Origin of the sequence: Robbsia andropogonis (assembly GCF_000970345.1) — a bacterium.
GTDB classification, from domain to species: domain Bacteria; phylum Pseudomonadota; class Gammaproteobacteria; order Burkholderiales; family Burkholderiaceae; genus Robbsia; species Robbsia andropogonis.
This window is the reverse complement of the sequence record NZ_LAQU01000008.1, coordinates 57,672-115,342: the sequence shown is the minus strand read 5'-3', so window position 1 is coordinate 115,342 and position 57,671 is coordinate 57,672. Positions and strand designations below refer to the sequence as shown.

The 57,671-nt window shown below is 57.6% G+C and carries 49 protein-coding genes and 1 pseudogene (2 of these 50 cut by a window edge); 19 read left to right on the top strand and 31 right to left on the bottom strand.

Features of this window, described 5'->3' with window-relative positions; genetic code table 11:
* Positions 1 to 1,536, bottom strand: partial view of an AI-2E family transporter gene (locus WM40_RS10195; protein ID WP_162199061.1) — the 5' portion only. The gene continues 345 nt to the left of window position 1, outside the view; only the first 1,536 of its 1,881 coding nucleotides appear in the window; it begins with the start codon at positions 1,534 to 1,536; its stop codon lies beyond the left edge, outside the window.
* A gap of 507 nt (positions 1,537 to 2,043) precedes the next feature.
* Between WM40_RS10195 and WM40_RS10190 the strand changes: the two genes are divergently transcribed.
* The 3 genes from WM40_RS10190 (at position 2,044) to WM40_RS27835 (ending at position 4,977) form a co-directional block, all read left to right on the top strand.
* Positions 2,044 to 2,457, top strand: coding sequence for a hypothetical protein (locus WM40_RS10190; RefSeq protein WP_157685769.1), 414 nt, complete (start codon positions 2,044 to 2,046; stop codon positions 2,455 to 2,457).
* Between the two features lie 69 nt (positions 2,458 to 2,526).
* On the top strand, positions 2,527 to 2,721 hold the full coding sequence (locus WM40_RS10185; protein WP_046152797.1) for a hypothetical protein: 195 nt from the start codon (positions 2,527 to 2,529) through the stop codon (positions 2,719 to 2,721).
* Between the two features lie 180 nt (positions 2,722 to 2,901).
* Positions 2,902 to 4,977 carry a response regulator gene (locus WM40_RS27835; RefSeq protein WP_176026097.1) on the top strand — a complete coding sequence of 692 codons (2,076 nt, stop codon included), beginning with the start codon at positions 2,902 to 2,904 and terminating at the stop codon, positions 4,975 to 4,977.
* A 96-nt stretch (positions 4,978 to 5,073) separates the two neighbouring features.
* Here WM40_RS27835 and WM40_RS30060 read toward each other — a convergent pair whose 3' ends face one another.
* Positions 5,074 to 5,256, bottom strand: coding sequence for a hypothetical protein (locus WM40_RS30060; protein ID WP_157685068.1), 183 nt, complete (start codon positions 5,254 to 5,256; stop codon positions 5,074 to 5,076).
* 226 nt (positions 5,257 to 5,482) lie between these two features.
* Positions 5,483 to 6,763 (bottom strand): MFS transporter, encoded by a 1,281-nt coding sequence (locus WM40_RS10170; RefSeq protein ID WP_082102565.1) that lies wholly within the window; start codon positions 6,761 to 6,763, stop codon positions 5,483 to 5,485.
* Positions 6,764 to 6,964: 201 nt separating this feature from the next.
* Here WM40_RS10170 and WM40_RS10165 point away from each other — a divergent pair, with 201 nt between their 5' ends.
* Positions 6,965 to 7,909 (top strand): LysR substrate-binding domain-containing protein, encoded by a 945-nt coding sequence (locus WM40_RS10165; protein ID WP_046152795.1) that lies wholly within the window; start codon positions 6,965 to 6,967, stop codon positions 7,907 to 7,909.
* Between the two features lie 88 nt (positions 7,910 to 7,997).
* Here WM40_RS10165 and WM40_RS10160 read toward each other — a convergent pair whose 3' ends face one another.
* The 4 genes from WM40_RS10160 to pdxR form a co-directional block, all read right to left on the bottom strand.
* Positions 7,998 to 9,533, bottom strand: coding sequence for a c-type cytochrome (locus WM40_RS10160; RefSeq protein WP_236693459.1), 1,536 nt, complete (start codon positions 9,531 to 9,533; stop codon positions 7,998 to 8,000).
* Entirely contained in the window at positions 9,530 to 11,161 is a 1,632-nt protein-coding gene (locus WM40_RS10155; RefSeq protein ID WP_046152846.1) for a GMC family oxidoreductase, read from the bottom strand. Before WM40_RS10155 ends, WM40_RS10160 begins: the two co-directional genes overlap by 4 nt.
* 77 nt (positions 11,162 to 11,238) lie before the next feature.
* The gene (locus WM40_RS10150) at positions 11,239 to 11,778 is read right to left on the bottom strand and encodes a sugar dehydrogenase complex small subunit (protein ID WP_046152845.1); all 540 of its coding nucleotides are present in this window, start codon (positions 11,776 to 11,778) and stop codon (positions 11,239 to 11,241) included.
* A gap of 364 nt (positions 11,779 to 12,142) precedes the next feature.
* On the bottom strand, positions 12,143 to 13,597 hold the full coding sequence (gene pdxR, locus WM40_RS28720; RefSeq protein WP_162199059.1) for a MocR-like pyridoxine biosynthesis transcription factor PdxR: 1,455 nt from the start codon (positions 13,595 to 13,597) through the stop codon (positions 12,143 to 12,145).
* A gap of 124 nt (positions 13,598 to 13,721) precedes the next feature.
* Here pdxR and WM40_RS10140 point away from each other — a divergent pair, with 124 nt between their 5' ends.
* Positions 13,722 to 14,648: a DMT family transporter gene (locus WM40_RS10140; RefSeq protein ID WP_046152794.1), complete on the top strand. Its 927-nt coding sequence runs from the start codon at positions 13,722 to 13,724 to the stop codon at positions 14,646 to 14,648.
* Positions 14,649 to 14,682: 34 nt separating this feature from the next.
* On the opposite strand, the gene WM40_RS10135 is transcribed toward WM40_RS10140, so the two are convergent.
* The 3 genes from WM40_RS10135 to WM40_RS10125 all read right to left on the bottom strand — a co-directional run bounded on the left by WM40_RS10135 (position 14,683) and on the right by WM40_RS10125 (position 17,465).
* A complete protein-coding gene (locus WM40_RS10135) occupies positions 14,683 to 15,261 on the bottom strand; it encodes a hypothetical protein (protein WP_157685768.1) in 579 nt (192 codons plus the stop codon).
* A gap of 41 nt (positions 15,262 to 15,302) precedes the next feature.
* On the bottom strand, positions 15,303 to 15,968 hold the full coding sequence (locus tag WM40_RS30055) for a hypothetical protein (protein WP_046152843.1): 666 nt from the start codon (positions 15,966 to 15,968) through the stop codon (positions 15,303 to 15,305).
* A gap of 867 nt (positions 15,969 to 16,835) precedes the next feature.
* Positions 16,836 to 17,465: a TetR/AcrR family transcriptional regulator gene (locus WM40_RS10125; protein WP_036010403.1), complete on the bottom strand. Its 630-nt coding sequence runs from the start codon at positions 17,463 to 17,465 to the stop codon at positions 16,836 to 16,838.
* A gap of 176 nt (positions 17,466 to 17,641) precedes the next feature.
* Between WM40_RS10125 and WM40_RS10120 the strand changes: the two genes are divergently transcribed.
* Positions 17,642 to 18,769 carry an MBL fold metallo-hydrolase gene (locus WM40_RS10120; protein WP_046152842.1) on the top strand — a complete coding sequence of 376 codons (1,128 nt, stop codon included), beginning with the start codon at positions 17,642 to 17,644 and terminating at the stop codon, positions 18,767 to 18,769.
* Here WM40_RS10120 and WM40_RS10115 read toward each other — a convergent pair.
* The 4 genes from WM40_RS10115 to WM40_RS10100 form a co-directional block, all read right to left on the bottom strand.
* Positions 18,717 to 19,775 (bottom strand): FecCD family ABC transporter permease, encoded by a 1,059-nt coding sequence (locus tag WM40_RS10115; protein WP_046152841.1) that lies wholly within the window; start codon positions 19,773 to 19,775, stop codon positions 18,717 to 18,719. The genes WM40_RS10120 and WM40_RS10115 overlap by 53 nt on opposite strands.
* A 39-nt stretch (positions 19,776 to 19,814) precedes the next feature.
* Complete coding sequence (locus tag WM40_RS10110) at positions 19,815 to 20,786, bottom strand: ABC transporter substrate-binding protein (protein WP_052738271.1); 972 nt, start codon at positions 20,784 to 20,786, stop codon at positions 19,815 to 19,817.
* A gap of 110 nt (positions 20,787 to 20,896) precedes the next feature.
* Positions 20,897 to 21,736 carry an ABC transporter ATP-binding protein gene (locus WM40_RS10105; protein ID WP_024903906.1) on the bottom strand — a complete coding sequence of 280 codons (840 nt, stop codon included), beginning with the start codon at positions 21,734 to 21,736 and terminating at the stop codon, positions 20,897 to 20,899.
* A gap of 57 nt (positions 21,737 to 21,793) precedes the next feature.
* Entirely contained in the window at positions 21,794 to 24,109 is a 2,316-nt protein-coding gene (locus WM40_RS10100) for a TonB-dependent receptor (RefSeq protein WP_024903907.1), read from the bottom strand.
* Positions 24,110 to 24,371: 262 nt separating this feature from the next.
* Between WM40_RS10100 and ku the strand changes: the two genes are divergently transcribed.
* Entirely contained in the window at positions 24,372 to 25,301 is a 930-nt protein-coding gene (ku, locus tag WM40_RS10095; protein ID WP_024903908.1) for a non-homologous end joining protein Ku, read from the top strand.
* Positions 25,301 to 28,150, top strand: coding sequence for a DNA ligase D (ligD, locus tag WM40_RS10090; protein WP_046152792.1), 2,850 nt, complete (start codon positions 25,301 to 25,303; stop codon positions 28,148 to 28,150). The genes ku and ligD overlap by 1 nt, the downstream gene beginning before the upstream one ends.
* A 40-nt stretch (positions 28,151 to 28,190) precedes the next feature.
* Here the strand turns inward: ligD and WM40_RS10085 are convergent, their stop codons facing one another.
* From WM40_RS10085 to WM40_RS10060, 6 genes are all read right to left on the bottom strand, one after another.
* A complete protein-coding gene (locus WM40_RS10085; protein WP_024903909.1) occupies positions 28,191 to 28,571 on the bottom strand; it encodes a RidA family protein in 381 nt (126 codons plus the stop codon).
* A gap of 285 nt (positions 28,572 to 28,856) precedes the next feature.
* Positions 28,857 to 29,705 (bottom strand): ethanolamine ammonia-lyase subunit EutC, encoded by an 849-nt coding sequence (eutC, locus tag WM40_RS10080; protein WP_024903910.1) that lies wholly within the window; start codon positions 29,703 to 29,705, stop codon positions 28,857 to 28,859.
* A complete protein-coding gene (locus WM40_RS10075) occupies positions 29,702 to 31,081 on the bottom strand; it encodes an ethanolamine ammonia-lyase subunit EutB (RefSeq protein ID WP_036010426.1) in 1,380 nt (459 codons plus the stop codon). The genes eutC and WM40_RS10075 overlap by 4 nt, the downstream gene beginning before the upstream one ends.
* Positions 31,082 to 31,114: 33 nt before the next feature.
* Positions 31,115 to 32,251 (bottom strand): branched-chain amino acid ABC transporter substrate-binding protein, encoded by a 1,137-nt coding sequence (locus tag WM40_RS10070; RefSeq protein WP_036010429.1) that lies wholly within the window; start codon positions 32,249 to 32,251, stop codon positions 31,115 to 31,117.
* 12 nt (positions 32,252 to 32,263) lie between these two features.
* A complete protein-coding gene (locus tag WM40_RS10065) occupies positions 32,264 to 33,523 on the bottom strand; it encodes an NAD(P)/FAD-dependent oxidoreductase (RefSeq protein ID WP_024903911.1) in 1,260 nt (419 codons plus the stop codon).
* Positions 33,523 to 34,956, bottom strand: coding sequence for an amino acid permease (locus tag WM40_RS10060; RefSeq protein ID WP_236693458.1), 1,434 nt, complete (start codon positions 34,954 to 34,956; stop codon positions 33,523 to 33,525). Before WM40_RS10060 ends, WM40_RS10065 begins: the two co-directional genes overlap by 1 nt.
* 268 nt (positions 34,957 to 35,224) lie before the next feature.
* On the opposite strand from WM40_RS10060, the gene WM40_RS10055 reads away from it, so the two are divergent.
* The 3 genes from WM40_RS10055 (at position 35,225) to WM40_RS10045 (ending at position 39,458) form a co-directional block, all read left to right on the top strand.
* Positions 35,225 to 36,658 (top strand): aminotransferase-like domain-containing protein, encoded by a 1,434-nt coding sequence (locus WM40_RS10055; protein WP_046152791.1) that lies wholly within the window; start codon positions 35,225 to 35,227, stop codon positions 36,656 to 36,658.
* A 104-nt stretch (positions 36,659 to 36,762) separates the two neighbouring features.
* A complete protein-coding gene (locus WM40_RS31330; protein WP_024903914.1) occupies positions 36,763 to 37,155 on the top strand; it encodes a hypothetical protein in 393 nt (130 codons plus the stop codon).
* Positions 37,152 to 39,458: an ATP-dependent DNA helicase gene (locus tag WM40_RS10045; RefSeq protein ID WP_024903915.1), complete on the top strand. Its 2,307-nt coding sequence runs from the start codon at positions 37,152 to 37,154 to the stop codon at positions 39,456 to 39,458. Before WM40_RS31330 ends, WM40_RS10045 begins: the two co-directional genes overlap by 4 nt.
* Before the next feature lie 41 nt (positions 39,459 to 39,499).
* Here the strand turns inward: WM40_RS10045 and WM40_RS10040 are convergent, their stop codons facing one another.
* A complete protein-coding gene (locus WM40_RS10040) occupies positions 39,500 to 40,294 on the bottom strand; it encodes an SDR family NAD(P)-dependent oxidoreductase (protein ID WP_046152790.1) in 795 nt (264 codons plus the stop codon).
* A gap of 183 nt (positions 40,295 to 40,477) precedes the next feature.
* Between WM40_RS10040 and WM40_RS10030 the strand changes: the two genes are divergently transcribed.
* The 4 genes and pseudogenes from WM40_RS10030 (at position 40,478) to WM40_RS10015 (ending at position 44,715) form a co-directional block, all read left to right on the top strand.
* Complete coding sequence (locus tag WM40_RS10030) at positions 40,478 to 41,233, top strand: FadR/GntR family transcriptional regulator (protein WP_024903917.1); 756 nt, start codon at positions 40,478 to 40,480, stop codon at positions 41,231 to 41,233.
* 12 nt (positions 41,234 to 41,245) lie between these two features.
* Positions 41,246 to 42,020: pseudogene (locus tag WM40_RS10025) on the top strand (SDR family oxidoreductase).
* A gap of 61 nt (positions 42,021 to 42,081) precedes the next feature.
* Positions 42,082 to 43,380, top strand: coding sequence for an MFS transporter (locus tag WM40_RS10020; RefSeq protein WP_024903919.1), 1,299 nt, complete (start codon positions 42,082 to 42,084; stop codon positions 43,378 to 43,380).
* An 87-nt stretch (positions 43,381 to 43,467) separates the two neighbouring features.
* Positions 43,468 to 44,715 (top strand): enolase C-terminal domain-like protein, encoded by a 1,248-nt coding sequence (locus WM40_RS10015; protein ID WP_024903920.1) that lies wholly within the window; start codon positions 43,468 to 43,470, stop codon positions 44,713 to 44,715.
* Here WM40_RS10015 and WM40_RS10010 read toward each other — a convergent pair whose 3' ends face one another.
* Positions 44,716 to 45,861 carry a glycerate kinase gene (locus tag WM40_RS10010; RefSeq protein WP_024903921.1) on the bottom strand — a complete coding sequence of 382 codons (1,146 nt, stop codon included), beginning with the start codon at positions 45,859 to 45,861 and terminating at the stop codon, positions 44,716 to 44,718. It lies immediately after the preceding gene.
* Positions 45,862 to 46,205: 344 nt separating this feature from the next.
* On the opposite strand from WM40_RS10010, the gene WM40_RS27825 reads away from it, so the two are divergent.
* Positions 46,206 to 46,772 carry a GNAT family N-acetyltransferase gene (locus tag WM40_RS27825; RefSeq protein ID WP_024903922.1) on the top strand — a complete coding sequence of 189 codons (567 nt, stop codon included), beginning with the start codon at positions 46,206 to 46,208 and terminating at the stop codon, positions 46,770 to 46,772.
* Between the two features lie 58 nt (positions 46,773 to 46,830).
* Here WM40_RS27825 and WM40_RS10000 read toward each other — a convergent pair whose 3' ends face one another.
* The 3 genes from WM40_RS10000 to katG all read right to left on the bottom strand — a co-directional run bounded on the left by WM40_RS10000 (position 46,831) and on the right by katG (position 50,132).
* Positions 46,831 to 47,109, bottom strand: a complete 279-nt coding sequence (locus WM40_RS10000; protein ID WP_024903923.1) for a hypothetical protein — start codon at positions 47,107 to 47,109, stop codon at positions 46,831 to 46,833.
* Between the two features lie 322 nt (positions 47,110 to 47,431).
* Positions 47,432 to 47,899, bottom strand: coding sequence for a pseudoazurin (locus WM40_RS09995; RefSeq protein ID WP_046152789.1), 468 nt, complete (start codon positions 47,897 to 47,899; stop codon positions 47,432 to 47,434).
* A gap of 52 nt (positions 47,900 to 47,951) precedes the next feature.
* On the bottom strand, positions 47,952 to 50,132 hold the full coding sequence (gene katG, locus WM40_RS09990; protein ID WP_407691488.1) for a catalase/peroxidase HPI: 2,181 nt from the start codon (positions 50,130 to 50,132) through the stop codon (positions 47,952 to 47,954).
* A gap of 1,378 nt (positions 50,133 to 51,510) precedes the next feature.
* On the opposite strand from katG, the gene WM40_RS09985 reads away from it, so the two are divergent.
* On the top strand, positions 51,511 to 52,065 hold the full coding sequence (locus tag WM40_RS09985; RefSeq protein WP_024903926.1) for an NAD(P)H-dependent oxidoreductase: 555 nt from the start codon (positions 51,511 to 51,513) through the stop codon (positions 52,063 to 52,065).
* Positions 52,066 to 52,239: 174 nt separating this feature from the next.
* Positions 52,240 to 53,109: a DMT family transporter gene (locus WM40_RS09980; RefSeq protein ID WP_024903927.1), complete on the top strand. Its 870-nt coding sequence runs from the start codon at positions 52,240 to 52,242 to the stop codon at positions 53,107 to 53,109.
* 108 nt (positions 53,110 to 53,217) lie between these two features.
* Here the strand turns inward: WM40_RS09980 and WM40_RS09975 are convergent, their stop codons facing one another.
* Complete coding sequence (locus WM40_RS09975; protein ID WP_052738263.1) at positions 53,218 to 54,465, bottom strand: lytic transglycosylase domain-containing protein; 1,248 nt, start codon at positions 54,463 to 54,465, stop codon at positions 53,218 to 53,220.
* Positions 54,466 to 54,560: 95 nt separating this feature from the next.
* On the opposite strand from WM40_RS09975, the gene WM40_RS09970 reads away from it, so the two are divergent.
* Positions 54,561 to 54,977, top strand: a complete 417-nt coding sequence (locus WM40_RS09970; RefSeq protein ID WP_157685766.1) for an aldo-keto reductase family protein — start codon at positions 54,561 to 54,563, stop codon at positions 54,975 to 54,977.
* Between the two features lie 232 nt (positions 54,978 to 55,209).
* Here WM40_RS09970 and WM40_RS09965 read toward each other — a convergent pair whose 3' ends face one another.
* The 5 genes from WM40_RS09965 to WM40_RS09950 form a co-directional block, all read right to left on the bottom strand.
* On the bottom strand, positions 55,210 to 55,821 hold the full coding sequence (locus WM40_RS09965; protein ID WP_046152787.1) for a PqiC family protein: 612 nt from the start codon (positions 55,819 to 55,821) through the stop codon (positions 55,210 to 55,212).
* 148 nt (positions 55,822 to 55,969) lie between these two features.
* On the bottom strand, positions 55,970 to 56,236 hold the full coding sequence (locus WM40_RS09960) for a DUF1883 domain-containing protein (RefSeq protein WP_046152786.1): 267 nt from the start codon (positions 56,234 to 56,236) through the stop codon (positions 55,970 to 55,972).
* 239 nt (positions 56,237 to 56,475) lie between these two features.
* Positions 56,476 to 56,610: a hypothetical protein gene (locus WM40_RS32070; RefSeq protein WP_269083085.1), complete on the bottom strand. Its 135-nt coding sequence runs from the start codon at positions 56,608 to 56,610 to the stop codon at positions 56,476 to 56,478.
* Between the two features lie 236 nt (positions 56,611 to 56,846).
* Entirely contained in the window at positions 56,847 to 57,407 is a 561-nt protein-coding gene (locus WM40_RS09955) for a lipocalin family protein (protein ID WP_046152785.1), read from the bottom strand.
* Positions 57,408 to 57,623: 216 nt separating this feature from the next.
* A protein-coding gene (locus WM40_RS09950; RefSeq protein WP_024903933.1) for a GNAT family N-acetyltransferase crosses the window boundary here: on the bottom strand, positions 57,624 to 57,671 show its final stretch. 492 nt of this gene lie beyond the right edge of the window; only the last 48 of its 540 coding nucleotides appear in the window; the start codon falls outside the window, past its right edge; its stop codon occupies positions 57,624 to 57,626.

The window sequence follows — 57,671 nt, the reverse complement described above, 5'->3', positions numbered from 1 at the left end:
CAGAATCTCGGCAAGCAATGCGTCATGTATGGGATGGGACGGTATGACGAGAATCAGCGAGCGGGGTGGGCCGTTAACGGGACCTTGCATCTTGCCCAGCATTGCCTCACGTCGGGATCGCAGTATTTGGCCCAGGCTCATGCCATCGCTCAATGTGATCTTGGGCATGCGCTGACGTCGTGTCGTGCTTGTCGTAATGTCCTCGAGGACCACGAGGATCGAATTCCCCACCGCTTGGCGCTCGGTTTCGCCAATCGTGCCACGATCCAGATCGGCCTTGGCAAGCATCAGTGCCGGAAGCAAGACCTTGTCGCAATACGCTGCCAGGGATCGCTTTCGTATGTATTTGCGCGCATCACGGCTGATCTCGATGGCGTCGTTCGACAACGCGCGTTGGTAGAATCGTTCCGACAGCGTCAAGGCGGGAAGATCCGCGAGCAATATCTCGAAAATACGCAGGGATTCGAAGTGGCGACCGAAGACGACAAGGCAGAGCGTGAGTGGCGTGGATAGCACGAGGCCCACGGGACCCCATAACCAGGCCCATACGATAGCGGAAAGCACGACTGACAGAGGCGAAAGGCCTGTACTATGTCCATAGAACAGCGGTTCGACAAATTGCGAAAAGACCAGTTCCACGCTGATAAAAATCACGAGGACTGTAACGGCGAGCGTCCAGCCGTCGGATGAAATCATGCCCATGAAGGCGGCGGCCGCCGCCGCAATCAGTACCCCGACATACGGTACATAGCGGAATACGAAAGCCAGAATACCGAATAACAGCGCGCCGGACAGATCCGCGATCCACAGCGCGATTGCGATCGTAATGCCAACACAGGCGTTGACGATCAGTTGTGAAACGAAATAGTGGGACAGTTTCTCGCCCGCTTCGTTAACGGCCACCGTGGTGGCGCGGATATCGCGGGTGCCGGTAACGCGGATAAATCGGTCACGCAACGCCTCATGTTCGAACAGCACGAATACGAGGACTGCCAGTACCACCCCGGTCGAAGACAATATAGGCCAGGCGAAATGGATTACCCAGCGCAAGAGGAAGCGCGGATCGGTGGCAAGTGCCATCTCGGTTGGGGGTACTCGCGCCGCCGCGCGAGCGCGTGATGAGGAACCACCCATCCGTTCCAATGTTCCATAGTCAAGTACTGACCGGAACCGCTCGCTCAGCCAGTTCGTGCCAACGTCGGCGAAGTTCGACAGCGCGAGCAATTTTTGATGCAGTACCGTCGCATAGAGGGGCATCTCCGCAGCGAGTTGAACAACGCGCGACGCAATCAGGATACCGATGAATCCGGCGACGATCACGGCAATCAGTACCGCCAATGCAATCGACAGATTATGACCGATGCCGACACGACGCAGCCGGGCGACCAACGGCATGATCAGGAAGCTCAGGATGATCGACAGCGTGACGGGGATCAACACTTCGGCGGCAAAATGCAATGCGGCGACAATGATGACGAACGCAATCGCGTAGACACTGCGCTCGAAAAGCGTTGAGGCGGGCTTGGTTTTCTGCACGGTCGGATCGGTCAAGTCAGTGCGAGGGCAGGGGTGGCGGGCTAGGACACATTGGCATCGGCGTGTGGTTACACGCTTCAAGCTCACGTCGCAATGGTCATCTTCGTAGCGGATGGTCCGAAAGAGGCGCGTTTGCAGCCTGTTTGCATCTGCCTTGCTAATCTACCACGCTGCCTACCATCTACTGCAGGCAAGATGTCGCAAAAGTGTTGCTATCCTTCCAATTGTAACAAATAATTATTTTATATTACAATTGTGAAAAATGAAGGGTGGTCTTGCCTGTGGTGGGTGACAGGGCTGTTTCATTCCGTAGTGATGGAGGCCTTCTTCACAATTTCTCGAAAAACCTTTCAAGCGTTCAGTGAAATGTACAAGCTACGACTGGGGCATTATTTCAAGATTAGTTGGTCCGATGGAACGAGAGCTATCTTGAATCGGCCACTTTTAAGTGTCGGAATTTTTGCGGCAATTTTCGCTTCGTCCTTGTGGCGAACCGAAATTGTTGAAATGGCGCGCGTTGCCGGGGCGGCTCGGGGCCAGGGCGGCATGCCGGCATTGATTCACATACTTCTTGCTCGCGTATTACAGTCATTCGCCACGATGGCGTTGACGGTCCATGTCATTCGGTATGCATTACTGGGCGGAAATGGGAGCGGACACGTATCCATGCTTCGCCGCATCTGGCGGGCATATCGCGTAACGTCGTTACTAAGTGTGTTCGCGGTGCTTGGTGGCGGCGTGCTTGTGCTACTGATGTTTTTTACGCTTCACCATCTCGCCTGGGGTGCGCACCACGGCATCGCTTCAACCTTCGTCAGCATCACTTTTCCGATAGCGCTGTGCTTTTTTATTATGGTACGGCTATCGTTTCTGACTTGTAGCGGCGCGATCGGGGAACCATTGTCCATATCCGCAGCCTAGCATCTCACCGAAGGGCATTTTTGGGCGCTCGCACGCACGCACTTTCTTGTCGGTGCGCCGTTGGTAGGAATGGTCATTGCTCACGCGTGCATCGACATCTTCCTGGTGCGTCATATTTTACATGGCAACTTCCTGCTGGAAACCAAGGCTGTAGAGGCGATCTTAGTGATATTGGGCGTGAGCGTGGGTGCTGCCTGTCTTGCCTGGCTTTACCGCGACATGTCGGCTCACGCGACCGTCCTGGCGGTAAATGCCGACCATTGATCCCGCGGCGGCATCGGGCCCATTCTTGTCACATTCACCTTGTTCGCCGTTTTTAATTACTGATCGGGCGTGGCGATATGTCGCTTTCGGATGACTTTCATACGCGCATCGGCCAGGAGATATGATAAAAAGGACCGTGAACTATTCCTACAGGTTTTGGCCGGCATGCGAATTGATCCCGTGTCAGAGATTCGTCCTACAAAGAACGATCGTATCTTCCAGGTGACGCAAACGGGAGCGCGGCTATTGCCGATCATGGCGATGGTAGTCGTATTATTTTCGTTATGGCGACAAGCCGGTGCACCAGGGCGGGCCGAAACCCAGCCAGTAGCCATGGCAATGTTGACGTCTATCGGCATCGTGTGCCTGTCATGCTCGGGTTTATTGCACCCGCAGAGCGCGGAACGTTCGATTCGCGCCTTGAATGGCGCGGCATTGGCAACGGCACTGATCGCCTTGCTTTCGCAGGTTTTCACCGGGGCCGACGTGATCAGTCCTGTGCTCTCGAAATTGGCCATGCCGCGCGGCGCCGCATCGCAGGCGCAGACGTCCATCGCCACCGCGGTCACCATCGCGCTGCTATCCATCGGTCAATTACGGCGCCTTGCACAGCATACGACTTCGGCCGACTACTTGACCGGGGCAGCCATGCTGTTTGCCAGCGCGGCGTTATTAGGATCGGCTCTTGGGGTGCCGGATTTGCACCACATTTTCCTTTATTCGACAATGGCGACGTCCACCGCCATGGCACTCTTCATTCTTGCGCTTGCTTTCGTCGTTGCCGATCCCACGCGTGGTTGGGCCGCACTGATCACGTCGACAAGCGGGGCGGGGCGGGCCACCCGACGTCACTTGGTGTTGGCGCTTTTCCCCATTCTGGTGGCCGCTGGTTTGCTACGCGGTGTTCATGCCGCAGTGCTGAGCGTGGAAGCCGCGATGACATTCGCGATCTTGTTGATCCTGGCGCCATTAGTGATCTTGACATTCCGGGAAGGAGGCGCGCGCGAGAACAGGGAAAAAGCGACTGATGCGTTGGCGCGGTTCCAGCAGCAAGCGGCGACCGATCTTAAACGGCAGTTGGCCGAGCAAGCCGCGTTGCTGCTGACAGAGGGCGAGGAACGCCGTAAGGCGGAGTCGGGCATGTATCGTGCGCAACGGCTTGAAGCGCTCGGTCAGGTGACCGGCGGCATCGCGCATGACTTCAACAACGTGCTGATGGCAATCAGTGGCAATTTGCATCTGATGCGTCAGTTCGTATCCGTTACGCATCCCGGACACGGCTATCTTGAAAGCATCGCGATGGCAGCGCAGCGCGGCGCAAAGCTGACCAAGCAGTTACTGGTTTTTTCCCGGACGCAACTGATCGATGTACGGGCCGTGGCGTTGGACACGGTTATCGAAGGTGCCCGTGAGCTCGTCGGCAATGCGCTTGGTCCCGATGTCAACGTGGTGCTCGATCTGCAAACCGCCGATGTCTGGGTACGTACCGACCCAGAGCAACTGCAACTGGCTATTCTCAATCTTGCGATCAATGCGCGCGATGCGATGCCGAACGGCGGCAATCTTCGCATTGGAACATCGGCGTCGGTCATCGAGGCTGTCGACGGACAGCCTCGTCAATTTGTCGCCGTACACGTCGTTGATGACGGCATCGGCATGTCCGCCGATGTCGCGGCGCGGGCAATAGAGCCTTTTTTTACAACGAAGGAAGCAAGCAAACGGTCGGGGCTCGGTCTGGCCCAAGTGTATGGCGTGATGCGGCAAAGCGGCGGTGAATTGCGCATCACCAGCGATGTCGGCAGAGGCACGACCGTTGATTTGCTGTTGCTACGGACTGACCCGGTCGGACACGCGGAAGATATCGCCCCGCCGTCGACGCCCCCCACCATTGGGGTGGTATTGAAAGCGCCGGTCCTGCTAATCGACGATGACGACGAGGTGCGCGCCGCAATGGCAGAGCTGTTCCGCTGCAGTGGCTATGATGTCGTCGAAGCCGCGGACGGCAAGATAGGACTCGAGGCGTTGGCATCGATCAAGCCCGCCGTCGCAGTAATCGACTATCTGATGCCGGGTCTTAACGGCGCACAGGTTGCGCGGTTGGCGCGTGATGCGCATCCAACATTGCCGATCATTTTTGTCAGTGGCTATGCTGACACGATGGCGCTCGATCAACTTAGCGACGCCGTCGTGTTGCGCAAGCCGGTGCCTATTGACGAATTGCTTGCCACCGTTGCTCGGTTTGCTGTCGAGCAATGACGGCGGACGCGGAGGTTACTGTCTTTCGCCATGCCTGGCTGCCTGGATGAGCAGCTTACGTACCATTGTCGCCAGCGCTTCCAGATTGTAAGGTTTCTACAGCAAGCTGACTACGTTCCGAGATGGCTTGCGCAACACGTTGTTCAGGTGCCGTGTCAATTGCAGCAAATCCGCTTCTGCCACGGCACGTTGTCGCGCGGCGACCAGACCCTCCGTGGTTTCGATAACGACGGCAACAACACCGGCCGGCGCGCCATCTCTCCACACCAGCCTTGACAAGCATGATCGTTACTCAACACCCGCATGAAGCCTCGTCTTTAGTACGATGATTCGGCAGCGTCCGACACCGGCGGCACCACGTCAATGTACGTGATGTCGCTAAAATATCGGAAAATACAGGCGTTGTTGCTATTCCAGCGGGTCGATACAGCGTAACGGCACAGCGTTGTAATGGCAGGTAATGCCGGAGCCGTGAGCCTGAAACGGACGGAGACTGTCGCCATGCCTATGGCAAGTAGCGGCGCAGGCCCAAAGCCAGCGGCAATATGGCAATCGCGGTTAAGGCTGTTGCGAAGGTCGCACCATGAACGCCGAGATGGTCTCCAAGTATCCCGTAGATAATGGGGGCGATCGCACCGGAGCCAATCGTGCCCGTGTAGAAAATGGCAAATGCGCGCTCGGTATGATCGGTCGATGTCAATTCCGGGACGGTGCCGTATAGCACGGAAGAGGTGCCGTTCAGCATCACGCCCAGCAGTGGTAGCAGCATCAGCGTCAGCGGCAATGAACAGAACATGACCGCGATAATGCAGATGGCCGTCCCGCTTTCGGTTGCCAGTACCGTACCAATAACGCCCGTTCGAGCACCTAGCCAACCGCACGCGAACTTGCCGGCCGCGCCGCCGATGAAGACCAGTGCCAGTGCCGTTCCAATCAATGATCCGGCCGCTCCTTTTTCCTTCAGCAGGAAAGGCAGGAACGTCAGCAGGCCCATACGTACGCCGGTGTCGAACACACCGATAAGGAACAGCATCATGAAGCCTGGGTTCAGCGCACTGTGCGCGCGCCGTGCTTTGACCTGTGCCGTGGTGGCTGACGCCGTCGGTGAAGATATTGGCGTCGGCGATAAGGGCATTGACGCATCTGGTGAAGTGCCTAGCACCGCTCCTCGCGGGATTGCCGGAAAACAGCGTCCGATAAAGAGTGCGACGGCAACGCCCAGTGCCGACACGATCCACAGTGCATGCCGCCACGGCATCACCGTGACCAGTAGTGATATCGATGCTGGCAACGCCGATTTGCCAAGATCACCGGCAAAGTTGTAGATGCTTAAGGGGCCGCGTGCGTTGGCACCGTAGATACGCGAAACCGCGCCCGATGCGACCGGGTGCTGCGTGCTGGAGCCTATCCCTGAAAGGGCCAGCGCCGCGCCAAGTGCGAGCAGGCCACCCGACAGTCCGGCAAAGGCATAGCCTAGAGCAGCCAAGAGCGTGCCGAGCGCCAAGGTGGCACCGTTTCCGATCCGCCGGGCCAACCGCCCGGCGGGCAGTTGCAGGGTGGCCATCGTGCCTGCATAAATCCCGCGCAGTACCGCCAAGGCGCCGTAATTCAGTCCGAAGTCCGACTGCCATATGGGCAAAAGTGCGTAGATCATATCGGTATAGCCATCGTGCAGCGCGTGCGCGGTGCAAGAGAGCGTCAGCACGCGTCTACGCGCTGCCGTGGTGGTGGCGTCAAGTTTGTCGTCGATGCCGACAGTTGTTCGAGGTAGTCGGAGCAGACGCATGCGGTAGGCCTTTTATAAGCTGCATCGATGTGACGGCGGCCCCTGTCAATGGAAAAAAAGATGCGTGGCACGCCGTTTTGATGAATATGATCATTGTATGACGGGCGAAAATAGCCGCCAATTGACGTAATATCGCGCAATGGGAGAGAAAAAGTCACGTTTGGACGTATTTATTACGTCGTGTGGGGAGCGCGTCAGAGAATGAATACTTATCGTGAAAAGATGCCGCCGTTGAACGCGCTACGCCATTTCGAAGCGGTTGCACGTCACGGCAGTTTTGCCGCGGCGGCCGTCGACCTCCATGTGACGCATTGGGCCGTGGGCAAGCAGATCCGTCTGTTGGAGGACTGGTTCGGCTTACCGCTTTTCGAGAGGCGTGCGAGCGGGGTCACGTTGACCGACGAAGGCGCCGCGCTGCTGGAGGACGTCAGCGGTGCGTTTCAACGTCTTGGCTCGGCGGCAGCCCGCCTGCGTGGTGACACGTCCGCGCGGCGTATTTCGGGGCGGGTGCGCGTGAACGTGTTGGCCAGCTTCGCGCTGTGCTGGTTGTTGCCGCGGCTTGGGGATTTCGAGGCGCGTTATCCTGATATCGACGTGCGGCTGAGCACGACATCTCGTAAGTTACGCTATATCGGTGACGCCTTTGATATCGGCGTGCGCTCGGGGCCGGAAGCCGGCACTGTCATTCACTCACGATTCCTGATGTCGGACATTCGTCTGCCTGCATGCAGTCCCACGCTGTTACGTAGACGACCTATCCAGTGTGTACAAGATCTACGCCGCTATACGTTCTTGCATGCGGCAACCACTCGGAACGGCTGGGCGCAATGGCTGCGGACGGCTGGAGAACCGGATTTGAAGCCGGTGCGCAACGTCGAGTTCGACCACACGTATCTGCAGCTTGCCGCCGCCGTCGAAGGGTTGGGTGTCTCGCTGGTCTCGCTACCATTGATTCAGCGCGATCTGGCCGCGGGTCGGTTGGTGTGCCCGATTGCAACACCGGCGTGGCGCGCGGAAGACTATACGCTGATCGTCCATCCCGATCGGGTTGACGATGATGCGGTACGCGTATTCGAGGCATGGATTACCGAGATGGCCGCGCAAGATGCGCGGACGCTACAGGGTGGCGTAGCCTCCGCGTCGTGAGCGTGATAAAACAAAGGGCGCACCATTTAACGCCGGTGCACCCCTGTCTCTTCAGTGTCTGTCCACCACTCGTTTCATCCCATGCGCATCAACGCTGCGCCCGACCTTGCTTGCGACGCCCGCGCATCAGCAGCGATCCGATGGCGATCAGCACGACCACCATGCCGACACCGATACCGACACGCGTCATCGTCAACAGGTTCGAATGCGGTCCACCTTGACGGATTACTGCAACATCCGCCGGCGTTACCGCTTGCGCGCTATTGCCATAGTGCGTCAACACGTAGTTGGCCAGTGCGGCGACATCCTCGTTGCTTAGGTTCGTGACTGCACCGGGCTGGCTGCCAAACGATGGCATGAACACGTGGCCGCTTGTCGTCTCCCGATCCACACCATACAGGATAGTGGCAAGCAGGTTGTTCGGATTCGCGCCGGCGGTGGCCGAATTATGGAATAGGCTCGGGTAATAGCCGTCTTCCGAACCTTGTCCGTTATAACCATGGCACGAGGCGCAGTTCGCGGAGAATATTACTCCGCCACGGTTGCTGCTCGCCATGCCGGCTTCGAAGCCCTTGCCCCGGAACGCCGCCAAGTCACTTGACGCCTTGCCCTGGTCAAAACGAGAGCTCGTGGTGGAATTTTGCGTCACACCATCGCCAATCGCCGGAATATGCGTCATATATAAGGCAATCGCATTGACATCGGCATCCGTCAGATAACGGAAGCTATGCGTGATTGCCTCCGCCATGCTGCCCGCGGCCTGTGCCTTGCCTGGCAGGCGCCCCGTCTTCAAATACGTGACCAGCTCTTCCTGCGTCCAGGTGCCAATGCCATGCGTGGCATCAGGAGTGATGTTCGGTGCATACCACGGCCCTACTTGCGCACCGGCCATCGACAAGTCCTGCTTTTCCTGCATCAGGACGCCGCGCGGGGTGTGACAGGTACTGCAGTGTGCGGCGCCATCCACCAGGTACCGGCCGCGATTCCATTCTTCCGATTGACTCGGGTCAGTGACATACGGCTTGTCGTTCAGAAACAGTGCGTTCCAAATGCGCATCGACAAGCGGATGTTCATCGGGAACGGCAGATGCGTTGCGGCGGTTGGCGTGTCCACCGGCGTCACGCCCTGCATGAAGTAAGCATACAGCGCATGGATGTCGTCGTTGGATAGCGTGGCGTACGCGGTATATGGCATTGCCGGATACAGGTTCGCACCATCTGCGCGCACACCTTTGCGCAGCGCATCGGCAAACTGTTGCTCGGTATAGTTACCAATACCATGCGTCTTCGATGGCGTGATGTTCGAGGCGATGATCGTGCCAACGGGTGATGCAATGGCTAAACCGCCGGCCATCGGCCGGCCACCGGTCGCCGTGTGACAGGCGATGCAGTCGGAGGCGGTGGCTAGGTAACGCCCTTTCTCGACTAGGCTTCGGGCGAAAAGGCCAACTTGCGGCGCGGCACTCGATGCCGCAGTCGGCGTGGTATCCGCCGAAGCAGTGGCGGCCGTGACGTTCGCGGTATCGGCCGCGTATGCCGTCGACGCCATGGCGCCCATCAACGCCAGAGAAACGGAAGCAGTGCACAGCACGCGGGTAAGCGATGTCATTGTCATGCGCATCATGCCCCTCGCGTCTGGCCGACGATGGCGTCTGCGGCCTTGAACGCCAATGCCGTCATCGTGATGGTGCTGTTGCCGCAAGCGGTGCTGGGCATGGCGGCGCCACCTGGCAGCCAGAGGTTTTCATGATCGTGCGCGCGGCAGTTGGCATCGACGACCGAGTTGCCGGCGTCGTTGCCCATGATCGCGCCACCCATGATGTGTTTGCTCTGCGCGAACTTCGCTGCGAGTTTAGTGTCTTTCGCGCCCATTGCCGCCGCGAGCTTTTTCGCGATCGGAATCGAGTACGTGTCGGCCGATTTACGTACGTAGTCGCCTACGTCGTAATGCACGGCCGGACGTGGCAAGCCCAGCCAGTCCTTTTTGTCCGAAAGCGTGAGGCGATTTTCCGGATTTGGCAGGATTTCGTGCGCGAGCACGATATCGACCGTGCATGCCGACAGGCGGCGAATCTCGGCATCGAGCGCTTTGCCGACGAGGCCCTTCTTCAACGCACTGAATGTCACGAAGCGGTTGCGGCCGAAGTTATTGAAACGGAAGTAGGCACCGGCGTGTTCCGATCGGAAGGCGCCTTGCGACGTTTCCATGATGCCACTATTGACCACGGGCCCCACGCCCGACCAGAACGGGTCCTCGAGCGTCAACGTCATGGTCAGTTGCGGATGGTCCATCATGTTGCGGCCGACTTGGTCCGAGCTGTTTGCCAGTCCGTACGGATTGCGCTCGTCTTTCGACATCAGCAGCAGTTTTGGCGTTTCAATGCCATTACACGCCAGTACGAAGCGCTTGCCGGTGACGCGATGGCTTTGCCTGTTCTGGTCGAGATAATGCACCGCTTCGATTTGATTCTTGCTGTTGGTCTCGACGCGATAGGCAACCGCATTGCACAGGATCGTCGCCCCCTTGGCTTCCAGTCGCGTGAGGGCGGTGGACGCATCGTACTTCGCCGCTACCGGGCATACGGGTACACAGTTATTGTTGGCGCAGCAGGCTGGGCGATCGTCGTATGGCATGCCGCTATTACGCGCCTGCGCAGTGGGAATGTTGTTGTATCCCAGGCTTTTTGCGATTTCGGTAAAACGTTGTTCACCCGGTCCAAAAGGTAATGCCGGCATCGGATAGGGGGCCGAGCGTTGCGGCGGCCATTGCAATGCCGGGTCTGACGGACCGCAAATACCCAGGTAATGTTCGGTACGCGTGTAGTACGGCTCGAGGGTCTGGTAGTCGAATGCCCAATCGCGACCAACGCCAAAGTTCGAATGCAGGCGCATGTCTTCCGGCGTCAGGCGCCAGCAGGTGCCTGCCCAATGCCAGGTCGAGCCGCCCGCATAGCGGATGTACGACTGCGCATAGCTATCGACGCCACTGAGTTGCAAATAGTGATCGTGTGGGTCTTCATGCGACCACATGGGATGTGGCGCCCATTTGGCTGGTGGATAGCACGACGACGGGTCGCCTTTTAGCGAGAGAGGTAGATTCCGGAAATTCTCGACGATCTCGCCGCGTTCGATGCGTGGGCCGGCTTCAAGCATCAGGACAGACGCGCCCGCGTCGAGCAATTGCTCGGCAACGGTGACGCCGATGACGCCGGTTCCGACGATGACGACGTCGGCACTCTCTTTGTTGGGCATTGTGGGGTACGGATAGTTGCGATTACCGGAACGCACCCGCAATGCGAGCGGGCCGCACCGGCATCGTCATGTCGATCTTAGAATTGGGGCATTGCATCCAGCGGAGCATTCGAACGCGTCCAGGCATTCGGCCCGGAGAGGCCGTATGAAGGAATTTGCGTCACGTCCTTGGTTACCTGATAGGTCAACGCAAGTTCGTACGTGAATACGTCGGCATCATGGCTTGCCGACGATGAGCCCGAATACCAGGCCGCGATGATCCAGTGCGCCAGATCCTTTGCAGCGCCGTCCGGAATGTCATCGAAGAAATCCTCGACGGCCGTTGCCTTCTTTTGCTGTGCGATGGCGATGATGCTGTCCATCATCCTGGATAAATCGGGATGCGCATTCGATGCAAATGCGGCAATCCGTGCACCAACGCCGGCATCGAGATGGTGATTAATCAGCAACGACGAAAGGCGCATGAATTGTGCATCGATCGCTGCTGGTACGGCAAAGGTTTCGGGTGCCACGGTTGTCGGCTCGGACAATGCCAGACACGGAAATCCGGACACGGTCACATACGTTCCGACAATCGCCGCGCCCCCGATAAGAAGCTTACGTCGCGCAATTAACATCTTTTTGAGATTCTTTGTGGCAACGAGGAGGAATGTTGCCACAGAAACAAGTCATGCTGCGACGAAATGGCCGGGTTAACGCGTAGTGTGGCGGATGTGCTGCACTCAGTTTGCATGGACGGAGCAGCTCTTAACGTCAGCATTTCCTCACAGTTACGCGTAGTCGTGTTGATACCGCCATATGACGTAAGAGACGCGCGGCGCTAGAGACGCGGATGCGGCACAAGCGGGCTTGCGCGAAGCGATAGCCAGGCGCGAGGAAGAACAAAGATATAAATCGCAACTAACAGCAATATCGGGCCGCTACTTGGTGACGCTCGCGGGATGAAGTTGAACGTTTGGGGCGGGCGATCCATGGCGCGCGCTAGCGTTTGGTTCCTCGGGGTTGCAGTAATCGCGCAAGCACCTGGATGCCTTCCCACATTTCATCTGGCCGCCACGCCGCGAAGCCGAGAACCAGCCCTGTTTCAGCGCCAATGGGAAGGCAGTTTTTCGACAAAGACCGTGCTATCACGTTTTCGCTTGCCAGCGCGGCGGCAAGCACGACGTCATCGGCGTCGGTGGCCAATCTAAGCAGCAGTTGCATGCCACCGGCCGGTGGGGAAATCTGAATCGAATGTGGCAGCACGCCACGGAGCGTCTCCACCAGGTAATCGCGTCGACATTGGTAGACGCGTGTCATCCGGCGAACGTGTGATAAAAAATGTCCGTCTTCCACGAAGGTTGCCAGTGCTTCCTGTGCGGCGGCAGGTACGAACTGCCCGGTGCTGTGCTGTGCCTTGTGAAAGATGTCGACAAGCCAGTCAGGAACGATGACATAGCCAACACGGATATCAGCGAATGTCGTCTGCGCAAACGTTCCAACGTGGACCACACCTGTGCCGAACGTGTCCAAGCTCTGCAGGGCCGTGAGACGATGCCCCTCGTAGTGGAAATCGCTATCGTAATCATTCTCGACGACAAGGGCATTGTGCTCAGCCGCCATATGCAATAAAGCTTGACGACGCGTGACTGACATAAGAGCACCCGTTGGATACTGATGAGAGCGCGTCACGAATATGACCCGGGGGCGGCCGTGTCGAACGTCGCCGCTCATACCGGCCCGATCAACTTCGACACCTACTGGATGTGCGCCCACTGACCGTATTGCCGCGCGTACTCCGCGGTAACCCGGACTTTCGATCCATGCAACGTCACCTGGATTCAAGATGGTCCGTGCGATCAATTCGAGAGCGGATTGCGCGGATGGCAGTATGAATATCCTGGATGTCGTGGCGCGTATGCCTTTTGATCGTCCTAGATACCGAAGCAAGGCCCACTGAAGACGGTGGCAGTTGATGGGTGAGCGCGTCGCCGGGGTGATGGCGTTCCTACGGGCGCCGCTGCGTAAGCAACGCGCCCATATGTCATGTGGAAATTCTCTTGGGTCTCCAAATTTTGGGGTAAATGGAAATGTGCGTGGCAGCGTGGGAGGCGGACAGTCCATTTTTGAAATGCGCATGGCCCACTGCGATTGGGCAGGGTGGTGTCGCGCAACCCATTTTTTTTCTGCTGAAACAACGGATTTTTCCACGCTTGGCAGTGCGGAGACGCGTGGGCGCCTGCCGCGGCTTGCGCTGAGAAAGCCTTCCATCACAAGCTGGTCGATAGCTGCGGCAACCGTGTTGCGCCCAATATTGCAAAACAACGCCATTTCCCTGCTGGAGGGCAGTTGGAATCCTGTCGCCAACCTGCCTGCCATGATATGGTCCCGCAACTGATCACATAATTGCCGGAACAGTGGAACAGGAAGTTCTTTATTCAACGTGAGGTCAAGCATCCTTGAACGTTCCTTTCTGACGCTGACTGGCATGGATATATTCCATCAACCTGCTCTGTGCGACAGCATGGGTCGAGTTTACCATTCGATTAGTTCTACTTTTATTTTATTAAAAGGCGGAGCAATGAAGGAAAATGCGATCAAGGCACGTGGTGCGATATTGTTGCTATGCCTCGTCGTTGTCACCTGGGGCGTGAATTGGACGCTGACCAAATTAATCGTCGACAGCATTCACCCAATATGGGCGACCGCTATGCGTTCCGCTATCGCATCGGTCGCACTACTGCTATTGCTCATGCTGCGTCGACAATTGACGCTGCCGAAAAGAGACGATGTTCCCGTTATCATGGCGATATCGCTGCTCCACATGGTCGGGTTTTCCACGCTGGTTGCTTATGGCGTAACCTATGTTCCAGTTGGGCGCTCCATCGTTCTCGCCTACACCACGCCGTTCTGGGTGGCACCGGCGGCGTGGTTGTTTTTAAAAGAACCGATGAGTCGTCTCCTTATTTGCGGGTTATGCATTGGCCTTACGGGGGTCGGGGTATTATTTAATCCGATGGCATTCAATTGGGGCGATACACGCGCGCTTTTAGGATGTGGCTTGATTCTGTCAGCAGCATTGTGCTGGGCATGCAGCATTGTCTACGTTCGCACATGTCGCTGGACTTCAACGCCGCTTCAACTGGTTTTCTGGGAAGCGTTGTTGGCGACGATGGTGATGTCGGTGCTTGGCGCGACGATGGTCGGACGTCAAAACATTGATTGGACATACACGTTGATATGCGCCTTGCTGTTTGCCGGCGTCGCCGCAACGGCCATGGCATTCTGGGCGATGGCGTTGGTCAATCGACGCTTGCCTGCAACAACCACCGCGCTTGGCTTGCTCGCGACACCGGTCGTGGGCATAACGTGCTCCACGATCTGGTTGGCCGAGCCTTTGGATGTAACGCTGATCATTGCGCTGTTTCTCGTGATCACCGGTATTGCCATTGGCACGGCCAGGGTCGGCATAAATGTAAAGCGCGTGTCGTCAGAAACGTCGAGGTAATACCTTCCATGCACGTGGCCGTGGTGCACCAGCTTCACTGCAAATTACCCCAGCGCTCGGTTGCCGGCTCGGCTTGTGCCCATTTCCATTTTCCGTCAGAGCGCTTGCAGACGGTGGTTTGGAACCACTGTACGGACAGCGTCGTGGAAGTTGTGCCATCCGCCGGCGCGGGAACCGGGGGAACCGCGCCCGGTGCGCCCGTGTCGTTAGTGGAAGGGAGGGGGACATTGTTTGCCTGCCGTGCCGTCCGCTGCTTTTTCGTCAGCGCCGAGAACAACACGACGCGACAAGGACTTAACGGGTTATCGATATCGGAGACCACCTGCATGTCGCCTTGTTTGTCCGGCAGGGGCCAGATTTGCTTTGCGATCCATGGTGCACGCTGTCCCACCGGCAAACTGCCTGCCTGAGCGGCAAGCCGATCCTGTTCGCCCGTTTTCATGTGCCGGAAGATGGCATCGAAGAGCGCGTCGACGCCTGCGCGTAACGCGATACCTACGCCGATGCCAACGGCAGGGTTCGCGCTGGCGCCAGCGGCGGCAACGCCGCCTACCGCACCGGCATAGCCCCCGATGCCGCTACAGCCGGCCAGCATCGACACTATCACAGTCAACGTTATCGCTGTGTGCAGCGGGAAGGACACACCGCGCGACCTCACTGCAATGCTCCCCAGCGTTCGGTGGCGGGTTCCGCGCTGGCCCATTTCCAATTCGCGCCGTCCCGGCAGATTGTCGCCACGTAAAACGCGCTGATGGGTTCGCTATCTGTCTGGACATGGTCTCGTGGTGCCTGGTGGGTAGCTTGGTCCGCAAGCCAACCATCGCTACTCCTGCTCCCCTGACTGGAGGCCGTGATCGGCTGTGTTTTGACCTGATGCATCACCGTATCGACCGAGAAAACAATTTCCTTACAATCCAGGCCTTGCGCGGCAATCACGCGGCTCACGGTCACGCGTCCATGTTGTTCCGGTTCAAGTTTGACCCGGGGATCGAATTGCCAGTCGGCGACTTGTCCCGGCGCAAGCGGACCGGCACGCTGCGCGATCGTATCCTGCTGTTGCTGGTGCGCGCGTTTTTCGACGTACTTGGCGCCAGATTGCGCCGCTGCAAGGGCGCCGAGGCTGATGCCGGACGTCACGGCAGCGCTGGCGGTCAGTTTGCTCGCCACCGTTGCACCCACCACGCCCGCGCCCGCCGCGGCACCCTCGTCGAACAAAGAGCCACACCCGCTCAATGCTAATGGCAACGCGACCAGAATGGCGAGCCACGCCGGTCCGCGCCATGGAGGCGGTGCCGGATCCCTCAGAACGGCCTGACTGATCAATGGCCACGCGCCGTTCGATCCGTGCGCAAACCGCAGCCACGTGGCCAAGCGGAACCGGCGCGACGCGCCAGCAGGGCGGTCAGCAATTTTCACGGCGCAGCGTCTCCATCGTAATAGTGGCTTTATCATGCACATCGTGCCGGGTTCCGGCCGGCAACGCACATTGCTTACTTCCAGCATGCCTGATATTACGGATTTTTGCAGGCCAACGATGTGTCAGCAAGTCAAGCAGGCAGTCATTCCGTCCACGGCCAGGCCATGATCATTTGCCCGCCGACAGCACCTCACGTCGTTACAGTTGGCCGCGATCGAGATCGCGCCTGGCGGGGTGTGTCGGACAGCCCGCCTGCGCTCCGACATGAGTGGTCCGATCGTGCAATCCCAATAATAGGTCGTCGATCTGCTTGAGGTGGTGTAGCCGACCGTGCCCCCGCGATCTACTGCACCGCGCTTCGGCGCGATGACGTTATTGCCCGTGCGCCCCCGCTTTGCAAGGTAGCTTTTGAATGGGTTACCGTCCTGAACCTGTTTGGCATGGTGCCAAACGCGTCGTAGATCATTGAAAACCGTGCGATTGGTCAGATCGCAGTCGTGTTTTTTGATCGGTGAAGGACGTATGCAATATATTAGGATTACGATGATTTAAAGAATGCGAAGAATGATCGGTCGCCAGCTCAATGGTAATGAAAGCGATTTCCCTAATGACATCATTATGTCCATGAAATAAGGCTGATCGTTTCGATATGCCCGCGACCAAGCGGGTCGGCGTTGTTCACGCGTTCACGCACCGTATGCGTTTGTCTCCACACGAATGGCCGGATTCGATGGTTACGTCACACGATCATGCTAAGGCTGGGGGGCCGTTTATCGCGCGTACCGGGCCAGGAACAGCGCCGCATTGGCCGCTGCCACGCGTTGTTGTTCGGCATCCGTTAGCGGCGCTTGTCCCATGGTGACCTGTGGCCAGAAAGCAAAACCTTTGACTAGCCACTGCAACTGCTCCGAGGCGAACGCGATATCATCGATCTGAAGCTTGCCCGCCGCGACCGCTGCACGAATCCAGATCGTCAAGTCTTCTTCGCGCTCTCCCAAGCGCGCGATCATGTCGCGCGCACGCTCAGGCGAATGGATGCCTGCGGCAATGGCGACACGGGCCAAAGACAATAATGCTTCATCGTTCAATAAGCGCATTTTATTGTGCAGCAGCGCGCTGAGCTGTTGTGCCAACGGCCGGTCGTCATGGTAGACGACAGTGGCATTGCCGCAACTCGCTTCCCATAATTGCATCAGGATTGTCGCGAACAACGCCTCTTTGCTGTCGAAGTGGTTGTATACCGTTCGCTTGGACACGCCCGCCCGCGCGGCGATTCGATCCATGCTCGTGGCGTCGAAACCCGTTTCGCGGAACGCGTCGATCGCGGCGGCGATGATCGCCGCCCGTTTGCGATCGGTCAGGCGCGTTGGTGTTGCAGGAGAGGGGGGCACAATTTCCATCCGGGAATTCTACACCGGGTAGTTTACCTTTCGATGCATTCGGACTAAACTAAAATTAAACTACACCGACTAGTATACATTTTTCGATTTCCAACAGGAAAACCAAGGGCATGAACGATGTTTCGGAAGCGGGCGTGGACACGCGGTCGCGTGATGGCAATACTCCGGTGCGGGATATGCCGACGGCGTCGCTGGCGTCGCGATTTTTAGACGTTCTCGGTGCGCATGCATCTCGGCAAGGTCGGCGATGGTTCGGTCGTTCAAGACAGCACGACGGGCAGCGCTTTCGTAATGTGAAGCCGCGTCCGTCCGAACCGTTCGGAAAGACCCTCGGCATCATCTGGGACATCCTGTTCAACAAGCCGCGTGATACGCGTCCGGCAGAGGGGCCCGACGCGATCCCTGTCGTGCCGTTGTCACGCGCCGCGCTGGACGCCGCACCGGATTTCAGTCTCTATCGCCTCGGTCATTCCACGCTGTTGTTCAAGCTGCGCGGTGCTTTCTATTTGACGGACCCAGTGTTCGCGGAGCGGGCGTCACCGTTCAAGCACTTGGGACCAAAGCGCTTCCATGCGCCACCCATCACGCTCGACGCGCTGCCGTCATTGCGAGCCGTGTTGTTGTCGCATGACCATTACGACCATCTCGATCGCGAAACGGTCTGCGCGCTGGCGAGCAGGACCGACGTTTTCTTGACACCACTGGGCGTGGGTGACCGGCTTATCGCGTGGGGGATTGATGCCGCAAAGGTGCGGCAGTTCGACTGGTGGCAGGGCACGGCCGTGGATGGCATCGCGTTCACCGCCACGCCGGCGCAGCATTTCTCCGGGCGCAGCCTGCTCGACGGCAACAGCACGCTCTGGGCATCATGGGTCATTGTCGATGGGGCAAAGCGCTTTTTCTTCAGCGGCGACACGGGCTATTTCGATGGTTTCAAGGAAATCGGCGCGCGGCTGGGACCGTTCGACGTCACGATGATGGAGACCGGTGCCTATGACAAGCGCTGGCCTTATGTGCATATGCAGCCGGAGGAAACGGTGCAGGCACACATCGACCTGCAGGGGCGTTGCATGGTGCCGATTCATAATGGCACCTTCGATCTCGCGATGCATCGCTGGCAGGATCCGTTCGAGCGGGTCACCGAACTGGCCGCTGCGTGCGGCGTGATGGTATCGACGCCGCGTATCGGTGAGCGGCTCGATCTGGACGTTCCCGGCAGGGGCTCACTTTGGTGGGAGGAGGCCGCGGCCCCTAGAACCGGCGAACCAACACTGTCAACGCTGCCCCGCCAGCCAGCGCGGTAATCACGCCGATGGGCAGATCATCGGGTGCAATCAACACACGCGCGCCGACATCGGCCCATACCAGGAAGATTGCACCGAACACGGCACAGAGCGGCAAAAGGCGTTGATGGGCCGCGCCGCCGAAACGGCGGCACAGGTGCGGGATAACCAGACCGACAAAGCCAATCGCACCGCTGACCGAGACCGTGATCGCGGTCAGCATCGCACAGACGACGAAGATTTCTCTACGCATCCGTGCCGCGTCAATGCCGAGTGCGGTTGCCGACAGGTCGCCGCTCATCATCGCGTCGAGCGCGCGACTGCGCGTCCAAAGCCATGCGATGCCGGCCACCGCGCACGTCGCTGGAATGCCGAGCAATGACCAACGCGCCAGACCAAGGCCACCCAGCATCCAAAACAGCACCGACGTGGCGGCTCGTTGGTCCCCTATGTAAAGCAGCAGGTTGGCCAAGGCACCAGCCGTAAAAGCAATCGCAATACCGGACAGCAGCAAGCGCGCAGGCGTCAGGCAGCCGCGCCAGCCCGCCAGCAGAAGCACGAGGGTACTGGCGATCAACGCGCCGATAAACGCAAATAGCGATAGCGTCCACTGTCCGGCCATGTTGCCGGCAATGACGACCGCGACCACCGCGCCACATGCCGCGCCGGTGCTGACGCCAAGCAGATGAGGGTCTGCCATCACGTTACGCGTGGCCGCTTGCAGTGTTGCGCCGGTTACGGCCAACGTCGCGCCGACGATCACCCCCAATAACACGCGCGGCAAGCGGATCAACCAGACGATGCCATCGGTCGCGGGTGATATCGTCGCTTCCATGCGATGCAAGCCGAGATGCGCGAGCACCACTTGTAAGGTATTGCTCGGTGATAGCGTGACCGGTCCAAGGGCCGTCGCCGCGACAATCGATATCAGCAGTCCGGCAGTCGCCAACGACAATGTGACAATCCAGGTGCGTGATGCGCCTCGGGGATGCGCGGGGTGCGAAACGGATTTGCCCACCGGTCCCATGGACATGCGATGCCAGTCGCGCTTGGAGGCACGTTTCATCTAACGTGATCCTGGTTGGGCGTCGCGTGCAAAGGCGTGCGGATGCAATGCGTGCGCGATGATTCCCACCGCCTCGGCATTATGGATGCCTGGCGTGGCGGCGTCGTAGGGCAAGACAATAAAGCGGCCGGCACGGATGGCGTCGATGCCTGCAAGCGCCGGGTTATCGCGCAGGAAGTGGATTTTTTGTTCAGCGGTCGTGGGGCCATAGTCGACGATGATGATCGCTTGGGGGTCGCGGTCGACGACACTTTCCCACCCTGCTTGCGTCCAGCTTTGCTGTACGTCATCCATCACGTTGCGGCCGCCCGCGGCTTCGATCAAGGCGGTCGGCATCGCCAATGCGCCTGCCGTAAACGGCTTGTCCTGACCACTGTCATAAACGAACACGCGCACTTTTTCCGGTGTGCCGGAAAGCGCATGCCGCACCGCGGAGACCTGCGCCTGCATCGATGCGATAAGCGCCTCGGCCCGTGCATCGACATCGAATATGCGGCCGAGGTTGCGCAGGTCATTATAGGTGTCATCGAGCGTTGCCGCCTGACGAGCCATGACGTGCCCGCACGACTCCGTTAATTCATAGGTGGCGATGTTGAGCGGCGCCAGGGACGATGGCGTGACCGGACCGCCTACCCGCATGCCGTATCCCCAGCCCGCTACATACAGGTCGGCGTTTGCGCCAACCAACGTTTCCAGTGGTGGATAGCGGCGCGCCAATTCGCGAAGCGGACCGAGCGCGGCGGTCAGGGAGGGCGATGCGGTTTTCCATCCTGAAATGCCGGTATAGCCGACCATTCGATCCCGCAGGCCTAACGCCAACATCATTTCGGTCAGGTTGATGTCGTTACTGATGGCGCGTCGCGGAGCATGGGTAAAGGTCACGGTCCGATTGCAACTCTGAATTGTCACCGGATAATGGTTGGGATGGGACAATGCCGGCGGGGCCTCTCGTGTCTGCGATACGACGGACACCTTGCTACCGGGTGGCGCGGCTTGCGCTGCCGCGGCGATGCTCAGCGCAAGCGTCGTAATCCAGGTCGCCAGGGATCGTTGTCTGAATTCAAGAATAAGCGTTGTCACCGTTACTCCGTGATCAAGGTGATACGGGGATGCCCATGTACCGGATGGTCGTCTATCAATGCGTCGACACCGTAGTACTGCTTGAGTCGTTCGGTTGTCAATACGTCACGCGTCGTGCCGTGCGCGACAATGCGACCTTCAACGAGCAAATACAGCCGATCGCAAAAGGCGGCTGCCAGATTGAGGTCATGCAGCGCGGCAAGCGTGGACACGCCACGCGCCTTGACACGCCGCAGCAACGCGATCTGGTGGCGCGGATCGAGGTGATTCGTGGGCTCGTCGAGCATCAGCACGCGCGGCTGCTGGACGAACGCGCGCGCCAACAACGTGCGTTGTCGCTCGCCGCCCGACAGCGTGGCGAAAAGGCGGTGCCGATAGTCGCCTAGATCGACATCGTCCAGCGCCTGCTCCACGAGCGCCAGATCCTCCTGCGTCACGCCGTCCAGCAGGCGCTTATGCGGCGTGCGTCCCATCGTCACTACTTCTTCCACGGACAAACCGAATTCGTCGGGCGGATCCTGCAGCACGACGGCAATGTGCTGCGCGCTCCAGCGGGCGCTCGCCTGCCAGATATCGGTGTCGTCCAGCAACACCTGCCCACTGTCGGGACGCGCATGGCGAAAGGCGCAGCGCAACAAGCTGCTCTTGCCGCCGCCATTGGGGCCGATCAGCCCGACAAACGCCCCCGGCGCAACGGTCAATGACACGTCATGCAACAGGTCGCCCGATGCGTCGCGGGATTGATCTCCATGATGCCGGGTCAACACACGTCTTGCCTGATGGGTGCGTGACCCCGGGCGCCAATGCAATCCTGTGATTGTCAACCGCGCGGTTTCTTGCATGCGTTGTCCTTGTCGTGCCGTGCGCCGATGCGAACGCACGGCCCGTCGATGATAGCGTCAGAACGTCATGGTAGCGGTGACGCCGCCTGATCGGGGTGTACCCAGCAGCCATTGCGTCCCGCTATTTGACGAGGTGACAACGTAGGTACGATTGGTCAGGTTGCGCAGATAGAGCGCCAGGGTGAGTTGGTGGGAGACCCGCCAGGATGCGCTCGCATCAAACAGTATGTAGGACGGAATTCGCACCGTGTTGGCCGTGTCCCCGTAGCGGCTGCCAACATACCGCACCCCCGCGCCCACGTTCCACCCTGGCGCAAACGCCCAGCGCAGCCAGACATTGCCGGTTTGCTGTGGCACGTTATATGGCACGTTTCCGTCGCGCGACACGGTCACACCGTTGACCGATTCGGAAAAGTTGTCATATCGGGCGCGCAACACCGAAAAATTCGCGTCGACGACGATGCCGTGCGGCAACGTCAATGCACCGGTCCATTCGATGCCGCGAGAGGATTGCTGGCCTACCTGGATCGTCTGCGTCGGATTATCCGGATCTGTAGTGAGCAGGTTCTTTTTGACGATCTGATAGAACGCCAGTGTCCAGTCGGCGCTGCCACCGGCAAGGATCTGCTTTATGCCGGCTTCCCACTGGTGACCGGTGGACAGCGAGTAGGCGCTGTTTGCCTGCGACAGTGTGATGAGCGACCCCACCCCGTCGGAGCCAGTGGTGTATTGACCGTAGACCGATAGGTCCGGTGTCATGGCAAAGACCAGGCCGGTGCGCCAACTGGTGTTCGCAAACGTGCGGCTGAAGGACGTTGCAGCGGTGCTCGACGTGGCAAATGTGTCGCGACGATAATCGATATGGTCGTAGCGCAGGCCGCTGACCCAGGCAAGGCGGTCGGTCACTTCCAGGCGGTTCTCGGTAAAGACCGCGGCCTGGTTTGTTCGTGTGCGGAACACCGGGACCGTTGCGTCGCTGCTGGCGAAGACACCTGGGTCGAAGCCGAGTTGCGGGACCACCGAGCTGCCATCATAGGGCGTATTGCTTGTGTCGACGAAGTTCACGGAATTGAACTCGGTGCCGATGACAAAGCGATTCCGATGTCCGGCAATGCGACCATCGAGGGTCGCATCCAGCCGATCGCCTACTTGGCGCTGATGATGCAGTATCTCGATGTAGTCGCTGCGGGCAACGCTGCCGTCGCCTTGCAGGGCATAGCTTTCCGCGTCGTGCCAATGACGATCGGTAAGCATAAAGTAGAACTGGTTGCGGATCGTCAGGCCGGGAAGCGCTTGCCAGGTCGTCTTCAATCGCATCCAACGGTCATAGTACGCTATTCGCGCGTCGCTCACGTTGTAGTTTTGCCGGGTCAGCGCGGACGAGTAAGCGCTGTTTTGGACAGGAATACCAAAATACGTCGTGGGCATCTGCCGTGCGTAGTCGTAGTCCAGCGTGAACCGCAGTGTAGGCGTGGCGTCCAGTTGCAATGCACCGCCTACGGCCGTGCTGTGCGATTGTCCGCGTGGCAGCCAGCCGTTGTTGCGATCGTCATTCAGGTAGAACCGGTAAGTCAGCATTGGACCACCCGGACGGCTGGCGTCCACGGCGCCCGTTGTATCCAGTGCCATGCGTTTCTCACCGTAGGCGCCAACGCCCAGGAGGACCGTTGTGCTGCGTTCGGCCTGCGGTGCTTTCGGGATGACGTTGATGACGCCGCCCATTCCGCCTTCACCATTCAATACCGAGGCCGGCCCGCGGAGTACTTCGATTCGATCCACGGACCAGGTATCGAACGGAAACGTCACGGTTCCAGCGCCCACGAACATTTTGGTGCCGTCGAATAGCGTCGTGATGGACTCCTGGCCAGTGAAGCCGCGCACCGACACCGCCGTGCCGCCGTTGCCGGGCGCCGCATTGTTCGCATAACCGGCTGCGCGGGTGACCGCATCGACGACGGTTGTATCGCCGCGTGCACGTATCGCGTCGCCGGCCAGCGTCTCGACGCTGGCCGGCGTATCCAGGCTCGAAGTGCCAAGCCGACTGCCGGTGTGCACCGGCAGGGCCAGGCGTTCCTTGCCGGAATCCGCACGCGGGGCAGCAACGATAACCGCCGGCAGGGACGATTGGCGTGCTGCTTCATGCGCCGAAGGGAGCGGGGTATTCGGGTCGACCGAGTCGGCGGCGTATGCCACATGCATTGCACCGATCGATTGCAATGTGGCCAAGACCGCCATCGCCGGCAACCTCGGCCTTGGCGTGCGCGCACGCCGCTTCGTGTCGATGATCTTATAGCCGTGAACACGGCGAGGGGAAAGCGAAAGAGATGCATCAGCCGCGGATGCGCCTGTCCGCAGTCGGACAAAGGATTTCACGCAAATGACTCCATGGGGTTACGCGCCCCGTTGGGTTGGATGGATACATGTGCGGAGCCAGGTCTGACTTCCGGCGCGCGAGGAGGGGTTCATCGCTTTATGGCCGGTCACAGTGGCGCGACCGTGCTGGATTTTCACCCGCTTCCGGACTTCGCATAGCGCGCATTGTACTGTGCAAATGGCGTCGTGCAAGGATCAATTCGTCCTCAGGTACATAAATTGCGCTGCTCGCCTTACCGTTTTATGTCCCGTAAGGAATGCGATGGCCAAGATCCTCTGGAAAGGTGCGATAGCGTTTGGACTGGTGCATGTCCCAGTGCAACTGTATCCGGCGACGCGGGCATCCAAGCCGTCATTTCATTTACTGGATGGCCGGTCGCTCGACCCCATTGGTTATCGCCAGTACAACAAGCGGACCGGAAAGGACGTGCCGCGCGATAAGATCGTGCGGGGTTTCGAATACGAGAAGGAGCACTTTGTCGTGCTGAGCGATGACGAGTTGCGCGCAGCCAATCCAAAATCCACGCAAAGCATCGATGTCATGTGCTTCGTGCCAGCCTATCAGGTCAATTTTGTGTACCTCGACACCCCCTATCGCCTCATGCCGGATACGCGAGGAGAGAAGGTTTTCAAGATGTTTCGGGAAGCCTTGGATCGGTCTGGCAAGATCGGGATCGCACTCGTCGTCATGCACGAGCGGCAGCACCTCTGCGCGCTGGTTCCCACTCCCGACGGCCTGTCCTTGACGACATTGCGCTGGGCAGAGGAGGTCCTGGATGCGGAGGACGACGGCGATGCGCATGCATGCGCCTGGCGTGATGCCAGCGTCAGCGCACGCGAGCGCGAGATGGCGGTGCGTCTGATCGACGATATGACCGCGGATTTCACGCCGGACGGCTACAAGGATCGCTTTCGAGACGACGTGCTCGCGTTGGTCGAAAGAAAGATTCGTGCTGGCAAAACAACGACCGTGGAAGCGGTGCCGATCCCAACGGACGATCGCACGCAGTCCGCCAATATCCTTGATCTCACCGCCTTGCTGAAACGGAGCCTGGGTCAACGCGGCGGGAAGCGTCACGATGACGATCGCACGGCTGGCAAGACGACGCGTCAATCACCGAAGCGTGCCACTAGTGCACGGAAGAATAGCGGCAGGTCCGGTCGGAAGAAGACCGGCACTGGAGGACCATGATGGCGGAAGACTATCTTGCGACCTATCGTGGAAAACGGAGATTCGTTGGCGCGTCAGCCACCCGGGAGCCCGACGGCGGTTCGGTTGCGGTCACGGCATGGAGAAAGGGGAGTGGCACGCGTGCTGGCGGCCGGGAAGCGTTGTTGTACGTTGTTCAGGAACACCATGCAAGCAGCCATCATTTTGATTTCCGCTTGGAATTGGATGGCACGCTGAAATCCTGGGCCATACCGAAGGGGCCGAGTGAGGACCCGGCGGTCAAGCGTCTTGCGGTTCATGTCGAAGATCATCCCATCGCATACGGTTCATTCGAAGGCACCATTCCCGCAGGGCATTATGGTGCCGGCGACGTCAGCATATGGGATAAAGGCTCTTGGGAACCAGAGGGAGGGCTGGCTGCGGCGAGGGAGGGCTATCGATCTGGAAAATTGGTCTTCCGATTACATGGTCAGCGCCTGCATGGGTCATGGGCGCTTGTACGTACACGGATGCGAGGAAAACAGGCGCAGTGGCTGCTGCTGAAGGAGCGCGAATCGAAAGAAGGGACGGTAAAGCCGAGAGCAAAAGCAGCAAAGGCGACCGTGGCAAATAAGCGTGGACGGGTAGCGGAGAATTGGCAAGACGTGTGGGCCCGGGTCAAGCCCCACGCGGTGCGCCGTGGCTGTCCGGAGACGATGAAGCCCCAATTGGCGACTCTCGTCGCAGCGGCGCCTGAGAACGGAACGTGGTCGTACGAGATCAAATTCGATGGTTATCGGATTCTCGCGCAGTCGCGCCCGGCTGCTTCGAAGGCGAAGGAAGAGCGTCATCGGGGCCGTCTTTTTACGCGGCAGCAGAACGATTGGACCGCCAAGCTGCCCGAGCAGGCGGATGCATTGCGAGGATGGACGGAAGCCATTGCCAAGGAAATGGGCGGCCCGTTTGGCGGGGCGTGGTTCGATGGCGAGGCGGTGTCGTACAACGAAACAGGCGTACCTGATTTTCAGTCGTTGCAGAACGCGTTCGATGCAGATCGCAGTAGCCACATCGTTCTCTATCTTTTCGACGTGCTTTATTTCCACGGATATGATCTGCGCGATGTGCCGCTTTTTGAACGCAGGGCGCTGTTGCGTGCCTTGCTTGCCGATATCCCCGTGCCAGGGGACGCGAATGCCACCAAGGCGACTGATCTCGCGCGTGCTCCCGCAAGCGCCACGCGTGCGACTGCATCGAAGCGCAAGGCCGCGCGTGTCGCCTATGCAGCGGATGCGGTGATCCGATTCTCCGACGACTTTGACGCGCCCCCGGCCGAGTTGCTCTCACATGCTTGTGCGCTGTCGCTCGAAGGGGTGATTGGGAAGCGCATCGACAGCGCTTACCGGGCGGGGCGCACGCAAAGCTGGATCAAGCTGAAGTGCCGTCGGCGGCAGGAGTTCGTCATCATCGGATTCACTGAGCCAACAGGTTCGCGTCGCGGTTTCGGTGCGTTGTTGCTGGGCGTCAATGCCAAGGACGAGAAGGGCCGATCCGTATTGCGCTACGCGGGACGCGTGGGAACCGGCTTCAGCGCCGCGATGCTACGGTCGTTGAGGAGCAGCATCGATAAACTTGTCTACAAGGGCACTTCGAGGCGCCAGCGCGTTATTGATGGACCTGTTCCACGCGACGCGGCCATGATGCATTGGATCAGGCCGACATTGGTGGCGGAGTGTGAATTTTCCGAGTGGACGCGCAATGGCGTATTGCGTCAAGCGTCGTTCGTGCAATTGCGGGCTGACAAGTCAGCGAAAGATATTGTTCGAGAGGACCCCCAGATGCCTTCACACAGCCGCACTATCTTGTCCGAGACAAAACGCAGTGCGACAGGTGGACGCAGGCACCTAGCCGCCCAACAGGACGCGACGCAGAAGGTCTCCAGAAAGCATTCCGCCTCCAGCGAGACGATTGCCGGGGTGCGCATCACGCATCCCGACCGTGTGATTGATACACACAGCGGCGCACGGAAGATCGACCTGGTTCGCTACTGTGAATGGATCGCCCCTTGGTTGCTGCTGGAACTCGCAGGGCGGCCGGTATCGCTGTTGCGCGTTCCGGCCGATATTGCTGGTGAGAGCTTTTTTCAGAAGCACGCGCCAACGTTATCGATTCCCCATGTCATGCAGCACGCGAAGCTCGACCCCGGCCATCCGCCGCTGCTGACGCTCGATAATGTGGCGGCGCTGGTTGGTGCCGCCCAGATGGGAACGGTCGAACTGCATACGTGGAATGCCCGGGTCGACTCCATCGAGAAACCGGACAGAATGGTGTTTGACCTCGATCCCGGCGCGGGGTTGTCCTGGAAGAAGATGATAGAGGCGGCGCAATTGACCCGCGCATTTCTCGAAGAAATCGGCCTGCGGTCGTTTTGCAAAACCAGCGGGGGAAAAGGTCTTCACGTCGTTGTGCCGCTGACACGTCATGCGGTGTGGGGCACTGTGCGGGATTTTTCGCAGGCTGTCGCGCAGCATCTTGCAGGAACGCTCCCCGAGCATTTCAGCGCAAAAATGGGTGAGGAAAATCGTAAGGGCAAGGTCTTTGTCGATTATCTCCGAAACAATAGGGGTGCCAGCACCGTGGCCGCGTACTCGTTGCGTGCGCGGCCGGGATTGGGCATATCAATTCCAATTAATTGGGATGAGCTGACATCGATTCGTGGGGGAGATCATTGGACGCTGGCCAATATTCACGAAAGAATGGCAGATTTGGCTGATGCTTCCGTCGTGGAAAACGATCCGTGGCATGACTACACTAAGACGCATCAACGTATCACGGCAGCGATGCGAAAGAGGCTGGCAGATGCACGGAAGGGGGTCTGGCGAGAGGCCAATTGATGCATTGGGTCAATGCACGTAGTCACAAGTCCTCGCCCACTTATTCGGCATTTCTAACAACTGCGTGGGCGACAATTTCTATCTTGGCGCCAGGGACCATCAGACCGGCAATCACCGTCGCTCTGTTCGGATAGGGCTTCGAAAACGCGCGTCTGTAAACCTCGTTCATATCGTCAAAATACATTTTGTCAGTGAGAAAAACCTGAACTTGTGTCACATCGTCCATCGTGCAACCCGCAGCCTCCACAATCTGCTTGAGGTTGTTCAGTGTCAACTCAGTCTGTGTGATGATGTCGCCGTCCTCGATCGAGCCATCCGCGCGTACAGGGATGCTAGCTGTATAAAGGGTTCCGTTCGAGATTGTCGCCCATTCAACAGGTGCATTTCCCTCGGGCAAGCCGGTTGCAATTGTCTTGCGCATATTCATATTCCTTATCTACCGTACAGATACATTCCGAATAAATAAAAAGTGGTGCGGTTGATTTGTAGATGGCTATTAAGTGACGACCAGGTAAGCGAACGCGAGCACTGGTCATGTAGATCTGAACAAGTTCTCCTGATGGTCGTATCGAAAGAATGTCATCGCAAGCTAGATGGCATTTTGCCGATGCTGCCCGGCAACGCGCCCTTGATCGGCTTGCTGCTGTGGGTAAAGCGCTATCTAGAGCTGCGCGTTGCCGCAAACGCTTTAACGACGAACCAAGTGTTAAATTTCGTGTTGCGTATTGGATTGGCGCTTGTCTGGGACAATTCTCCGCTGGTCTTCGCCGCCCGGTAATGCTTCGTATCCGCTATCGTCTTTCAGATTGACACCGGTTATCTTCCGCGTGCGCGCGGCATCGGCCAGATACGCGAGCTTGAAGGCCGCCGCGTCGTACGTGAGACCCTCTGGCCTCACGTTAGAGATGCAGTTCCTTTCGGCGTCGCTGCATCCAACTCGTGGAGCGAAAGTCAGGTAGACCCCGAGGCTCGCGGGTGAACTGAGCCCAGGCCGCTCGCCGACCAATACGGCCACCATCCTGGCCTCTAATATTTCGCCAACGACGTCGCCTGCGGCGACTCGGCCCTGGGTGACGATTACAACCGGTCCGATACGCCAGCTTGGCAATCGCGCAATGGTTCGTTCAATGAGCGCCACGGCGTGGTGAGCAACCGCTTGCGATGAAAGACCGTCGCAGATGACAAAAATTAGGTCCGGCTTTGTCTCAATTTGCTTGGCCATTCGGAATAGACGAGATTTACTTTCTTCGTCCAAGTGACGACCAAGGTCGGGTCGTCTCAGAAAGATATCGCGGTTAGTGGCGGCGCTCTTTACTTCAAGCGTCTGTAACGATCGCGTGTGGAAGTCCGCTACCAGCTTGGCGACGTCTAGCGGTGTATGCACCGCATCACGAGCGCGAGCGTGTGCAAGATTAAAAGCCAGCAGCGGCGCGGTGGGTAAGCTGCTCCCTGATCGTCCCAGCGCAATGCGCGCATCGGTAAACTTTCTCAATGCGCCCCATACATCGGGCTTTACATTGCCGTCGTCGTCTCGACGCTTCGGTGTATCGCTCATGAATCGACCCAACCCAGCAGTGGTTGAGTATGCGACTGGCTGCTGATGCGTCCCATTTGATCGATAATCTGCATCGACTCAAGCCAGCTTTCAAACTCTGGTGCTCTCTTCAGTCCGAGTACTTGACGCACATACAGCGCATCATGGAACGACGTGCTTTGATAATTGAGCATGACGTCGTCCGCGCCCGGAATGCCCATTATGAAGTTGATATTGGCAGCACCTAGCAATGTCAGTAACGTATCCATATCGTCCTGGTCCGCTTCAGCGTGATTCGTGTAGCAGATGTCACACCCCATCGGTACGCCAAGCAATTTCGCACAGAAGTGGTCTTCCAACCCCGCCCGAATAATCTGCTTGCCGTCGTATAGGTACTCCGGACCGATAAAGCCGACTACGGTGTTGGTTAGAAAAGGATCAAATTTCCGAGCGACGGCGTAAGCCCTGACTTCACATGTCTGCTGATCTAGTCCATGGTGAGCGTTCGCTGACAACGCGCTGCCCTGACCCGTTTCAAAGTACATGAAGTTGCTTCCCACGGTGCCACGCGCAAGCGAACGACCGGCGTCATACGCCTCTGCAAGAAGCGACAGCGAGACGCCGAAGCTTGCGTTCGCTTTTTCGGTTCCCGCAATCGATTGAAAAATCAGGTCGACCGGCGCACCTCGTTCGATTGCCGCGATTGTGTTCGTTACGTGCGTAAGGACGCAAGTCTGCGTGGGCACGGCATACGCCTGACGGAAGTCGTCCATCATCCGGAGCAATGCAGTGATCGCGGAAAGCGAGTCGGAAGCCGGGTTTATCCCAATCATTGCGTCTCCACTGCCATACATCAAACCATCGATCATGGATGCTGCAATGCCTTTCACGTCGTCGGTAGGATGATTGGGCTGGAGTCGGACGGACAGGTGACCAGGCAGACCCACGGTATTCCGAAAACGCGTCACGACGGGGCGTTTTTTTGCAACGAGGATGAGATCCTGATTGCGCATCAATTTCGATACTGCCACGGCCATTTCAGGCGTTACGCCATTGGCAATGCCGGACAGCGCCGACGCGTCAACATCCTCGCTCAGCAACCAGTTTCTGAAATCACCGACTGTCAGGTGGGAGATCGGCTTGAATGCTGCATCGGAGTGACTATCCACGATCAGGCGCGTGATCTCGTCTTCCTCGTACGGTATGAGCGTTTCATTGAGAAATACTTTTAGCGGCGTTGCCGCAAGCGCGAGCTTCGCGGCAACGCGTTCTTCTTCCGAAGATGCGGCAACCCCTGCCAGTTCGTCACCCGAGCGGCGCGGGCCGGCTTTGGCTAGCAACGATCCTAACCCATCGAACAAGTAGGTTCGCGCGCCGATGGTTTCACGAAAAATCATATGCGGTTCCTGGCAAAGGAGAGTGACAAAACCTTAATTGATTGTCTGCTCACTTTTCCATTCGCCCTGTTTTACCTCGAAGAGCGTGTAAGGCGGATTCACGAGGTCACCGCGAGAGTCGAAGGCGATTTTACCGGTGACGCCCTGGACCGTGACCTTTGGCAACGCAGCCACGATTCTTGCTCGATCGGTTGAATTGGCTTCATGAATCGCTTTGATCATGGTAAGTGCCGCATCGTAGGCAAATGGCGCATAAAGCTCGACATCCTGATTAAATCGCACTTTGTATCGTTTGGCGAAATCAACAGCCGACGGAAGTTTGTCCAGGGCAGGACCGGGCTCCAAATCCTTGGTGCCTTCCCCTGCTGGCCCGGCTATGCTCAAAAACGCGTTGCTTTTGAGCGCCCCAGCACCAAAGAGCTGCGTCTTCATGCCAAGTGAGCGCATTTGCTTCACAAGCATCGCGCCTTGTTCGTCAAGTCCACCAAAGAAGATCAGGTCGACCTTCTTTTGCTTCATCGTTGTCAGGATCGCGCGAAAATCTATCGCTTTGTCGTTTGTGTATTCCCGGCCGACAATATTTCCTTTGACTTCACCGACGCCTTTCACGAAAGCGTCGGCCAGACCTTGGCCGAATGCAGTCCGGTCGTCTATGACACCAATTCTGTTCGCTTTCAATTGCTCGACGGCGAAACGTCCCGCGATGACACCGCCCACGCCATCATTTCCCATCGTCCGGAACACATTGGCAAATCCTTGCATCGTCAGCGCCGGGTTTGTTGACCCAGGTGTGATCATTGCCATATTGGCATTATGATAAACAGCTGACGCCGGGATACTGCAGCCTGAGTTGTAGTGGCCGATCACCCCCACCACGCCGCTGTCGACAAGCTTCTGGGCAACTTGTATCGCAACGCGCGGATCGGCCTGGTCATCTTGCACGTCCAGAACAAACCTGACAGCCTTTCCGTCGACTACAGGCTTACGCGCATTTTCCTCGTCAATGGCGAGTTGCGCTCCGTTCTCCAGGTCTTTGCCAACGCGGGCTACAGCACCGGTGAGAGGTCCGGCGTAGCCAATCTTGATGATTTCTGGCTCCGCGGCGAAAGCGGACGTCTGGGCATATAGCGCGCCAACAGCCAAGCTGATTAGCAGATTGCGACGATTCATGGTGCAGCCCCTTCAGAAGCGGTGGTTGATGGTGTTATGCGAGAAGCGTTTTGCGCTGTAGCGACGCAAATCAATACAAGGTTCTCGACCTGAAATCAGGTCGGCTACAACCGAACCAGTTATGCCACCCAGTGTCAGGCCAAGGTGCTGGTGGCCAAATGCATACACAACGCGCGAGGATCTATGTGAGGTGCCTATGACGGGAAGGCCGTCTGGCAAACTTGGGCGAAAGCCAAGCCATTTTTCACCTGATGGTCCTAGGTTTGGCAAAGCCGCCCGCGCCGACGTCTCGATCAGGCCGAGCAGGTCTTCGTTCTTGCGGTCTACAAATCCTCCGAGTTCCACCGTTCCTGCCGCGCGTATTCCGGAAGCCATTGGCGTCATGTAGAAGCCGCGCTCCGCCCAACCGCAAGGCCGCGATATCAACGATGCGGTTCCCGGAAAGCTCACGTGATAGCCGCGCTCGGTATCAAGCGGGATAGCGTCGCCACATTGCTTTGCGAACCGGCGGGAAAGGGCCCCGGCGCATACGACAACGTGCGATGCTTCAAATTTCTGGCCTGTGTCATCGGAGATAGATACGCCCGTCATCATCGGATCGATCTGGTCAATGCCGTTTCGTTCGTGACGCATTCCTTTTTTGATTAACGATGCGTGAAGCTGTTGCAAAAATCCACGCGGGTCACTCAAGAACCAACTACCGGTGAAAAGTGTTCCTTGTCTGAAAATGGGTGCGAGATTTGGCTCATACTCTTGAATTGCTTCTTTTTCGAGATTGTCAAATTCGATGCCAAGAGACCGTCTCAGTTCCAAGGATGGATACGATGCTTCGAACGCAGATTTGCTGGAGTAGAGATAAAGGCACTCACGTGGCTGGACAAACGCCAATAAGCTGGAGTCGATAAGCATGTCGCGATAGCCTTCTTGCGCGCGGGAAAGTAAGCTCGCTAATGCTTCCGTGCTGTTGCGATAGCGCGACGGCGTTGAAGAAAGCAGAAAGCGCATCAGCCATGGCGCAAGTGTCGGCATGTACTCCCAGCGGATGCGCAAGGGACTGGCTGCCGAAAGCAGAAAGCGCGGAATGCCGGCGAATACCGAAGGGTTATTCACGGGGATGCAGGCGTAGTTGGCAAAAGTACCTGCATTTCCATATGACGCGCCCTCTCCTGGGCCTTTGGGGTCGAACAAAGTGACGTTATGGCCTTCGCGCATCAACCAGTAAGCGCTGGAGAGCCCGATGAAGCCCGATCCGATAATTGCTACGTCGGCCATTACTTTTTCCAGTTCGAGGCGGGTTTTTCGAAATGCGGTGAAACAGATCCCAGGCGCTTTTTGCGTGTGGCAACGTAAATGAGAGACACAACGGCCAGGCTAACAAGGCTCGCCACAAGTTGCATTGACAATTCTTTATCGAAGGCCATGGCGAGGAGTACGCCTGCGATAGCGGCAACCACCAAGTAAGACAGCCAGGGAAATAGCCACATCTTCAAAGAGAGACGCTGAGGTGCCGTTGCCTCTAGTCTTTTGCGGATGATGATTTGCGAGATGGCGATGAACAGATAGACGAAGAGCATGACTGCGCCTGATGCGCTGACAAGGTAAAGAAATACACCCTGAGGCGAAACGATTGCGGCGAGAATCGCCACGTAACCAATGCTGCTGCTTGCAACAACCGCCAAACGTGGCACTTTGCTGGATGTCAGCTTCAGTACCCGACGAGGCGCATCACCTTGCTCCGCTAAGCGAAACATGATGCGAGACGATACATAGAGGCCGGAGTTGAGTGCAGACAACACTGCTATAAGCACGATCATGTTCATGATGTCGGCGGCACCATGGATATTCATCACGGACAGCGCCGCGACGAACGGTGACGTGCCAACTTTAATGTGAGCCCAGGGAACAATGCAGGCGATCACAAGCATCGACGCTACATAGAATGTGATAATCCGCAGAATGACGGAGCGAGTCATGGAGGCGACATTCCTGCTCGGATCATCGGATTCGGCGGCGGCGATTGTTGCAATTTCCGCGCCGCCCACGGCAAAAATGACCGTCGGAATTCCCGCGAAGACCGACATCCATCCGAACGGCAGGAACCCGCGATCCGCGAAGAGATTTCTGGAGATATGACTCCAGTCACTGAAGCCAAGGAGGTAGCCGACACCTACAATGATGAAAACCACAATGGCGATGACCTTGATGGAGGCGAACCAATATTCAAACTCGCCGTAGGACTTGACCGACATCAGATTAATTGCGGTCATGAGCGACAGGAGAATCAGTCCGATCACCCACACGGGCAGGGGCACCCAACGTTGCAGAATGCCGGCACCCGCCACCGCTTCGACAGCGACTACAATGACCCAAAAGTACCAATAGAGCCAACCGTTGGTAAATCCAGCCCAGTTACCGAGGGCAAGGCGCGTAAACTCCGTGAATGAGCCCACGCCAGGGCATGCCAGTGCCATCTCGCCGAGCATCCGCATGATGAAGAGTACGACGATGCCTGCTGCGAGGTAACTCAGGCAGGCAGCCGGCCCCATCGATGCAATCGTCGCGCTGCTTCCAACAAACAGACCGGCACCGATGATTCCGCCTAGCGAAATCATCGTCACATGACGCTTGCGCAGTGCGTGACCTAATGTGTTTTGGCTTGGGGCCGTTCGCGTGTTCGAGCGTGGATCAGACTGCAAATCTTTCACAACGGTCTCCAAGGCGTATAAAGTGCTGGTACGATCGCAGTTCGTACAAACATTGAGAAACATACTCACACAAAGTTTTTTTGAACGCAATTACTTGTTTTTGTGTGAATGTAGGCGTTTTCCCCAGCTGCTAACGGGCCTCGTCGGAATAATGCTTGCGAATTCGGGGAATTTAAGATGCGTAAGGCCAAGATTCTGTGATGATGGAGCGATAAGTCAGTGCCGCATTCGTCTATATATGACTTTTTTGTACGGAGATTTTATCTAGATGATTGTCGATGATAGTCACACAAAATCTGCTAAATCGGTTCAAACAAAGACGCGTCAAGCAGCGTATCTGGAGATTTCTCATAACCTTGAGCAGCAAATCAGAAGCGGGCAATACCCTCCCGGTAGCAGATTGCCTCCGCAACGAGACCTGGCTGTTGAGCTGAAAATCAATGTGTCCACTGTGTTGCGTGCATACAAAGAACTGCAGGCACGTGGGCTTGTCGTAGCCAGCAAGCGACGTGGATCCATCGTGACGGGTGGCGCGATGCCCGCCGTGAAATTGGCGCAGGGCCGCAACGAGGAGACATCACGTGGCGACGGTTTGGTGACTGGCGTGGTCGACCTCACAGTGAATCGGCCAGCCACAGGAGCGTTTCTGAGCCAACTTGGTAAAACGATGGCCACGATCGGACAAGATCCCCGTTTTCCCGAAACGCAGGAATATCAGCCGCCACAGGGACCCGATTGGGCCAGGCTGGCGGGAGCGAAGTGGATCTCGACGGGGACGTTCAATCCATCACCAGACAATGTGGTGGTTACGAGCGGCGCGCAACATGGCATATACGCGGTGTTGAGTAGTCTCATGGGACACGAGGGCATCATTCTCTCGGACAAGCTTACTTATTACGGCTTGAAAGCACTGGCGCCTGTCTTCCAGTTCGAACTAATGGGCATTTCGAGCGACGAACAAGGTTTGCTGCCGGATGAATTGGAGGAAGCTTGTCGAACACGTCGGGTAAAAGCGATATTCGTCGTTCCGAACTTGCAGAACCCGAGCGTCGTGACGATGAGTCTTGCGCGACGCATTGCGCTGGTGTCGATCGCCCGCAAGTATCAGATCGTGATCATTGAGGATGACGTGTACGGCCCTCTCGTTAGCAAGCGATTGCCAACTATTTGCAGCCTTTGCCCGGAGCTGACCTTCCATGTCGCGTCGACCTCGAAGATTCTGGCACCTGGGTTGCGGGTGGGATACGTGCTTACACCAACTCACGGCGCCGCGCTTGCCGCTGAGGCTGTGCGAACCACGGCTTGGATGCCGTCGCCTTTATCAACGCTGATTGTCACGCGCTGGATTGAGGACGGCACGGCCAAAATTATTCTGGATGCTCAGCGGACCGAGTTGAAGGCTCGTCAGGAATTGGCAGGGCAGTTACTTCCGAACGAGCTGCTGCGCAGCGACCCAGAGTGCATGTTTGTCTGGTTGCGTGTTCCAGAGCCCTGGCGGTCGGAAGACTTCGCGGCAAATGCCTTAGCTCGCGGCGTCAATACAATGCCTGCCTCTGCGTTCGCCGTGGATCGATCTCCAATCGAGCACGGGGTACGTATTAATCTTGCATGCGCGTCTTCTCGAGCGGAATTGTCCCGCGCGCTTGGCACGCTGGCACAGACGCTTCGCGACCGACCTCGGGCCTTATTCGGAACGATCTGAGCCTAGGGGATCATCGCTTGCAGGTGCCAAGCAGCCTCGGGATATCCGGTAAACAATGTCGATCATCACGCGCTAGGGCTTTTCGGTTTTTCCAAACTTGAGTGATGTCGGCGGCTCACAATGTTCGAGGGGGCATCGTCGTCGAGGTCTGCTATGATGCTGTACAAAAACACAGTCTTCTTCGTACCTTGATCCCTGTGCCCGCCGCTCAGTCATACTACCCCTACCATTTCACCTGCGCGATCGATTGGAGCGTGCGGCGTTATCAAGACCTTCTCGATGCGCGCGAGCATGCTGTCATTGCCGCTTTAAAGATACTGCCCGTGGTGTTTCAGGCGTTGCTTATACGCAGGATGACGCGGCGGGGCAGGCATTTCCCGTCGCGCGAGCACCGTTACGACGAAAAAAGATATCCGGTTGACGTTGCCGGCGCCACGATGGAATCGCTTGCTGCAATCGGTCGCGGCGTTACGATAGTTGCAATGCTGTTGCCATGAACTATGTCATTGCCGTGCGCGCCCTCTGCGAATTCACCGCTCGTAGCGGTGATCTCGATATGCGTTTTACCCCGGCGCCCACGGCATCCGAAGGCATGGCTGGGCATGTCACCGTTGCGGCACGCAGGGCGAAAGGGTACGAGGTCGAAGTGGTGTTGTCGGGCGTGTACGGGGACCTTACTGTGCGGGGACGCGCGGATGGGTATGCCAGCGATGAAAACCGCCTCGAGGAAATCAAGACCTATCGCGGTGATCTGGACGCCATGCCTGCCAATCATCGCGCATTGCACTGGGCGCAAGCGCTGGTGTACGGTCATTTGCTCTGTGAATCGCGCGCACTGACGACGCTGACGGTCTCGTTGGTGTATTTCGATATCCGTAGTGAGAAGGAAACCCTGCTGACGCAGTCGCACACGGCGGCGTCGCTTAAAACATTCTTTACCGTGCAATGTGAACGGTTCCTTGCGTGGGCAGTGCAGGAGGATGCGCACCGTCAAGCGCGCAACGCCGCATTATCCGGGCTGGCGTTTCCCCATGCATTCCGGAAGGGGCAGCGTGACATCGCCGTTGCGGTGTATCGTGCCGCGCGCGACGGGGCAAACCTGATGGTTCAAGCGCCCACCGGAATTGGCAAGACTCTGGCGACCCTGTTCCCGCTGTTGAAAGCATGTGCCGAAGAGCGGATCGACCGCATCTTCTTCTTGACGGCAAAGACATCGGGCCGGGCCCTTGCGCTCGATACCGTCGCGTTGTTGCGCGGTGGCGCGAAGGGCTTGCCGCTAAGGGCACTGGAACTGGTGGCGCGTGACAAGGCGTGTGAACATCCGGACAAGGCTTGCCATGGTGATGCCTGTCCGTTGGCGCGCGGCTTCTACGATCGTCTCGCGGATGCGCGCGCGGCGGCATTGGAACATGGACAGTTGACGCGGGAAGTCGTTCGAGAGACGGCGCTCGCACATGATGTCTGTCCGTATTACCTGGCGCAGGAGCTGGCGCGCTGGAGTGATGTCGTTGTTGGGGACTATAACTACTATTTTGACAGCAGCGCATTGCTGTTCGGATTGACTCAGGCCTATCAATGGCAGGTCGCGGTCCTGGTTGACGAGGCGCACAATCTGGTGGATCGGGCTCGCGGCATGTACAGCACGGCGCTTGACCAGACGGTGCTGCGAGAGATCCGGGCAAAAGCGCCCGCTATCCTGAAAAAGCCACTGGATCGGTTGAACCGTGCCTGGAATGCGATCAATCGTGTGCAACAGGAGGACTATCAAGTACACGAGACGATTCCCCAGCCCTTGCTTGCCGCCGTGCAAAACCTAGTGGAAGTGGCAAGCGACCACATGGCGCAGGCTCCACTTGAGGTCCCGCCTGCCGCACTGCGTTTTTACTTCGATGTCATGCATTTCGCCTCCCTAGCGGAAGGATTTGGCAAGCATGCGATATTCGACGTGATGCTGTCGCCCCGGGATCGGGACAATGCGGGCGCGCACGTTCATTTGCCGCGGCAAGGCGCTGCAAGCCGCCCGTTGGAAGCGACCACGCTCAGCGTGCGGAATGTCGTGCCTGCCCCTTATCTCGCGACGCGGTTTGTCGCCGCGCGCGCCACGGTGCTTTTTTCGGGCACGTTGGCACCAGGACAGTTTTATCGGGATACGCTGGGACTGGCGGAAGGCACGGAATGGCTTGAGGTGGAAGGTCCATTTCGCGCGGGACAACTTCGAGTGGAAGTGGTGGGGCATGTGTCCACGCGGTGGCGCGATCGGCAGCGTTCGTTGTTACCCATCACGGACGTGATCGCAGGCCAGTATCGAGCACATCCTGGCAACTACCTTGCGTTTTTCAGCAGCTTCGACTATCTGCAGCGAGTCGTGGAAACGATGGCATTGCGTCATCCGGACCTGCCCATGTGGGCGCAAACACCAGGCATGAATGAAGCCGCACGCGACAGTTTTCTCAATCGGTTTCAGATCGATGGGCGTGGGATCGGGTTCGCGGTATTGGGCGGTGCGTTCGCGGAAGGCGTTGATCTTGCTGGTGAGCGCCTGATCGGTGCGTTTGTCGCCACGCTGGGTTTGCCCCAGATGAATCCCGTCAATGAACAGATGCGGGCATCGCTCGAACAGCGCTTCGGGCGTGGCTATGACTACGCTTATCTGTTTCCGGGGCTGCAGAAGGTCGTACAGGCCGCCGGGCGGGTGATACGCACCGAACAGGATCGCGGCGTCGTCTTCCTGATAGATGATCGTTATCGTCGCGCCGATGTCAGGCGCCTTCTCCCGCGCTGGTGGCACGTGCCCCGTTGATTCGCCATACGGCGGTCGATCCGAGGCACGTTGATCCGGCGTCAGACGATATCGTCCACTACGCCACCATCTACCCGCAATGCCGCGCCGGATGTCGCGGACGCTTGCAGAGAGCTGATGTAGACAACCATATTGGCGACTTCCTCGACGGTAGCCGCGCGTTGAATGATCGATGATGGCCGGTGCGCCATGACGAACGCCTTCGCGATCTCGTCCACTGACTTGCCGGTGCGGGCAACCTCATCCTGCATCATCGCCGCGAAGCCGTCGGAGAGGGTCGGTCCCGGCAATACGGCATTCACGGTGACACCGGTGCCGGCAAGGCGTTTTGCCAAGCCCCGAGACAGGGAAAGTTGCGACGTCTTCGTCACGCCGTAGTGGATCATGTCCGCTGGAATGTTGCGAGCCGACTCCGACGAAATAAATACCACGCGTCCCCATCCCTTCTTTACCATCGCCGGGGTCAGCGCGCGGGAGAGCCGCACGCCGCTCATCACGTTCGTCTGCCAATAGCGTTCCCACGTGTCGTCGTCCGTCTCGTAAAAGTCGCGCTGCCCGTAAATACCCGCGTTGTTTATCAAGATATCGATGGGCGGACATTGCGCCACCAACGCCTGGACGCCGTCGTTCGAGCCAAGGTCCGCGGCAGCGACATGCAGGGAAGCATCGGCCACCTTGGCTGCGAGCTTGTCCTTGGCTTTATCCACGGAATTCTTCGTTCGACCGTTGATCACGACCACCGCACCGCTTTCCGCCAAGGCTTTCGCGATCGCGAATCCAATGCCTCCGGTTGATGCGGTGACCAGCGCGGTCTTGCCTTTTAAATCGATTATCACGGAATGGCTCCTTTCATTTGTTCACATCGGTGGCTACCACGCGCGGTACGCATGCAAACCATCATAACGCCATGCATCGAAACGACTGCGGCAGAGAACTTCGAAGTCAAGGGTTTATCCGCATTGAAGGACATTTGTGAGATGCGATAGTTTGTCATTACATCATACGTATGGCAAATAACCATGATGACGGTATATCGGCAAATCTTGGATCGAATTGGCGAGCAGATCTGCGCGGGACACTTTGCGCCAGGGGATGTGTTGCCGGCGGAGCCGGCGTTGGCGGAGCAGATGGCGGTCAGTCGCATCACGATTCGGGAGACGGTGAAATCGTTGTCGGCAAAAGGCATGTTGGACGTGCGTCGTCGACATGGCACGGTGGTGACTCCGCGAGCGCAATGGCAGTTGTTCGATCCCGATGTCATCGGCTGGCGGGCAAAGTCCGGGACTGTGGATGCCACACTGATCCGCGATTTGATGGAATTGCGCCGGATCATCGAGCCGCAAGCGGCGAAGTTGGCGTCGACACGCGCGACGGACGCCGAAAGGCGCGCGGTGCGCCATGCCTATGACGCGATGGCGGAGGCGGTCGCCGGACGAGGTGCCTATGTCCCTGCGGATCTGGCGTTTCACAGTGCGATCTTGCTGGCATGCCACAACCAGTTCATACAGCAAATGCAAACGGCATTGTCCGCGATCCTTCAAGCAAGTTTTGCGCTGAGTTCCGAAGTGGAAGGGGGGCCGGCACGCTCTCTGCCGTTGCACGAGACCTTATGCGTGGCCATTGAACGTGCCGATCCCGATGCGTCGGAAAGGGCCGTGCTGGCATTGATCGATCGCGCGGCGGACGATTTTGCCGACCGCGACCGCCGTTTGCACGCTGCGAATTTCTTCAATCAGTCGGTGGCACCGCAAGCGGCGCGCACCAACGCTACATAAAGGATGCCCCGGATGCGTTCTCTATTCGACCTGACGGGCCGTACTGCACTGGTTACCGGTTCCGCTCGCGGAATCGGCTTTGCATTGGCGCGCGGACTGGCGCAGGCCGGCGCGAAGGTGTGGATCAACGGTACACGCGAGGAAACGGTTGCGTCGGCCGTCGCGACAATACGCGAGGAAGGGTTCGACGTTATCGGACGCCACTTCGATGTGACGGACGAAGCGCAAGTGGTCAGCGCCTTTGAATCGTGGGATGACGCCGGGGTGCGGATTGATATCGTCATCAACAATGCAGGTATCCAGTTTCGCAAGCCTCTAGTGGAGCTTGCGTTGCCCGACTGGCAGCGAGTGATCGATACCAACCTGACCAGCGCATTCATTGTTGCCAGGGAGGCCGCACGCCGCACGCCGCATGATCGCGCGCGGCGCTGGCGGGAAGATCATCAACATCGGCTCGCTGACCAGTGAAGGCGCACGGGCCACGGTCGGGGCCTACACGGCGGCAAAAGGCGGCATCAAGATGCTGACGCGTGCCATGAGTGCGGAATGGGCGCAATCGGACATACAGGCGAATGCAATCGGTCCCGGCTATATCCTCACAGACATGAACAAGCCGTTGGTGGAAGACGCGCGTTTTGATGCATGGGTCAAGAGCAGCAATCCGTCGCAACGATGGGGGCGGCCGGAGGAATTGGTCGGCGCGGCCGTCTTCCTTTCTTCGGCGGCGTCGAGCTATGTCAATGGACAAATCATTTATGTCGATGGTGGGTGGTTGTCGGTCTTGTAGAAAAAAAGCGGCGAATGAAATCGCTTGCCGCACGTAAATAACATTGGAGACGAGGCATATCATGAACGACGTTCAACCGATCGCTACCCGCAGATGGTGGTATTTGATGCCGGTGATTTTCATCACCTATAGTCTTGCCTACCTGGATCGTGCCAATTATGGATTCGCGGCAGCGGCGGGGATCGATAGAGACCTGGGCATTAGCTCCGCGACGTCGTCGTTGATTGGTGCGCTGTTTTTCCTTGGTTATTGCCTGTTTCAGGTGCCGGGCGCGATCTATGCGCAGCGCAACAGTGTGCGCAAGCTGATTTTCTGCAGTCTTGTATTGTGGGGCCTCTGCGCCGCCGCTACTGGCATGGTCAGTAATATTCCCACGCTGATGGTGCTGCGGTTCGTCCTCGGCGTGGTGGAGGCAGCGGTGATGCCGTCCATGCTGATGTATATCAGCCGCTGGTTCACGAAGACCGAGCGCTCCCGGGCAAACACGTTGTTGATCCTGGGCAATCCGGTCACCGTCTTGTGGATGTCGGTGCTATCCGGTTATCTGGTGCATAGTTTCGGATGGCGTCATATGTTCGTTCTGGAAGGGCTTCCTGCGCTCATCTGGGCCGTGGTTTGGTGGTTCACGGTCAGCGAACGTCCGTCCGAGGCCGGGTGGCTGACCACAGACGAGAAGCGTGTGCTACAGGCGCGCTTTGATGCCGAGCAATCTGGTATCGCCCCGGTGCGCGACTACCGGGGCGCGTTTCGCTCGCCGATCGTCTTGAAATGCTGTGCGATTCACGCGCTGTGGAGTGTGGGCATCTACGGCTTCATCATGTGGCTACCGTCTATTCTGAAAGCCGCTTCGACGATCGATATCGTCTCGATCGGCTGGCTGTCCGCGGTGCCTTATCTCGCAGCCATTGTGTTGATGTTGTTGGCCTCCTGGTTGTCCGACCGTACCGGCAACCGCAAGCTTTTCGTCTGGCCATTGCTGCTGGTCGGGACGGCGGCGTTCGTCGGTTCGTACTTGCTTGGCAGCACGCATTTCTGGTGGTCGTTCACGCTGCTCGTGATCGCCGGTGCGACGATGTATGCGCCGTATGGACCATTCTTTGCACTGATTCCCGAATTGATTCCAAGTAACGTGTTGGGCGGTGCAATCGGCCTGGTGAATGCATGCGGCGCGTTGGGTGCGTTTTTAGGTGCTTACCTGGTGGGTTATCTGAACGGCGCCACCGGCAGTCCGGCCGCATCGTACATTTTCATGGCCGTCTCCTTGCTTGCCTCTGTGTTCCTGATGATGACGGTGCCTGGCGGCACGGCATCGCGTCACGTCGGCGAGCGTCCCATGGCAGTAAGTCCCTCGTCGACCTGAGTCGCGCCGCGATACGCCCACGCAGTCGGCGCGATGCATGAAGAGACGTCGACCGAAATCAACCACGTATCAATGACGAAACGTACCGTGACAACACTGATCACTGATTTGAAGGTCATCCTCACCGCGCCGGAAGGCATCAACCTGGTCGTCGTGAAAATCGAGACCAACCAGCCCGGGCTTGTCGGCTATGGCTGTGCGACATTCGCCTATCGTCATCTGGCGGTCAAATGCGTGTTGGAGGATTATCTGCGCCCGTTGATTATCGGACGTGATGCGCATGCGATCGAGGATCTATGGCAGTTGATGCATCAGAACGGCTATTGGCGAAACGGGCCAATCGAGAACAATGCCATCTCGGGTGTTGACATGGCGTTGTGGGATATCAAGGGGAAGGTGGCGGGCCTGCCGTTATATCAACTGTTTGGCGGTAAAAGTCGGGAGGCCGTGCCGATTTACCGGCATGCGGAAGGGCGGGATGTGGCGGCATTGTGTGACACGATCGCCCGCTATCGTGAGGAAGGTGTCACGCATATACGATGTCAAAGTGGCGGCTATGGCGGCGGCGGTTTCGGCAAGGCGCCAATGCATGCGCCGCACGGTGCGCCAGACGGTATTTATCTCGATGCCCGGCAATACATGCGCGACACGCTGAAGTTATTTGATGGCCTGCGTCGGAGGCTGGGCTTCGACGTCGAACTGATCCACGATGTCCATGAACGTCTTGCGCCGATCGACGCGATTCGCTTCGCGCGTGCGCTGGAGCCGTATGCGTTGTTTTTCCTCGAGGACGCGATTCCGCTGGAAGAGGGCGAGTGGTTGCGGCAGCTTCGCGCGAAGACGACGACACCGTTGGCACAGGGTGAATTGTTCAATCACCCCTTCGAGTGGCGTACGCTGATTGCCGACCGGTTGGTCGATTTCATCCGAGTGCATTTGAGCCAGATAGGCGGGATCACGCCAGCCCGCAAGCTGCAGATTTTTGCCGAACAATATGGTGTGCGCACCGCCTGGCATGGACCAGGTGACATGTCTCCTTTCGCCCATGCAGCGAATATCCATATCGATCTGTCCGCGCGCAATTTTGGTGTCCAGGAATGGTCCGGCGTGGAACCGCCGAATTTCGTCATCCAGGAATTGAAGGGGCCGCACGCGGCGTTACTGGATGTTTTTCCAGGTTTGCCGGAATATCGGCACGGCTTTGTCTATCCGAACGACGCACCAGGCCTTGGCGTGACGCTCGACGAAGCACAGGCAAAAAAGTTTCCCTGCTCGAACGCCGTCACAACCTGGACGCAAACCCGTCTACGCGATGGGACGTTACAGACGCCATGATCAATGCTGGCAAAAACGCAGACGTGTCAATTGCGCGGCTGCGTTGTGCAACAAAATCGATGTATCCGCCATGGCCGCTTCGAGCGACATCGGACCATCGTTGATTGCAAAACAGCCCGCGAAGTGTTGCCCGAGCAACGGACCCGCATCCCGGGCAATCGCGCCGGACAGCAAGGTTGCCGGTACGCCGGCGGCCCGCGCGCGCATCGCTGCGGCGAATGGCGCCTTGCCGCGCAACGTCTGTGTGTCCGACCGACCCTCACCGGTGATTAACCAATCGGCGCCCTCGAGTGCCGTGCGAAGATCGATTTGCTCCGCAACGATGTCGGCGCCTGATTGCAGCGTGCCACCCACCATGCGGATTGCAAATCCGAGACCGCCCGCAGCCCCTGCGCCGGGCGCATTCGAATATGCGCAACCCATTGCGGCTTCCAGTAGCCTGGCAAAGCGGCCGATGGCGGCATCGTGAGCGTTGGCACTGTCGGCGCGTATCCCTTTTTGCGGTCCGAATACATGCGTTGCACCGTGTGGACCTGTCAGCGGATTATCGACATCGGCCATACCGACGAGCCGGCATTTCGCCAGCCTGGCATCCAATCCCGATGCGTCCACGCGCATCACGTGCGGCAGACTGTCCAGCGTGGGCATCATCCGGTTGCCCGCCGCATCGAATATTCCCACACCAAGCGCGCTCAGAAAGCCCGCACCACCGTCATTGGTGCTGGTGCCTCCCAACGCGATGAAGCAGGTGCGAATACCCCGGTCGAGTAATTGAGATAATGCCTCACCGAGCCCCGCGCTGCTGCGTGCCGTCACCGGCACGGACATGCCTGCCGGGTCGGTAATGCCGATAATATCGGCGGACTCGACAATGGCCGCGCCTTCCGGCGTGAGCCCCGCTATCGTTTTCCGACACGCGCCACCTGCGCCTTGCACCTGCAACGGCAGACATTCCCCTCCGTTGTACAGTAAGGCGGCGCGAGTGCCTTCGCCGCCATCTGCCATGGGGTATTCCCGCACCACCGCATCCGGTAGCACGGTTCGAATCCCGGCGGCAATGGCGCGCGCGACGCCTTCCGCATCAAGGGCACCTTTGAACGAGTCCGGTGCGACGACGATGATGGGTTGGGCAGCAGGTATAGGCATGGCGAGCGACGGGAGAACGGAACCAACCGTTACTGTACCGGATCAACCGGGCGGCGTTGCAGGCGGTGAATGCAGAAACTCTTGGCGACGTCCTGCCGAGACGATACAAGCGCCCTATCTGGCATTCGGGACAGTGGATGCGAGTTTGTGTTTTCCGATCCGCATCGTTGTCCTGGTTGTCGTACGCAAGCGATCCTGATGACATAGGATAGCGGGCGCGAAAACCGGTCACCGTCGTCGGTGGTGGGCAGATTAGCCGTATGGCCATATCGTCAGGCGTGGCAGGGAACCGGGAGCATCGAACGTTACACTCAGCACCTGGTAAAACGTTGTTGGGAGAGAGCATGTATTTCTTGCGGAGGGCCGACCCGGCCGACGCGGATGCGCTACGCGTCCTGACCGCGGATGATGACGCCGCCTGGGGATATGCATGCCCGTTACTGCCTTCTACGGAATGGTGGCGTAACAAAATCAAGCGTGCCGAGGGCCTCGGTTTGTTTATCGTCGCTCAGCGGTCGAACAGCAATGAGCTCGTGGCTTTCATCGAGATTGGCAATGACGGTTTTCAGCCGATGCGGCGTCACGTCGGATCAATTGGGTTGTGTGTACGCCGGGACTATCGACGCAAGGGCATCGGTCGTGCGTTGTTGACAAAGGCGATCGAGTGGTCCGATCAATGGCTTGCCTTGTCCCGTTTGGAAATTACCGTATGGGAAGCCCATGTCGCCGCGATCAGTTTGTACGAGGCACTCGGCTTCGCGCGAGAAGGCGTACATCCGGCGTACGGCTATGGCGCGGGCGGCTATCGTTGCGCGGTATCGATGGCCCGTCTCAAACCGTCGGGTTCGACCGATGCCGCAATGGCGGAGGCGGTAGCAACCAAACATCAGGCAACGACACTGATCGCCTAGTGAGTTGGTATCTCTTCGCACCATGCCGGCTTCGTCCTGAGTACACCCCATGCCATCGTTACTGGGGCTTACCTGGCGTTGTGCCGCCAAGGCTTTCGCGCATCACGGCAAGATAATGATCGGCCACGGAAAACCGGGCGTGATCGCGAGGTAGTGCACGGGGTGACGGTGGCTTCAATCCCAGATAGCGGCATACTGCCGACACATACGGTTTTGGGTGATTTTCTGAACTGAGTCGATGGGCGGCGGCTGTCAGGCGCGGTGCTCCAACTTGCTCAAGCAACCATTTCAGCAGTTGACGGTCTCGTTCATTGATGACGCGAATGAGGTGTTCCATCGTTGGCTCCCAGTTGGCACTTCAGTACTGTATAAATATACAGTAATTGTGGCAAACCTGCCAGACTCGGCCAGAAGGTCTAGCCCACAATGGTGCCGATGTTGCGCATCGGCAAAAGCCTTACCACCGCACTGCCAAAGGGGAGCAGTCTTTCGGATCAATTGACCGTGGGACTGTTTCGATAGCAAAAACGAGCATTGACGCCATCGTTCGCGCTAAATCAACCTACCCATCTCGCAAGGGATCCTCGACAGTTGTTCGCAATCGATACGCGTATCTGCTAGCCAGGTACGACCGTTCGTGGTTTCGTGCCCAGCTTGTGCTAGGGACTTTTAGCCGCGGTCCGCTTGGCATCGAGTTCAGCGAAAAGCCGGTCGAAACGGGCTTTCGCATCGCGGGGTTGCGCGACATTGCGGGCTGCTGCCTCGTTCACGGGATCCCCTACCACCACCAGTCCCACCATGCCCATCATGTAATGCGGGACGCAACGATAGCCGTAGACGCCTGGCCGATCGAACTTCACCGTCAGGTCTTCACTGACCTTGCCGGCGAACGGTTTGGCGCCGTCCGGAATCATGCCGGGAATCGATTGAACGCTATGTCCCTTGTCGAAAGCCACGAAATGCACGCTGTCGCCCGGTTTGACGTGGACGATCGCGGGTGCGAATCCCCGTTCACCGTTCGAGTCTTCGTTCAGCATCTTGACTTCGGCGTCGGCGGCAAGGCAGCCGAATGACGCTAGCAACCCGAAACTCAGGATTGCTGCGAAAATCCTCGATTTGTGACGCATACGTTTCTCCTGCGCTCCGGCCGAAAGAAGCACTCTCTCGGCCTTGGGGATATCAATCTCGCTTCAAGTCGAAGCGGTCGAGGTTCATTACTTTCGTCCATGCACCGACGAAATCACGCGCGAACTTTTCATGTGCATCGTCCGACGCATAGACTTCGGCGACCGCTCGCAGCTCGGAGCTTGAGCCGAACACCAGATCGACCGGGCTTGCCTTCCATTTCAGGCTACCCGTCTTGCGATCGTGTCCTTCGTACACGCCGTCGTCGTTCGCGGACTTTACCCACTGGGTCGACATATCGAGCAGATTCACGAAAAAGTCGTTGCTCAAGGCGCCTGGTCGGTCGGTCAGAACACCGAGCCTGGCATGGCCGGCATTGGCATCCAGCACGCGCAGGCCGCCGACCAGCACCGTCATTTCAGGCACCGTCAAATCGAGCTTGCTCGCCCGGTCGACCAGCAGATCGGCGGGCGAACGGTCGTTACCGGTCGCATAGTAGTTGCGGAACCCGTCGGCGGTCGGCTCGAGTACGGCGAAGGAATTGACATCGGTCTGTTCCTGCGTAGCATCCGTTCGCCCCGGCGAGAAAGGTACCTTGATGTCGTAGCCGGCCTTGTTCACCGCATCTTGGACCGCGGCGTTACCGCCGAGCACAATAAGATCAGCGAGCGATACCTGTTTGCCGTCGGTTCTGTTGCGATTGAAGTCGGCCTGGATGCCTTCCAACGTTTTAAGGACACCGGCCAATTCCGTCGGGTCGTTGACCGGCCAGGCATTCTCCGGAGCAAGCCGGATGCGCGCGCCGTTTGCGCCGCCCCGATAATCGGTTCCGCGGAACGTCGCGGCAGATGCCCACGCAGTCTTGACCAACGCCGATTTAGGCAGCCCGGATGCCAGTATCTTGTTCTCTAGTGCCGCCACGTCCTTCTGGTCGATCATCTTGTAGTGGGCGGAGGGAAGTGGATCCTGCCAGATCAGATCGGCGCTGGGTATTTCCTTGCCGAGATAACGCGCCTTCGGTCCCATGTCACGATGCGTCAGCTTGAACCACGCCTTGGCAAAGGCCAGCTTGAACTCCTCGGGATGTTCTTGAAACCGCTTTGCGATTCGACTATAGGATGGATCGACTTTCAATGCGATGTCCGTCGTGAACATCATCAGGGGATGCAGCTTCGACGGATCGTGAGCATCCGGTACGATGTTCTCCGCGTCCTTGGGCTTCCATTGATGCGCACCGGCAGGGCTCGTGGTCAGCACCCAATCGTGCCCGAGCAAATTATCGAGATACTGCATCGTGAAGTGCACGGGGTCGGCCGACCAAGCGCCTTCAAGACCGCTCGTGACCGTGTCAGCGCCATTGCCGGTGCCGCACTTGTTGACCCAGCCAAGGCCTTGCTGCTCGAGCGCCGCTCCAGCAGGCGCGGGGCCGACGCATTTAGCGGCAGACACTGCGCCATGCGCTTTCCCGAAAGTGTGGCCTCCTGCAATGAGTGCCAACGTCTCTTCGTCGTTCATCGCCATGCGGCCAAATGCATCACGAATGTCTTTTGCCGCGGCAACCGGGTCCGGCTTGCCGTTCGGCCCTTCCGGATTGACATAAATCAATCCCATTTGCGTTGCGGCCAGCGGCTTTTCGAGTTTCCCGCTTTTATCCCGATTGCTTGACAAGAACTTAGTGCCGGCACCCCAATAGACCAAGTCGGACTGCCAATCATCTTGCCGGCCACCACCGAAGCCGAAAGTCTGAAAACCCATGGATTCGAGCGCGACGTTGCCTGTCAATACCATCAGGTCGCCCCACGAAATCTTCTCGCCATACTTTTTCTTGATTGGCCACAATAGCCGCCGTGCTTTATCGAGATTGGCGTTGTCGGGCCAGCTATTGAGGGGTTCGAACCGTTGCTGGGCGCCATCGGCGCCGCCCCGGCCATCATACGTGCGATAGGTGCCAGCCCCGTGCCATGCCATGCGGATAAAAAACGGCCCATAGTTGCCATAGTCTGCCGGCCACCAGCTTTGTGACGTCGTTAAGGCGGTTTTGATATCGGCCTTCACGGCGTCTATATCGAGACTATTGAATTCCTTAGCATAATTGAAGTCCTTGCCGTACGGATTCGACTCAATATCGTGCTGACGAAGTGGCGAAAGATCAAGCGTCTCCGGCCACCAGAAGCTATTTGGTCGTGGCGTGCCATCGGCCCACACCAGAGTGGTTGTAGTTCCAAGCGTCGTGATCGCTAGGATTGCAGTGGAATATTTAATCAGGTGTGCTAGTCGTATTTTCACTTTGATTCCCTTTAAGTGATGTTGAGGCCTGGCGCGGGGGACAGTATCGACGCTTATTTGAATCGATGACCAATAGAAATATTTCATGGTGTTTATAAATTCGCGCTATCAAATGCAGTCACTTTGTATCAGTCTTATGTCTCTCAAGTCGTGTTAATGTTTGATGAAAGTTGAAGTACTATAACGCATGGAATTATTTATACGATCAACTAATAAAAGTGCCTGATGGGTGGTTTGCTTTGCAGTTGCCTTCCATCTTCCATGGGGCAATCGAAGGTAGCATCTTCACGCTACCACGCGGGATGTATCGTAATAAAAGCTTGTGCACCACCGAATAGGCTGTGCTCGACGCGTAATGGAACGATGATCCCGATTGATCATATTGTTCGGATATGTTCCCAACGGATCGTGATGGGCTGTTGGCCAGCAGTGTTGATGCGCTTTAGCGTGGCCGGGATCATGGTGTTTTTATCAACCGTTACCGTCTTGGGTAGATCGATTTGCGTCCGCCCTCAATGGCAACCCGGTGCTGGGCGCTCGACCAACAGTGCATCGTCGTGTTCATTTGAGCGTCTTCCTGATGATTTAGCGCAGTTTCTAACGTCTTGCCGCACCAACGCACCAATGCTGTTGGCGCCATTGATGTTACGTGGAAAAGTAATCTCCCGATTGACCGCGCACGCTTGTTTCGTCGCTGATCCCAGTAGCGTGTTGGAGGGTAGTGCTAACGAGTAGAACAAAAACGCGACAGTCCAGCTCAGACTTACCTAGTGACGGCTAAACGCCGATGAGCGTGTCGGTTGCATCGACCATGGCATGTTTTTCAGATAAGCGGGGCACGGTGTTGGCTGTTATACATTGATCGTCGCGCTCCTTGGGCTATTCCTGTGCAAGTCGTCGTACTTGTCGATGTGCATGTTGCGAGAGCGCACGGTAACTGATATATCGACGCCCTGATTCAATTCATGCTGCACATCCCCAAAGCTGAAACACGGGATTTTTATAAATGCTTGTGCCTTATTAACGAAGTCACATTGCCGCCGCTCGGTTTAAAAAATAGATAAGCAGGCCGGCCGCCGATAGATCGGTTACGGGACTGTTATAATAAAGAAAACGAATTAATCGATAAAGTTTGGCCAATCGATTCGATACAAGGTCATTGCAGTCGATTGCCGCAGGCAAGCGGTCACCTTGCTAGAGTAAAAAGGGGGGCTGGGAAATGTGCAGGTGTGGCACTAACCAAAAAGTAAGTAATTGTTCTAGGAGCATGGAAGTAATACCATCCAAGCGATACCCTAGCGTTATTTTTTCCAAGTGAGAAAGCCTAATGTCCAATACAGTCGTCATCTTTTTTAGCGGGTATGGTCACACCAAACGCATTGCGGAAGTTGCCGCAAAGGCGGCCGACGCGGAATTGATTCAAATCGATGCTGAAGGCAATGTTTCAGAATCGGCATGGGAAAAGCTTTCTGCCGCGGAAGCCATTATTTTTGGGGCGCCCACATACATGGGTTCGGTGCCTTGGCAGTTCAAGAAGTTTGCAGATGCGACATCGAAGATCTGGTTTACACGTGCGTGGCAAGACAAGGTATTTGGCGGTTTCACAAATAGCGCCAGCTTTAACGGCGATAAACAAGTAACGCTAATCTATTTGCAAACCTTGGCTTCTCAGCATGGCGGGATCTGGGTGAGTCTCGGTCTGCCGCCTACAAACAGCAAGGCGGCCACCCGTGATGACGTCAACAACCTGGGTGGATCGGTCGGCGCGCTTGTGCAGTCGCCATCGGATGCCAGCGTCGAGGAAATCCCGACCGGCGATCTGGATACGGTTGCCTCCTATGCGGCGAGAGTCGCTGCGGTCGCAAAGCGCCTTCATGGCTAATACGTCAATGAAAGCCGACGATCAAATCGTCCGCACCTGAAAAAGCATGATGCAGGGGGCGTTTTCTGGCAGGCGGGGAACGCCGGTTGTCGGCCGTTCGGTCAGCACGGAGCCGGACGCCCGAGGCGACTTCGATGGGGCCAATTGATGACTTGATGTTGCCTTCGACTCGCGATGCTTGCCAATTTGATAGCTGCTGTCTTCGTTTTGCTTTGGTCAACCGGGTTCGTCGTGGCGCGCGCGATCAAGCCCTACGCCGATCCCAACCTGTTCCTGCTGTGGCGATTCAGCGGCACAGCCGTGGTGCTTGCGCTGGCCGCGTGGGCAGCACGCGCCGCCTGGCCACGCGGACGTGCAATCGGCAAGCATCTGCTTGCAGGCGCGCTGATGCAGGGTGTCTATCTCGGTGCCGGCTACTGGGCGGTCGCGCAAGGCTTGAGCGCCGGCGTCATGGCGCTGCTCGGCGCCCTGCAGCCGCTCTTGACCGCGGCGCTGGCGGTGCCGCTCTTTAACGAGCGCCTGTCGCCGCGCGGCTGGGGTGGCATGGCGCTAGGGCTTGCCGGCGTTGTACTTGTGCTGGCACCGAAGATCGCCACCGTGGCACCCGCGCATGCCGGTCATGTACCGTCGTGGCTCGTCGTCGCGATTTCGATTCTCTCGGTGGGGGCCATCACGGCCGGGACACTGTTTCAGAAAACTTCGCTTGCGAAAGCCGACATCCGCAGCGCGGGTGCCGTGCAGAACCTCGGCGCAGCGCTTGTGGCTGCGGTGCTCGCATTCGCTCTGCGTGAACAACGTTGGATACCGTCGACCACACTCTGGATATCGCTCGCGTGGGGAATCGTGATGCTGTCAGGCATCAGCGTGACGCTCCTGATGTGGATGGTAAGGCGCGGCCACGCGTCGCGCGCTACCTCCCTGCTGTTTCTCGCACCGCCGCTTGCGGCGCTTCAAGGCTATGTCGGGTTCGGCGAAGCGTTGTCGGCCCTGCAGATTGCGGGATTTGCCGTGGCACTCGCGGGAGTACTGCTGGCGCGGTCGTGAGCGCGCTCGCTGGACTGCCGTGACATTGCTGCTCCGACGCCTGCAGCAATGGCATCGCGCACGATCAATCGCGAATTTTGCCTCTGAATCAACTTTCGAAATAATGTGCTAGGGCTTGGAGAGCGGCTCGACGTACCAAAGCGCACTATCGGCATTGGCCGCCGCGGTTGGATGCGATGCCGCTCTTGACGATGACATCGCGGAAGTCGTCGTCGCGCTCGTCATCGGCTCAGTTGATAGGTCGCGTGTCGTCTCGGCAGGCTGGTCGTTTGCCCGAGCAGCACGCGCAGCACCGCTAGCCTGATGCGATGTGCCCTGCGGGCCAACTGTCGCAAACCATAAGGCACCAGCCACGGATGTCTGTTTGGCCGATGTTACGCCCTGTGCGACGGCGTCCGGCGTGTTGCCCTTGGTCACATTGCTCTCCTGCTGGGAGAACGGGTGAGTGCTGGCGGCTACGTTTGAGGGTATTACGGCGGTACGTTCTGCCTTGGCCTGAGCGCTGCCCAATTGGAATACGAGATGGGCTTGCAACGAGTCGATCACTGCGTATGGCGGATGCCTTTTCCACGACAACAATATCCGTCCCTGCGGCGTGTCGGCGAAAATAGCCGGTGCGTGTGCCAAGTCCTGTAACTGGACAAAAGTTTGCGTGCCATCATCAAAGACCTGGACAGGCCGGACATCGGGCGTACCTGTGATGGTCCAGCCGAAATGATATTTGCCGGGCGCGACGGTCATGGATTTCATGTCGGGTGTCGTGCCTGATGCGGCCGCGTTGGCATCGGCTGCGATCTCTGGCGACTTGGCGAATCGTATCCGGTCAACTTGCAAGGTCTCGAACGGATTATACGATTGCGGCGGCGTGTAGGACGGGGGAAGAATTGGCATTGGAGAACTCGGCGGGCTAATGATCGAATGCGCAGCGTCGACTACTTTTTGGGCGTATGCGAGCTGCTTGCTCGGCGAGGACGCGTTATAGGCTCCGATGGCGACCCACGTAGGCCCGAATCGATGGATATTTTCAGAGAGAATCCAGGCCGCCACATAAGCATTTGTGCAGGGATCGAAGAGCGACTGTTCGCTGATGCCCTGCCGCGCAAGCGCGGGCAACCAGGCGCTGTTAATTTGCATCAGGCCGATGTCATAGCTACCGTTCGAGTTGGTGCTGATGACACGCGTATGCGTGCCGGTCTCGACCTGCGCGATCGCTCGCATCAGGGAGACGTTGACGTGCTGGAATGCCGCAGCGTCGTCGATACAATCCGCGCGCGCGCTGACGATGCCAGCCGCGGTAGCACCGCAAACACATGCCACCCAGATTGCTAGGCGGGCAACCTTCGGATGACATCTCATCGCTTTTGTTGAAAACATATCATTACGGCCGGCATATGAACACATGGATTTTCTTCACCGGAGCGGCGTGACAATGCTTGCATAGATCCCGGCCATTGACTGCATCTCGTTGTTTTTACGGGGAAAATATAGGCGCCCAATATTTTTTAATGCATAAAATAGCTGATCTTATAGGATACCATTCTCCGCGTTGGCATTATCCCCATCCATGCGCAAAGAGCAGCGAAGGGTTTTACCTCGTCCAAGTCTACGTGGTCGACGTTCTCGGCGCTGTCGCGACTGAGCATAATGCCAGTCGGGCTCAGATTGTCCGCGCTTGGCTCCTGGTACAAAAGGGCTGGATCGTGCCCATTTCCGGGACAAAAAAGCAAATTCGGCTGGCGGAAATTCTGGGCGGTGCCATCCGCGAACTAAGGGCAGAGGATCTTATCGAGAGCAACCGCGAAAGTGCCAAAATTCAGATTGAAGGAGAGCGATTGCCAGAAGCTTTCCCGAAAATGACAGGTCTGTAAACGGCAACACTCTGATTGTAAAGGGAGGTCGCCAGAGGTGCGCTGACGTGATTCCGTTAGCCAGGGGGCGGAGAGTGTAGTGCGGTTATACTCGCGTGCCTTGAAAACATCTGCCCTCAGACGGATCGGCGGTCCCTGCGGGGCGGATACTTCTTATCTCGAAAAATTGCTTTTCATTCGAACAGGTATTTTCCAATAGCAGTGACACATCACACCGCGCATGTCGGCTACGTCAGTTGGCGCAGTCGTTACGTCCGGATGTGATCCATGCCTGGATCTCAGCGCTCATTTTCCTGGCGAGTGTCTGGACAGCGGCCTGCTGCGCGCCTACGATTGTCGACAGTCCACCTGGCGCGGGTTGCGATATCGTTTCGCTGCAAATCAGCACGGGATTATTGCCGCCGTCCTTGGTCAACGTTGCGCTCCATGCGGCATTGATCGCAACGGACTGGCCAGGCCAGCTATCGAATCGACGGATCTGCAATTTGACATCAACCACGCGGCTCCACGCGGACGTCTGTAATCCCATGATGTCCTGCGCATGTAATTCGTTCGCCAATTGCAGCGAGATGGCAGTGCGCACCTCATCGCCGAAAGGGGTGGTCCAGTGCTTGGAGGTGAGGACCTCGGTCTGCGTCGATCCTCGACGAACGACGATATTCCTGCTGTCCAATTGCGGCGGAATGCCGACTGGCAAGACATTCAACGCAAAGTCGGCCGTCTTCGCCGCATTCGCGGTGGACGCCATCGGCGTGATCAATGTGTAACTCGATGGGCCAAACCAAGCGCACCCGGACAAGGCGAACGAAAACGTTGTAATCGCGACTGTTGCAAACGACTTCATTATTGAGGTTCCATCGATGACTGGCGTCAACTCGAGACACGGCGATGGATTGTATCGCATCGGCTGTCACTCTGATGCGAGATCCCCGGCCACATGTGGTGGCCGGGGCGACGCGCCCACGCACGACTGACGTCGCTTGGCAGACACGCTATGGCAGCTTCATGAAGTCGATTGAGTAATGCATGCCTTGGGCTGTGCCCTCTACGTCGATGACGACATTCCACCAGTCCATCCGGTCCGGCGAGAGTATGGCCGGATAACGCTGGTACTGACCGCCGAGCGATTTATAACGTCGGCCCGCCTTGTAATTCCCATACTCTGCGTCATCCAGGAGGATGACATTCGCTTTATGAGAGCATTCGACCAGAACCGAATCACCGTGCTTTAAAAATTCTCTCTTTCTTATATGCCCCATCCCCGTTTCCCTTGAACGCGAATCCTTTTTAAAGGACTTGAAATGAATGCCGGCATTATACTTAAAATCGCGGTAGAATCGTACGGGATTTAAATAGTCGCGGGATGGCAGCTGATTGAATCAGCGGCAGCGAATGGATTGCTTCGGAGAAGGGACGGACAAGTATTGAAATACCAGAATTATCTTATTGGTTATCCTGCCTTGAATGAGTATTCCCCCATCAATAGTCGCGCGATGCGTTAAGTATAGTGGGTCCGCACCACGGCCTCATGTGCGTGACGACCATTCCGGATCACCTCGTGATTGCTTTCTGCGAGCGAGGACAGCACATGCAGCACGCGTTCGGCGCCGGTGACGAAGGAAGAAATACTCACGGCATTTTCATCAGGAAATGCATTTTTATCAGGAAAGAGGGGCGCAGTATGGCACGCGCTTCTCTCCGGATAAAAATAGTGTTCCTATCTGATGAGAAACCTTCAGTGCAGTTTTTTGGGAAATTGAGCGATGGACGCATCGAGGTGATCCCTTGCCGCATGGCGAAATCACCGTTGTACAAGCGTCCTTCGGGGGGGGGGCGTGTGACTTGCAAGTCAATAAATGTCCGAAAATATTATTGCTGCGTTTTGCGAATCTTCGAGGCGTCGTAGCCAAGCTGCGTTGCACGAACGATTAACGCATCGGCAAGTGTTTGGCTGGGTTTTGCGTCACGGGTGAGAATCCACAGGAATAGCCCGGTCGGTTCACCAACTATGGACCAGCTGTAATCATCGGCGTGATCAAGTACCCAGTATCTACCAACATAGAAAGGTCCGAAGAAAGACACCTTCAACTTGGCGTTTTGTGAGTTCTCGATGACTTGCGCCTTGCCTTCGATTGACCTGGCCGGACCGGTCGCGCTTCCCTCACGACATACGTTGACAACGCGAATCAAGCCGTCATTTCGTTTCTCATATTGGGCCGTCACGCCCTCACAGTTTCTCTCGAACAAATTGTCGTAGCGTGCGAATTCATACCAGTTGCCAACGTATTGATCGAGATCCACTGCCTTTGCAGGTTCGGGAACGCGGTGGTTGCCAACCATTTCTTCTGCCTTCGCCGGGATGCCCGTGGACAGCACACCGCCGGTTATTACCGCCGCGACTATCCATTTGCGCCACTGTTCATATGCCATTCCGTCACCTCATATTGCAAAAAATTGAGTGCTTGAGTCAGTACGGTGTTATATAACCGTGTAATACGATCAAGTAAGCCTTATTACTCAAGAAATCTCATTACATCAGATGCGATGTCTTTCTGTATTCACTGAAAAGTGCTTCATTTATTCGGTTGCGTTGCACGGATGTCGTGCGAGGCATCGGACATCCCGTGATGGGAGGGCACGTGGTATTTAGCGTATTTTGGCGTGCGTCATCACGTCGGCAGCGGACAAGAAGAC

What these genes read in the sequence shown, in the direction of transcription:
- WM40_RS10075 (WP_036010426.1), bottom strand. Translation starts at nt 31,081, where the DNA reads ATGATTTTTCGTGAAACCATCGGCGCGCGAACCTACTTGTTCGATGGG.
- WM40_RS10115 (WP_046152841.1), bottom strand. Translation starts at nt 19,775, where the DNA reads ATGGGACCGGTGGGCAAATCCGTTTCGCACCCCGCGCATCCCCGAGGC.
- ligD (WP_046152792.1), top strand. Translation starts at nt 25,301, where the DNA reads ATGGCGGAAGACTATCTTGCGACCTATCGTGGAAAACGGAGATTCGTT.
- WM40_RS09955 (WP_046152785.1), bottom strand. Translation starts at nt 57,407, where the DNA reads ATGGCATATGAACAGTGGCGCAAATGGATAGTCGCGGCGGTAATAACC.
- WM40_RS10155 (WP_046152846.1), bottom strand. Translation starts at nt 11,161, where the DNA reads ATGCCCAACAAAGAGAGTGCCGACGTCGTCATCGTCGGAACCGGCGTC.
- WM40_RS10055 (WP_046152791.1), top strand. Translation starts at nt 35,225, where the DNA reads ATGATTGTCGATGATAGTCACACAAAATCTGCTAAATCGGTTCAAACA.
- WM40_RS10185 (WP_046152797.1), top strand. Translation starts at nt 2,527, where the DNA reads ATGGTCATTGCTCACGCGTGCATCGACATCTTCCTGGTGCGTCATATT.
- WM40_RS09965 (WP_046152787.1), bottom strand. Translation starts at nt 55,821, where the DNA reads ATGAAGTCGTTTGCAACAGTCGCGATTACAACGTTTTCGTTCGCCTTG.
- eutC (WP_024903910.1), bottom strand. Translation starts at nt 29,705, where the DNA reads ATGAGCGATACACCGAAGCGTCGAGACGACGACGGCAATGTAAAGCCC.
- WM40_RS10020 (WP_024903919.1), top strand. Translation starts at nt 42,082, where the DNA reads ATGAACGACGTTCAACCGATCGCTACCCGCAGATGGTGGTATTTGATG.
- WM40_RS10120 (WP_046152842.1), top strand. Translation starts at nt 17,642, where the DNA reads ATGCCGACGGCGTCGCTGGCGTCGCGATTTTTAGACGTTCTCGGTGCG.
- WM40_RS10165 (WP_046152795.1), top strand. Translation starts at nt 6,965, where the DNA reads ATGAATACTTATCGTGAAAAGATGCCGCCGTTGAACGCGCTACGCCAT.
- WM40_RS10105 (WP_024903906.1), bottom strand. Translation starts at nt 21,736, where the DNA reads ATGCAAGAAACCGCGCGGTTGACAATCACAGGATTGCATTGGCGCCCG.
- WM40_RS10030 (WP_024903917.1), top strand. Translation starts at nt 40,478, where the DNA reads ATGATGACGGTATATCGGCAAATCTTGGATCGAATTGGCGAGCAGATC.
- WM40_RS10000 (WP_024903923.1), bottom strand. Translation starts at nt 47,109, where the DNA reads ATGGAACACCTCATTCGCGTCATCAATGAACGAGACCGTCAACTGCTG.
- WM40_RS10065 (WP_024903911.1), bottom strand. Translation starts at nt 33,523, where the DNA reads ATGGCCGACGTAGCAATTATCGGATCGGGCTTCATCGGGCTCTCCAGC.
- WM40_RS10125 (WP_036010403.1), bottom strand. Translation starts at nt 17,465, where the DNA reads ATGGAAATTGTGCCCCCCTCTCCTGCAACACCAACGCGCCTGACCGAT.
- WM40_RS09960 (WP_046152786.1), bottom strand. Translation starts at nt 56,236, where the DNA reads ATGGGGCATATAAGAAAGAGAGAATTTTTAAAGCACGGTGATTCGGTT.
- WM40_RS10190 (WP_157685769.1), top strand. Translation starts at nt 2,044, where the DNA reads ATGGCGCGCGTTGCCGGGGCGGCTCGGGGCCAGGGCGGCATGCCGGCA.
- WM40_RS09980 (WP_024903927.1), top strand. Translation starts at nt 52,240, where the DNA reads ATGCTTGCCAATTTGATAGCTGCTGTCTTCGTTTTGCTTTGGTCAACC.
- WM40_RS10140 (WP_046152794.1), top strand. Translation starts at nt 13,722, where the DNA reads ATGAAGGAAAATGCGATCAAGGCACGTGGTGCGATATTGTTGCTATGC.
- WM40_RS31330 (WP_024903914.1), top strand. Translation starts at nt 36,763, where the DNA reads ATGTCGGCGGCTCACAATGTTCGAGGGGGCATCGTCGTCGAGGTCTGC.
- pdxR (WP_162199059.1), bottom strand. Translation starts at nt 13,597, where the DNA reads ATGCTTGACCTCACGTTGAATAAAGAACTTCCTGTTCCACTGTTCCGG.
- WM40_RS09995 (WP_046152789.1), bottom strand. Translation starts at nt 47,899, where the DNA reads ATGCGTCACAAATCGAGGATTTTCGCAGCAATCCTGAGTTTCGGGTTG.
- WM40_RS10070 (WP_036010429.1), bottom strand. Translation starts at nt 32,251, where the DNA reads ATGAATCGTCGCAATCTGCTAATCAGCTTGGCTGTTGGCGCGCTATAT.
- ku (WP_024903908.1), top strand. Translation starts at nt 24,372, where the DNA reads ATGGCCAAGATCCTCTGGAAAGGTGCGATAGCGTTTGGACTGGTGCAT.
- WM40_RS10010 (WP_024903921.1), bottom strand. Translation starts at nt 45,861, where the DNA reads ATGCCTATACCTGCTGCCCAACCCATCATCGTCGTCGCACCGGACTCG.
- WM40_RS10045 (WP_024903915.1), top strand. Translation starts at nt 37,152, where the DNA reads ATGAACTATGTCATTGCCGTGCGCGCCCTCTGCGAATTCACCGCTCGT.
- WM40_RS27825 (WP_024903922.1), top strand. Translation starts at nt 46,206, where the DNA reads ATGTATTTCTTGCGGAGGGCCGACCCGGCCGACGCGGATGCGCTACGC.
- WM40_RS09985 (WP_024903926.1), top strand. Translation starts at nt 51,511, where the DNA reads ATGTCCAATACAGTCGTCATCTTTTTTAGCGGGTATGGTCACACCAAA.
- WM40_RS10170 (WP_082102565.1), bottom strand. Translation starts at nt 6,763, where the DNA reads ATGCGTCTGCTCCGACTACCTCGAACAACTGTCGGCATCGACGACAAA.
- WM40_RS10150 (WP_046152845.1), bottom strand. Translation starts at nt 11,778, where the DNA reads ATGTTAATTGCGCGACGTAAGCTTCTTATCGGGGGCGCGGCGATTGTC.
- WM40_RS10085 (WP_024903909.1), bottom strand. Translation starts at nt 28,571, where the DNA reads ATGCGCAAGACAATTGCAACCGGCTTGCCCGAGGGAAATGCACCTGTT.
- WM40_RS10160 (WP_236693459.1), bottom strand. Translation starts at nt 9,533, where the DNA reads ATGATGCGCATGACAATGACATCGCTTACCCGCGTGCTGTGCACTGCT.
- WM40_RS09975 (WP_052738263.1), bottom strand. Translation starts at nt 54,465, where the DNA reads ATGAGATGTCATCCGAAGGTTGCCCGCCTAGCAATCTGGGTGGCATGT.